This is a genomic window from Xanthomonas sp. D-99, from assembly GCF_017746145.1.
GTDB lineage: Bacteria > Pseudomonadota > Gammaproteobacteria > Xanthomonadales > Xanthomonadaceae > Xanthomonas > Xanthomonas cissicola.
In genome coordinates, this window is sequence record NZ_JAGHWU010000019.1 from 1 (window position 1) to 57,671 (window position 57,671).

Below are 57,671 nucleotides of genomic sequence, written 5' to 3' on the forward strand. Positions count from 1 at the left end.
TTGTTCAGACCTTCCCTAAGGCTTGGCCCCGATGGGCAAATGTGGCTTGCCAGCACGACTGGACTTCAGCGCTGGGATCCAAAGACAGATGCTTTCGTCATGGTGCAAGGCGCGCCTTCCTCAACGAATTATGTGGTCCGCTTCACCGACTCAGGTGTGGTGTGGATCGGGCTGATGGGCGAGCTGCGGCGCTATCTCTGGGATGGCACGCGACTTACACACCTGGACACCATCGGCGGAGCGCAGGATTTCCCAATGGTGGCACCGAACGGACTTGTAGTCGACGCAGCGGGCGTGGCCTGGGTGTCGAGTGCGCGCGGTCTGATCAGGGTGGACCCTGCCAGCAAAATGGTGCGGATCTACGGTGTGCATGACGGGCTTCCCAATCAGCAATTTCAGGAAAACACGCTTGTACAAGCAAAGGGTGGGCAGATTCTAGGCGGAACGCCTGATGGTGTTGTGCTGTTTGACCCAGCTCAAATGCGTCCGAACACGCGCCAACCGCCGCTGTTGATTGAGCGGGTGGGGTTGCGCCGTGGAGAGCGCGGACTGGATGTGACTGGCGTTGAGCCGCTAGAACTGCAGGATGGCGATCGCGACCTGCATATCGTCGCGCGCATGCCGACCTTTACGCATTCGGAGTCGACTAGCTACCGCTTCCGCCTGAGCGGCTACGACCCGGACTGGATCGATGTCGGGCCCAGTGGCGAGCGCCTGTTTTCGCGTCTGCCTTCGGGCCGTTACACGCTGGAAGTGCAGGGGCGCACCGCAGACGGTATCTGGTCGGCGAGCCAGACATTACGTTTTCAGGTGTTGCCGCCATGGTGGCTGTCGTCGTGGGGTTTAAGCCTGCTGGCCTTGCTGACGGTGTGCGTGATCGCCGCCGCCATCTTGTTGTACCGCCGTCGGTTGCGTCGCTTGAATGCGTGGCAGCTCGCGATGCACAAGCAGGAAGTGGCCGAGCAGGCGTCTCTGGCCAAGACGCGTTTTCTGGCGACGCTGGGCCACGAAGTGCGTACGCCGATGACGGGGGTCTTGGGCATGAGTGAGCTGCTGCTCAAGACCTCGCTGGATATCAAGCAGCGCAGTTACACCGAGTCCATCCGCCGCGCGGGCGCGCATTTGTTGCGGTTGGTCAACGATGCGCTGGACCTTGCGCGCATCGAATCCGGACGGCTGGAGCTGGATGTGGAGCCGTTTTCGGTGCGTCAGCTCGTGGCTGAGGTCGAGGCGTTGATGGCGACACTGGCGCAGGAGCGTGGCCTGCGCTTCAGCCTGGAAATCGGGCTGCTCGGCGACATCACTGCCAGCGGCGATTGCACCCGTATCCGGCAGATCCTGCTCAATCTGCTCAATAACGCGATCAAATTCACCGAGCGCGGCGTGGTCGGTTTGAAGTTGACCACGCTCGGTTCCTATCAAGGCCTGCGCTTTGAAGTGGCCGACACCGGGCCCGGCATCAACGTCGAACAGAAAGCGCGCCTGTTCCAACGCTTCGAGCAAGGCGATGGTGCCAGGACCACTTCGCGCTACGGCGGCAGCGGCTTAGGTCTGGCGATCTGCCAGGAGCTGGCGATCGCCATGGGCGGGCAGATCGAGGTGATCAGCCGGCTGGGTGCGGGGACGCGCTTTGTGGTGGAGTTGCCGCTGCGCTGGGTGGCTTCCAACGCCGCACTCGGTGGCCAGACCGCGCATGCCGAGACGGCTGTCAAACCGCAGCGCATCCTGCTGGTGGAAGACGACCCGACCATCGCCGAGGTCATCGTCGGCCTGCTGCAAGCGCAGGGACACTCGGTCGTGCATGCCCCGCATGGCCTGGCGGCGTTGACCGAAGCGGCCGACAACACGTTCGATCTGGCGCTACTGGACCTGGATCTGCCCGGGCTGGATGGCTTTGCGTTGGCACGGCAACTGCGGGTATTCGGCTACGACATGCCGTTGATTGCCGTGACTGCACGCGCCGATGAGGTCGCCGAACCAAGTGCGCAGGAAGCGGGCTTCGACGCCTTCCTGCGCAAGCCGCTCACTGGCGACATGCTGGCCGACAGCATTGCCGAAGCGTTACGTCGCAAACGCTAACAAGCCGTGCCGATGTCCTGTCACCGGAGCAAACGCTCAGGTGTCATGCGGCGCGTTCGCCCGCATTGGGCTGCTCGAACAGCGATGCGGGTCGCGATGGTCTCGGCAGGCGAAAGGGCGTTGCAGGTGTCCTGCCAACCGAAGCGCGGCGGGCGGTCGCATCGCATGCAGGCTTCGGCGGATGCATTGTTGGGTCCGCTTCCCGCAAACCCTGTAGCGTGCAGTGGACTGACCAATGACCCTGCCGCACATGCGTCTTGCGGCCTGAGCGCACGCGCAGAACGCGCGTAGCGTGCTTGCCCGCATCGCGCGTGGCCCGCACTATGCGCCGACTTGTCGTGAAGTTGATCCGGTGCGCTTTCTATCCTGCTTGCCCCATCGGCTGCTCGCTGTGCTCTGGGTGTGCCTGTGTCTGGCAGTGCTTCCGGTGCAGGCGCGTACGCCCGCAACACCGGTGCCCATCCAGCTGACGATCGCCGACGGGCTGCCGTCGGACACGATCAATCAGTTGGCCGAGGACAAACAGGGATATCTGTGGCTTGCCAGCGATGACGGCTTGGCCAGATTCGATGGCCGCAACTACCGGATCTGGCGGATGGAAGATGGCCTGACCAGCAACGTGGTCTGGACCATCTGTGTCGATGCCGACGATCGGGTGTGGATGGGTTTCGAGGACGGCGGCGTCGGCTATCTGGAAGCGAACACACGCACGTTCAAACGACTGGAAGATCCGCAGTTCCCGGAATTGCGCGACGCCACCCTGTGGTCATTGGCGCAAACGCCCAACGGCGATATCTGGATCGGCACCGCCAAGCAAGGCCTCTATCGTTACCGGCCCGACGGTCGCATGCAGCACTTTTCTGCAAAGGCCGGCGATGCCGCCAGCTTGCCGTCCGACAATATCGTTGGTCTGGAAGTTGCGCCCGACGGCGGCCTGTGGATCGGCACCTGGGGCGGGCTTGTGCACTGGGATGGTCGACGCCTGGAGCGCGTGCCGCTTCCGGGCCCGTCCCAGTCGGTCAACAGAATGTACAAGGAGCCCGATGGCAAGGTGCTCTGGATTGCCGATTTCGACGGCAACCCCGTCCGGTTCAACACCGTCGGGCGGCCCACGGCCCGCCCCTGGCAAAGCGGTACGGACACCGCGCAGGTCAGAGGCGTCCTGCTCCGTGATCGGCTCGGGCGCTACTGGCTGGATACCGCCACCGGCCTGGGGATGAGTACCGGCGATGGTGGCGTCGAACGCGTGCCGGTCTACAGTTTTTCAGCGCACGGTCTGGTCAACCGGAACTGGATCACCGCCTATCAGGACCGCGAAGGGGGTCTGTGGTTTGCCAGCCTGGAGGGCGGGCTGTGGCACCTGCCTCCGCGCTGGGATACCTTCGCGCTGTTTTCGCATCGCGCAGACGATCCGCAATCGCTCGCCAACCCCTCGGTCGTTGCGACGGCGGCCTCGATCACGGGCGGGATCTGGCTGGTCGGCACCCGTGGAACCCTTGAGCATTTCGATCCCGTCACCGGCCGCGTCGAGCCACGCCTGGCCTCGGTCGATCCAGAGCGCATTCCCGATACCGTCATCGAAAGCAGGCGGGGAACGGTCTGGATTGGCGTGCAGGAAAGGCTGGTTCGATACAACCCGCAGACAGGCGAGGTCAGGCGTTGGCCACTGCTCGGGCACAAGGAGTCCGCAGCCGATCTCGAAGATGTCGGCAGGCCTGGCAGGATGGCCGAAGATGCGCAAGGCCGCATCTGGGTGGCGCTGCTCACGCACGGGGTGCAGCTGTGGAGCAGCGAGGGCCAGCTGCTCAGGACGCTCGACTATGGAAGCCATGGGCTGAAGGCGTTGACTGTTCTGGACATGCGGATCGGGCCGGATGGGCAGATCTGGCTGAGCAACAATGCCGGGCTGTGGCGATGGGATCCGCATGCCGACCAGTTCGTTCCGGTCCGCGGCGCGCCGTCCCTGCCGACCTATGTGTTTCGCCAGGGAGATGGGGGCATCGTCTGGATCGGATTGGCCGGACAATTGCGGCGCTATCTCTGGGACGGCAAGCAGCTCACGCATCTGGATACGGTGGGAAAGGAGCAGGAGTTCCCGATGGTCTCGCCGACCGGCCTGGTGATCGATGCCGGTGGCGTGGCCTGGGTCTCCAGTCATCGTGGGCTGATTCGGGTCGACCCCGGCAGCAAGCTGGTGCGTGTGTACGACGTGCACGACGGACTTCCCAGTTCGCCCCTGCAGGTGGCCACGCTGGTGCAGGCAAGCACGGGGCAGATCCTGGGCGGCACATCCGACGGCATCGTGGTGTTCGATCCGGCCACGATGCGTCCGAATCTGCGCCGACCGCAGCTGTTGATCAAACGTGTCAGCTCGCGACGCGGCGAGCGCGAACTGGATGTCACCGGCAAGGCGCCGCTGCAAGTGCAGGACGGCGATCGCGACCTGCATATCGTGGCGCGGATGCCCACGTTTACCAATCCCGAATCCACCAGTTACCGCTTCCGCCTCAGTGGCTACGATCCGGACTGGATCGACGTGGGCTCCACTGGCGAACGGTTGTTTTCGCGCCTGCCCTCCGGGCATTACACGCTGGAAGTGCAGGGGCGTACCGCAGATGGCATCTGGTCGGCCAGCCAGACATTACGTTTTCAGGTGTTGCCGCCATGGTGGCTGTCGCCGTGGGGTTTAAGCCTGCTGGCCTTGCTGACGGTGTGCGTGATCGCCGCCGCCATCTTGTTGTACCGCCGTCGGTTGCGTCGCCTGAATGCCTGGCAGCTGGCCGTGCACAAACAGGAGCTGGCCGAACAGGCGTCTTTGGCCAAAACGCGTTTTCTGGCGACGCTGGGTCATGAGGTGCGTACGCCGATGACGGGTGTGTTGGGCATGAGCGAATTGCTGCTCAAGACCACGCAGGACCCCACGCAGCGCAGCTACACCGAGTCGATCCGTCGTGCGGGGGCGCATCTGTTGCGGCTGGTCAACGATGCGCTGGATCTGGCGCGCATCGAATCGGGCCGGCTTGAACTGGATTTCCAGCCATTTTCGGTGCGTCAACTCGTGGCCGAGGTCGAAGCGCTGATGGCGCCGTTGGCGCAGGAGCGCGGGGTGCGTTTCAGCCTGGAAATCGGGCTGCTCGGCGATATCACCGCCAGCGGCGATTCCACCCGCATTCGGCAGATCCTGCTCAACCTGCTCAATAACGCGATCAAATTCACCGAGCGCGGGGTGGTCGCGCTGAAGCTGACCACGCTCGGTTCCTATCAAGGCCTGCGCTTCGAAGTTGCCGACACAGGCCCGGGCATCAATGCCGAACAGAAGGCGCGATTGTTCCAGCGCTTCGAGCAGGGCGACGGTGCCAAGACCACTTCACGCTATGGGGGCAGTGGTCTGGGCCTGGCGATCTGTCAGGAGCTGGCGATGGCGATGGGCGGGCATATCGAGGTGATCAGCCGGCTCGGCGCCGGGACGCGCTTTGTGGTGGATCTGCCGCTGCGCTGGGTGGCGTCGAATGCGACGCTGGACGGCGAGGTGGCGCATGCCGCCAGCCCTGTCGATCCGCAGCGCATCCTGCTGGTGGAAGACGACCCGACCATCGCCGAGGTCATCATCGGCCTGCTGCGCGCGCAGGGGCATTCGGTGGTGCATGCGCCGCATGGTTTGGCAGCGCTGACCGAAGCGGCCGACAACACGTTCGATCTGGCATTGCTGGATCTGGATCTGCCCGGGCTGGATGGCTTTGCGTTGGCGCGGCAGTTGCGCGTCTTCGGCTACGAGATGCCGTTGATCGCGGTGACCGCACGCTCCGATGAAGCCGCCGAACCGAACGCGCAGGAAGCGGGCTTCGACCGTTTCCTGCGCAAGCCGCTCACCGGCGAGATGTTGGCCAACACCATTGCCGAGGCGTTGCGGCATGCCCGCGCACGTGATGGGGCGTAGCCGCGGCGGAAGTGACAGCGCGCCAGCGCAGCACCTACTGGGCAACCGCTTCCACTTCCTTGGGGTGCGGCCGCGTCTCGGCCAGCTGCCAGAAGATCAACGTCGACGACAAGGTGATGCCGCCCACGCACAGGAAGGTGGCATGCAAGGCGGCGGTAGCCCCATGCGTATCGCCCAGATGCGTATTGAATGCAGCCAACAGACTGCCCGCTGCCGCAGCGCCGAAACCGGTGGCCAGCATCATCACCATCGACAGCAGACTGTTGCCGGGGCTGGCCTGGTCGCGGTCCAGATCGCGCAGGGTCACGGTGTTCATGACCGTAAATTGCAGTGAATTGACGGCGCCAAAGCAGGCCAATTGCACCAGGCGCAGCCACAGCGGCTGGCCGATATCGATCAGCGCAAAGCTGGCCATGGCCACGCCCACCAACACGGTGTTGAGCATCAGCACACGTCGATAGCCGAAGCGTCCCACCAGCTTGACCGCCGCGCGTTTGGCGGCCATGCCCGCCAGCGCCACCGGCACCATCATCAGCCCGGCATTCATCGGGCTCATGCCCAGGCCCACCTGCAACAGCAACGGAATCAAGAACGGCATCGAGCCGCTGCCCACGCGTGCGAACAAGTTGCCCAGAATGCCGATGCGGTAGCTCGCCACCTTGAATAGCGCCAGCGGAAACAGCGCGTTGGCGGTGTTGCCCGCATGCAGCCAGTAGCCGGCCAGTGCGGCGAGCCCGCCGATGGCCAGCAACATCACAAACGCATGGCGTAGGCCGAGTTCGGAGATGCCATCCAGCGCCAGCGACAACGCCACCATGCCGAACGCCAGCATCAGGTAGCCGACCAGATCGAAGCGCTTGCGTGCATCGCCGTAGTGGTCCGGCATGATTTTCAGCGCAGCAATGAACCCGATCGCCCCGATCGGCAGGTTGATCAGGAACACCCAGTGCCACGAGGCGACTTCGACCAGCCAGCCGCCCAGGGTCGGGCCGATCAGCGGGCCGATCAGGGCGGGAATGGCGATAAAGCTCATCGCGCGCAGGAAGTCTGCGCGCGCCACCGTCTTGAGCACCGCCAGCCGCCCGACCGGCAGCAGCATCGCGCCGCCGATGCCTTGCACCACGCGTGCGGCCACCAACTGCGGCAGGTGTTGCGCTGCCGCGCACAGCAGCGAGCCCAAGGTGAACACGATGATTGCGGCCAGGAAGGTGCGCCGCGTGCCGAAGCGGTCCGCGATCCAGCCCGAGGCGGGGATGAACATCGCCACCGCCAGCGCATAACTGAAGACCACCGACTGCATCTGCAGCGGGCTTTCGCGCAGGCTGCGCGCCATCGACGGCAACGCCGTGTTGACGATGGTCGCATCCAGCATCTGCATGAAGATCGCCAGCGATACCAGCCACAGCAGCGGCTTGATGGTGGCGTAGGCGCGCGAGGTGGGGACGGGTTGAGACATGGGGGCTTGGCCGGAGGAACGCTGCATTATCGCTTCCCTGCTGTGCACGGCGCGGAACGCTGTGTGCGACCCCCAGGCATGCCTGCGCCGGCACCCTGCGCCGTGATGCAGGCGCAACGCCGACGGTACACGCGCAGCCACATCGGTTTATCGCACTGGCGGCCCTGGGTGCAGGTGTGAATCACGCGATGCGTTTGATGGCACGACGCGTCCGCCACCGATATGCCGGCAGGCGGTGCGAACATGCAGAACCAGCGGGCCGATTCGGTTGCGCAACAGGCGACCCAGCAGTGCCAAGGTGCGCACGGGCACGGGCACGGGCATTGGCCGGGTCCGTGCAACCCGGCCCGCGCGATGTCGCGCTCAGCGCCTGCTCAAGCTCTGCACCGCCTCCACCAGCACACCCACGTGCTCGGGATTCATATCCGGCGACATGCCGTGGCCGAGGTTGAAGACGTGGCCTTCGCGTGAGCCGCCGTTGCCCTGAGCGTAGCTGTCCAGGGTCTTGGCGACTTCGCTACGGATCGCTTCGGGCGAGCCGTACAGCGTGGCCGGGTCGAGATTGCCCTGCAGGGCAACGCGGCCGCCCGCCCGTTGGGCGGCGTCAGCCAGCGAGATGGTCCAGTCCACGCCCACGGCTTCGGCACCGCTGGCGGCCAGATCGGCCACGTAGGCGCCGTTGCCCTTGCCGAACAGCACCAGCGGGGTGCGCTCGGCCCCGGTGCCGCGTTCCAGCTCACGCGCGATGCGGGTGAGGTAGGGCAGCGAGAATTCGCGGTACATCGCCGGCGAGAGCACGCCGCCCCAGGTGTCGAACACCTGCAGCGCCTGCGCGCCTGCAGCGCGTTGGGCGGCCAAGTAGGCGATCACCGCGTCGGTGACGGTGCCGAGCAGGTGATGCAGCAGCTCAGGCGCGTTGAAGGCCATCGCCTTGATGCGTGCGTATTCCTTGCTGCCGCCGCCTTCGATCATGTAGCAGGCCAGCGTCCACGGGCTGCCGGAGAAGCCGATCAGGGGCACCGAACCATCCAGTTCGCGGCGGATCACCCGCACCGCATCCATCACGTAGCGCAGCTCGGTTTCCATGTCCGGCACGCCCAGACGATGGATTGCGGCGGCATCGCGCACCGGGTGGCGGAACTTGGGACCTTCGCCTTCGACAAAATACAGCTCCAGGCCCATCGCATCGGGAATGGTGAGGATGTCGGAGAACAGGATTGCCGCATCCAGCGGGAAGCGCTGCAGCGGCTGCAGGGTCACTTCGCAGGCGATGTCCGGATTCTTGGCCATGCCCAGAAAGCTGCCGGCGCGCGCGCGCGTGGCGCGGTACTCCGGCAAATAGCGGCCGGCCTGGCGCATCAACCACACAGGGGTGCGGTCCACGGGCTGACGGTTGAGCGCGCGCAGCAGGCGATCGTTCTTGAGCATGGGGAAGTGTGTCCTCAGCGCGGCGCGTCGTCGGCGCCGCCGGTGATGAGTTGGAAACCGCGTTTGAGTTGGGTGTCGCGCGCCTTGTCGAAGGCGCGGTCTGCTTCATCCTGTTGCAGGTACTGGTCGCGTCGCAGTTGCGTGCGTCCGCCGATCTCGCCGGTTTCGCGCAGCAATTCCCAGCCACCGAACAGATCCGGTTGCAGGGTCAGCTGGACGTAGCGGAGCGGCGCGTTACCGCCGGGATCGTGTTGTAGAAGGATGCGCATGCGGCCGATTGTAGCCGGGCGCTGCTGAAGGCTGAGAGCAGTGGCGCGTCCGGGTGTTCTGGTTGCGAAGGGAGCCTCGTTGGGCGTCCATGCTTGCCGGTGCGCTTCCGAGCGAGTTTTCGACCGCTGGAGCAGACGGTGGCAGGCAGTGCGTAGGAGCGCACCTGGGCGCGATAGGGATTTATCGGGAAGGCCCCATCGCGTCCGGGGCACTCCCACAAAATAGTGAGCGTCGTGGCGATCGACGGCAGCTGGGTGCGGGCGTCCAGCGTGCCGTGCCTTATCGGCCGGCTGGCCTTATCCCGCCAGGATCTCCAGCACCGCGGCCTCTTCCACATCCGGAACCACCTCGGCCTTGCCGATACCGCGCCACAACACCAGGCGCAGGCGGCCGGCGATGTTCTTCTTGTCCAGGCGCATGCGTGCGAGCAGGGCCTGAGGGGCCAGGCCGGGCGGGATCTCGGTGGGCAGGTCGAAGTCGTGCAGCAGCGCGCGCAAGGCCTCGGTGTCCTGTGGATCGCTCATTCCCAGCGCGGCCGACAGGCGCGCCGCCAGCACCATGCCCACTGCCACGGCCTCGCCATGGTTGAGGTTGTCGTTGCCGGGCGCGCCGTAGCCTTGCTCGGTTTCGATTGCGTGACCGAAAGTGTGGCCCAGGTTGAGCAATGCGCGCTCGCCTTTTTCCAGCGGGTCGCGCGCCACGATCTCGGCCTTATGCTCGCAGCTGCGGGCGATGGCCTGCGCCAGCGCCGCTGCATCGCCATCGAGCAGGGCGCGGCGTTCGGCATGCAGCCACTGGAAGAACAGCGGGTCGCGGATGGCGCCGTACTTGATCACCTCGGCCAGGCCGGCGCGCAGTTCGCGTGCGGGCAGGGTGCGCAAGGTGTCGGTGTCGGCGATCACCGCGCGCGGCGGATGGAAGGCGCCCACCAGGTTCTTGCCCTGCGGGATGTCCACCGCGGTCTTGCCGCCGACCGACGAATCCACCATTGCCAGCAGGCTGGTGGGCAGTTGCACGCAATCCACGCCGCGCATCCAGCACGCTGCCGCAAAGCCGGCCAGGTCGCCGACCACGCCGCCGCCCAGCGCGAACACGCAGGCGTCGCGGGTGGCACCGAGTTCGGCCAGTGCGGTGATCGCAGAACCAAAGGTCTCCAAGGTTTTGGAGGCTTCGCCGGCGGCAATGACCAATTCGCCGACCTGCAGGTCCGGCCGCGCGCCCAACAAGGCGGCGCGTACGCCGGCCGCGTAATGCGGAGCCACCTGCGAGTCGCTGAGCAGCAGCGCATGGCGGCCGCGCACATGGCTGGCCAGGCGCGCACCGTCGGCCAGCAGGCCCGGGGCGATGGTGATGGTGTAAGGCTGCGCACCGTCGACATCGACGCTGCGCGAGGAACGGGAAAGTGTCATGCGGGGTTACTCGACATGCGCCATTGCGCGGCCAGGCGCAGCACCAGCTGCGCGGTGGCCTCGGCGGGGGAAAGATGATCGGTTTCCAGGCTGAGATCTGCGACCTGGTGATACAGCGGCGTGCGGTGCGCGGCCATCGCATGCAGCACCTGCTCGCGGTCGGCGCGTTGCAGCAGCGGGCGATTGCGGTCGCGCGCCAGCCGTGTCAATTGCGCCGGCACACTGACATGCAGGTACACCACGAACCCACGCGCGCAGATGCGCTCGCGATTGCGCGGATCCAGCACTGCGCCGCCACCGGTGGAAATCAGTTTGTTGTCCTGTTCCAGCAGCGCCTGCAGGGTTTGGGCCTCGTGCTGCCGAAACCTGGCTTCGCCATGCTGCTCGAAGATGGCCGGGATGCTGCTGCCCACCTGTTCGACGATGGCCTGGTCCACATCGACGAATTCCAGCCCGAAGCGCTCGGCCAGGCGACGGCCGATGCAGCTTTTTCCGGCGCCCATCGGGCCGACCATCACGAGATTGGGTGCGGGGTTCATGCACAGGGATCGTAGCATTCACGCCAGCGGGCCGGGCCGATGGCACGGCGCAATGGCTGTCCTCAACCACGCCAACCGCGTGCCGGTCCGGCGATTCGATCGCGGTGCATAGGCGAAGCGCGGGAGATGCGCCCACAATAGGCGTCCATCTGGCTGCCACGCACCGTCATGACCGATCTGTACGCAGAAGCTCTTGCCACCTTCGCTGCGCTGTATGCCGAGGCGCACAACAGCGCCGAACTGGAAGCCAGCGCGATGACCGTGGCCACCGCCAACGTGGATGGCCGGCCGAGCGCACGCACCGTGTTGCTCAAGGCCTTCGACGCGCGCGGGTTCGTGTTCTACACCCATCTGGACAGCGCAAAGGGCCGCGATCTGCAGACCCACCCGCAGGCGGCGCTGTTGTTCCTGTGGCGCAGCCTGCGCGAAGCCGGCATCCAGGTCCGCATCGAGGGCGGCGTGCAGCTGGTGAGCGCGGACGAATCCGATGCGTACTTCGCCTCGCGCCCGCGCATGAGCCAGATCGGCGCGTGGGCCTCGCGGCAGTCGCAGGCGCTGGGTTCGCGCGAAGAGTTCGATGCGGCCATTGCCAAGGTCGAAGCGACGTTCGAAGGGCGCGAGGTGCCGCGCCCGGATGGCTGGGGCGGGTTCAGGGTGGTGCCGCAGGCGTTCGAGTTCTGGTACGGCGCCAAGTTCCGTCTGCACGAGCGCTGGCGCTACGATGCCGACGCGGCCAGCCATTGGAGCAAGCGGATGCTGTATCCGTGAGGCAGTCGCCCGGCATGGGGCGACACGCCAGCTGAACGGGCGGTTTGCTCGCCTGCCGCGCGCCTGGCCAGCTGACTTTCGGCCCTTTCTGCCGGTCACGGGCAGTCTGTAGTATGTCCGGTCGCTGCAGGACATTCGCTGCATCACCACCACGGCATGACCAAAGGACAGGACATCGTATGACGCAGTACACCACCGTCGAATTGCACGGCCTGCTGGCCGAGCGCTACCGTGGCCAGCCGATCCAGGTCGAACTGATCGACGGCCTGGAGCCGGCCATCAATCTCACCCTGGCCGACCACGGCGACATGCAGATCCAGGTTGCCGCTTCCGGCTCGCAGGTTTTCGTGTCCACGCTGCTGGCCCATGCCGAGCACGTCAACGACCGCGCCGCCTTCAACGACGCCTGCCTGCGCCTGAATCCGCTCAACCCCTTGTCCAACCTGGGCCTGGTCCAGGTCGACGGCAAGGACCGTTATGTCGTGTTTGGCGAGCTGTCGGCCTCCTCGACGCTCGACCAGATCGACGAAGAAATCCAGACCCTGGCGGCCAACACGTTGGATGCCGCCGAATCTCTCAAGCCGTTCTTTTCCTAAAGGCGTGTTGTCATGAGTATCTTTTCCAAGCTGATCACGCTGCTGCGTGGTACCGCACACGAAACCGGCCAGAAGGCCGTCGACGCCAATGCGCTGCGCATCCTGGACCAGGAAATGCGCGATGCCGGCGCCCAGCTCACGCGCTCGCGCGAAGAGCTCACCAAGTTGATGGCGCAGAGCAAGCTGGCCCAGCAGAAGATCGACGCGCGCGCCGGCAAGATGGCCGAATACACGCGCTACATCGAAGGTGCGCTGGCCAAGAACGATGAAGCGCTGGCGCACGATGTGGCGGTCAAGCTGGCCGCGCTGGAAAGCGAAGACGCAGGCGACAAGGCTTCCAAGACCGCGCTGGACCAGTCGGTGGTGACGCTCAAGGCCACCATCCAGAAGACCGAGAACCAGCTGCGTGGCATGCGTCAGCAGATCGATACGGTCAAGGCCACCGATGCGGTGCAGAAGGCGCAGGCCGCCATTGCCGCGCGCCATTCCGGTGCCAGCAGCAAGATGGGCTCGGCGCTGGAATCGCTGGAGCGCATCAAGGCGCGTCAGGCCGAGACCTCCGCGCGCATCGAATCGGCCGAAGAACTCGAAGCGTCCAGCGGCGATGGCGATCTCAATCGGCGCCTGGCGGCGGCTGGCCTGATGGAAGGCGAGTCCAATGCCGCTGCGGTGCTGGCGCGCTTCAAGAAGCCGGCTGCGCAGCTGGGTCACGAGAATGCCGGCGGCACCGCGCCGCTGATTGGCCAGGTGCGCGACGTGCAGCAGGTTCCGCGCAGCGACAGCTGATCCATCGCACGGCACAGGATGCGCCATGATCATCGTTGGACGGCTGTTGCGGGTCCTGCAGCGCCACGTGCGCCGCGTCAGCTGGGGCACGGTGGCGCTGGCACTGCTGGCGCACATGGGGCTGAGCTGGTTGCTGCTGCTGTGGGCCGGCGAGCAGAAGCTCGTCGGCCTGGACGCGTTTCCGTACTACTACATGACCACTGCCACCACCATCGGCTACGGCGACCTGTCGCCGGGCTCGGTCGCCGGGCGCTATATCGCCGCGTTCGTGTTGATGCCGGGCGCGGTGGCGTTGTTCGCCACGGTGCTGGCCAAGACCAGCGGGGTGCTCATCACTTTCTGGAGGCGCCACCACATGGGCAAGATGGCCTATGCCGATCTGCGCGGGCACACCATTCTGATCGGCTGGCAGGGCGCAGCCTCCATGCGCCTGCTGGAATTGCTGCTGTCCGACACCGCCACCGATGACGAAGGCGTGGTGCTGATTGCCGAGGGTGTGGCGGAAAATCCGATGCCCGACCACATGCGCTTCATCGCCGCCGAGTCGTACACGCATACCGAGGTGTACCTGCGTGCCGGCATTGCCGGCGCGGCGCGGGTGATCGTCAACCCGCCCTCCGACGACCAGACCCTGGCAGCCGTGTTCGCGTTGATGGCGCATGCGCCGGCCGCGCATATCGTGGCGCACTTCGATTCGGCCAGCGCGGCGCGATTGGTCAACTGCCATTACCCAGCCATCGAGTGCACGCGTCCGATGACCGCCGAGATCCTGGCACGTGCGGCGCAGGATCCGGGCAGTGCGGCGATCACCGCCGAGCTGCTGTCGGTAGACGAAGGCCCCACCCAGTTCAGCCTTGCAGTGCCTGCGAGTGTGCAACCACTGGATTACGGCCGGCTTGCGGCCGATTTCGGCCAGCGGGGCGCATTGCTGCTGGGCCTGCGCGCGCCCGATGGCGCGTTGCGCTTGAACCCGCCAGCACGCACCGCAGTCGTTGGCGGTGCGATGCTGTATTACCTGGCCGAGCAGCGCGTGCCGGCACACGCCATCGCCTGGCAGGCCATGCGCAGCGAGGCGTCCCCCATCTCCCCATCGCCACAAGGTGTCTGACGATGAGTTTTTTCAGCAAGTTGTTCGGTCGACCGCAACCGCCGCCGCTGCCCACTTCCGGGAGTGGCGCGATCGGTCACACGCTGCCGCTGGGGCTGCGTGTCGGTGGCCAGGTGGAGATCGACACCACCCTGTACCGCATGGCGCCCGAGGCCATGACCGCCGAGTTGCCGGGCGGGCATCAGGGCATTCCCTGCTACGGTCACGTCAATCTGGGCGATGGCTATGCGCTGCATCGGTTCTATCTGGACGACGATGCGTTCTTGCAGGTCACCACCGTGGGGGGCGATCTGGAAGCGATGAAGGCCTTCGTGTATTGCGAGACGGTGAACCCGCCCAGCAAGCAGGCGTTTCAGGAGTTCGTGATGCAGCACCCGCATCTGGGTGCGGCGCAGATCGAGTACGCCGGCAAACAGTGGCAGCGCGCAACGCAATCCACCGATGACGTGTCACGGATTCCGCCGATCGCCTACGACGAAGTGTTGTACCGCTACCAGCCGCCGCGCCGCGATGGCGATCTGACCCATTACGCCATGCTCTACAGCCGCGATGTGCCGGAGCTGCAGCGCGAAGAATTCTTGCTGGTGACCGGCGAAGATTCCGGCCCCAACGAATTCTGCGTCACCTATGCGGTCGGTATCGATGTCACCGTCGCCGATCTGGATATCACCTGAGCATGCGCGCTCGCCTTCCACCTACCTTGGTCCTGTCATGAACCCGATCAACCTGCAGAGTTTTCTCGCGTTTCTTTCCTATTTCGGTACCGGCCTGGGCGTGTTGATCGTCTCGGTGGTGCTGGTGACCCTGGTCACCCCGCACAAGGATTTCACCTTGCTGCGGCAGGGCAATGTGGCGGCGGCGACAGCGCTGGCCGGCAACCTGATCGGCGTGGCGCTGCCGCTGCATTCGGCCATCACCCATTCGGTGAGCCTGATCGACGCCCTGATCTGGGGCCTAGTGGCCTGCGGCATCCAGGTGGTGGCCTACCTGCTGGCCAATCTGGTGGCCGGGCGCATCTCGCGGCAGATCACCGACAACATCACCGCCGCCGGTATCTTTTCGGCCGGCGTGTCGATCGCGGTGGGGCTGATCAATGCCGCCGCGATCACGCCGTAACGGAGCGCAGGCATGAAGCGATCACGCAATCTCAAACTCACCTTGATGGCCGCGCTGCCGGCCGCCTTCGTCACCGGCTGCGGCTCGGAACCGGAGACCGGTGTGGTGCTGCAGTCGGCCTCGGACTGTTACCAGATCAAGCAGGAACAGTCCGATATCCAGCAATGCCTCAAGGCCTACGACGAGGCGGTGGCCAAGCATCAGCAGGCCGCGCCGCGCTTCACCACGCGCTACGAGTGCGATGCGCAGTTCGGCAGCTGCACGGCGATCACCAATCCGCAAGGGCAGCAGAGCTGGATCCCGCCGATGGGTGGGTTCCTGCTGGGTTATGCCCTGGGCAATATGAGCGGCGGCGGTTATCGCTATGGCGGCTCGATTCCGCTGTATCGCGACTACCGCAGCGGCGGTTACTACAAGCCCAATGGCGATCTGGCCAGCAGCCGCATCGGTACGGTGCGTGGACGCAGCGGCGCCATCGACATGCCCACGCGTGCCATTACCGTGTCGCGTTCGGGCTTCGGTTCCAGCGCGGCGGCGCGCAGTTCGTTCGGCAGCGGCGGGCGCAGCTCGGGGTTCGGCGGCTGACATGCAACGCATCCTGATCCCCGAACGCGCGGATTGGCGCACGCAGGCCGAATCGCTGGGCTTCCACTTCCACACCATCGACGGCGAGCCGTATTGGGACGAAAGCGCCTACTACGCGTTTTCGTTGCGTCAGATCGAAGACGACATCGAAGCGCCCACCCAAGAGTTGCACGACATGGCGATGCAACTGGTGGACGAGGTGGTGGGCTCGGAAGCGCTGATGACCCGGCTGGCCATCCCGCCGTTCTACTGGGACTGGATCGCCAACTCCTGGAAAGAGCGCGACCCGCATCTGTATGGCCGCATGGATCTGGCGTATTCGGGCGATGGCCCGGCCAAGTTGTACGAACTCAATTACGACACGCCGACATCGCTCTACGAATCGGCCTACTTCCAGTGGTTGTGGCTGGAACAGCAGATCGCCAGTGGCGCGCTGCCCAAGGGGACCGATCAGTACAACCTGATCCAGGACCTACTGTGCGAAACCCTGGGCGCGCTGGCCGTGGATGGCGCGATCGGCGCGCAGATGCATTTTGCGGCGGTGCGCGATTCGCTGGAGGACCGCGCCACCGTGCGCTACTTGCGCGACTGTGCGCATCAGGTGGGCATCAGCACCGAGGAAGTGGCCATCGAAGACATCGGCCTGAGTGCCGAAGGCTGGTTCACCGACGAACAGGATCGGGTGATCCATACGCTGTTCAAGCTGTATCCGCTGGAATTCATGATGGAAGAACGCTTCGGGCCGGCATTGATCGCCGACCGGGTGCGCCTGATCGAACCGGCATGGAAATCGGTGCTGAGCAACAAGGGCATCCTTCCGTTGCTGTGGGACCGCCATCAGGGCCACCCGAATCTGCTGCCCGCCCGCTTTGCGCAGGCCGGTGAGGCGCCGAGCGCAGGCTGGGTGCGCAAGCCGTTGCTCTCGCGCGAGGGGGCCAACATCGCGCTGGTCACGGCGCAAGGCGAGGCCGCGCACACCGATGGCCCGTACGTGGATGGCCCCGCAATTCTGCAGGCGCATCACCCGCTGCCGGTGTTCGATGGGCGCCATGCGCTGGTAGGAAGCTGGGTTGTCGCGGACCGTCCTGCCGGACTGGGCATGCGCGACGACGATGGCCCGATCACCCGCGACACCTCGCGCTTCGTGCCGCACGTCATCACGGATTGACACCCGGCCGAAGGTACATCGCCACTGCGAGGTGGTGGTGTCGTGCGTGTGATCCGAGCTTCCTCTGCGTCACACCTAGAAGCGGGTCTGGGACTGGCCAGCGCGTTGTCGGCAGCGGCAATGCCACTGCGCTGGCCCCGCTTGTCGCGCCTGACACATGCGCCAGCGGGGCGCAAGGCCTCAGGCGCATGCAAGGCGACGCATCTTTTCCACACCCCCTGTGGATGGAAGTTGCACAAGGCTGTGGACAAGTGTGCGCAGGCCCCGGCCTGCAACGCTGTCAAGATGGGTGGCGAAAAAATGACCAGCCGGTTGCGAGAGGCTTTCGTCCTTCGCAATCACTGCGATCCCGGCAGGATCGGCAAAGTGGTCGGCGCTGGCGTCGTTGCGATAGTCAGGCCGGCATCGAGCGATGCCCGACATGCGGTGAACCTGGAGATCACGTCGGTCGTTCCGACCCGCTAAGCCATGCATGTCATTCGCGTGCTGCCATCGACCAGCCACGTCGCCTCGGCAGTCGCGGTGCGGTGTCACGTCGATGCCCGCGTTCACGCGGACGAAGTCACACCCGCCGCGCCACAAGAAAGCTCGCCACCGCCAGCAACCACGCCAACACGAACACGCTCAGGTAGGCGGCGCGCGTGGCCGATGTCAGCAGCGCAGCGAACAATGCGCCCGCGAGCGCCAACGTGGCCGCCACCGCGATGGCTTCGCTCAGTTGCAAGGCGGAGCTGTTGGCGCCTTGCTGCGCCGGTGGCGACAGCGACAGCAGCACCACCGACAGGCTGGGATACAGCAGGCCCATGCCCAGGCCGGTCAGCGCCCAGCCGGCAATTGCCAACGTCGCAGGAATCGCCGGCCACACCGCACCTGAGCTGATCGCAATGCCCAGGGTCATCAACAGCGCGCCGCTCTTGAGCAGGCGAGGGCGCGACCAACCGGCGCGGCTGTGGCCCTGGTACCACGAGCCACCAAACCAGCCCAACGCACCCACGCTCAGTGCCACGCCGGCCAGCAGCGGCGAAAGTCCGCGTTCGCGCGACAGCAGCAGCGGCAAAAAGGCTTCAAAGCCGAAGAAGGCGGCCGCAGCAATGCCGCGCAGCGCGATCACGCTGGGCAATCCGCGCGCAAGCCGCAACGTGCCAGCCGGCAGCAGGCGCCAGGCGCAATACGCAGAGAGCAACAAGGCCGGCAGCATGGCGCCCGGCGCCAGCATGCCATGCAGTTGCCCGCCCAGATACACGCCAAGCACGCCCACCGCCGCTCCGACAGCCCAGCCCATCGAAGCGGTTGGCGCGTCGGAACTGTCGCGTGTCCAGGTCTGCCCGCGCAGCGCTGGCCACAGCAGTAATCCAGCCGGAATCGCCAGCAGTGGCACCGACAAAAATACCCAACGCCAGCCCAGGTGTTGCACGATCAATCCGCTGATGCCCGGCCCGATCAACGATGGCACCACCCAGCCGCCCGAAAACGCGGCAAACACGCGCGGGCGCAAGACCTCGGGGTACAGCCGCCCGACGATGACGTACAAGGCCACCGAATAGGCGCCGGCCCCCAGCCCCTGCAGCAGGCGTCCGACGATCAACATCGGCATGCTCGGTGCCAGGCCGGCGACCAGCAGGCCGACCACAAAGCACAACAGGCCGGCAGCCAACGCACCGCCAGGACCGCGACGGTCGCTCCAGCGCCCGGCCGCCGTCATCCCCATCACGCTGGTGGCCAGCGCGCCGCCGAACGCCAACGCATACAGCGGCAGCCCGTTCAACTCGCGCGCCACCGTCGGCATGGCGGCGGCAACCGCCAGCGACTCGAATGCATTGAGTGACACCAGCGCCACCATGCCCAGCGTCGCCGCGCGATAAGGCGCGGCCAGGATGGAGGTGGTCTGTGTTTCGATTGGCAGCGCTGCGGCAGTGATCGGTCTCTCGGTGGGCATCGAACATCCAGGGACGAAACGTGTGTAGAGGCGCGACCGGTGCTTGCACCGGCGATGGCCGCGCAGCATCCTGCCTCAACCTAAGTTGAGGTCAAGGCAATGCAACGTGAGCTGTCCGTGGGCGAGGTCGCCAAGCGCAGTGGTGTGGCGGTGTCGGCGCTGCACTTCTACGAGCGCAGAGGCTTGATCAGCAGCCTGCGCACCGCCGGCAACCAGCGCCGTTATGCGCGCGATGTGCTCCGGCGGATCGCGGTGATTCGCGTGGCGCAGCGATTGGGCGTGCCGCTGCAGCAGGTGCTCGATGCCTTCTCCGTGTTGCCGGATCAACGCACGCCGACGCGTGCGGAGTGGGCGCGCATGTCGGCGCGCTGGCGGGGCCAGCTGGACGCGCGCATCAACGAACTGCAGGCCCTGCGCGACCAGCTCACCGACTGCATCGGCTGCGGCTGCCTGTCGCTGCGTCGCTGCCGCCTGAGCAATCCGGACGATGCCATGGGCCACAGCGGTGAGGGAGCATTGCGGTTGGGTGGTTTGATGGCGGAGTAAGTCGGCTTGGCCATCTGGTCCATCGCAGCGGGCCATGCCCGGGGTCGGTGGACCGCGCGGAGACGATCTGCGCCTGTGATGCGTGGCTGGCGCTCCACCAGAGCATCCGTCGGCGGGCCTGTCCGAAACCTCAGGCAGCCGCAACCGGGACAAATGGCATTGCCGCGCGCGACACTCTGCGCCGTAGGATGGGAATCCCCTCCGCCGCAGGATTTCGCATGACCCCCACCGTGCGCCGATCACTCACCGTTGCATTGTCTCTGGCCTGCGTCACTGCGCCGGCGCTTGCCGCTGCCGCGCCCGCCAGCGCCGCCACGGCCGCCACGCCTGCTCCGGCCAGCGTGTTCGATCCGCTGGCCTTGTTCGCGCCCCTGCAATTGCCCGACGCTCCCAATGCCTATCGCAGCGGCAGCGGTGTACCTGGCCCGGCGTTCTGGCAAAACCGCGCCGACTACGACCTCAGCGCCAGCATCGACCCGGCAACGCATTCCCTCAGCGGCGAGGCCGCCATCACCTACACCAACCACAGCCCCGACACGCTGGACGTGCTGTGGCTGCAACTGGACCAGAACATCTACCGCGCCGACGCGCGCGCTGCCGCCAGCCGGCCGCTCAGGCGCAAAGAGTTCACCGATGGCATGCAGATCGCCAGCGTCGAGATCGATCAAGGCGGGCGCCGCCAGTCAGCGCACTTCATCGTCGACGACACCCGCATGCGGGTGGATCTGCCGCAACCGCTGGCCGGGCAGGGCAAGGCGCTCACCGTGCATATTCGCTATCGCTACACGATCCCCGGCACCTGGGGCGGGCGCACCGCAGTGAGTGCCAGCAAGCAAGGCGAGATCTACGAGATTGCGCAGTGGTACCCGCGCATGGCGGTGTACGACGATCTGCGTGGCTGGGACACGCAACCCTACCTGGGATCGGAGTTCTACCTGGAGTACGGCAATTTCGACTACGCAGTGACCGTGCCGGAGGGCTTTCTGGTCGCCGGCTCCGGTGCGCTGACCAATCCCCAGGACGTACTCAGCCGCACCGAACAGCAACGCCTGGAGCAAGCCAGCGGAAGCGACCGCACCGTGTTGATCCGCACGCCTGCCGAGGTAACCGCACGTGCGGCCAAGCCGGCGGGCAAGGGCACGCAGACCTGGCGCTTCCACATGGACCACACCCGCGATGTCGCATTTGCCGCATCGCCGGCGTTCGTCTGGGACGCGGCGCGCATCAATCTGCCGGGCGGCAAGCACGCGCTTGCGATGTCGGTGTACCCGGTGGAAGGTGTGGGCGCAGACAAGTGGAACCGCTCGACCGAATACGTCAAAGGCGCCATCGAGCATTTTTCGCAGTGGTATCCGTACCCGTGGCCAGCCGCGATCAACCTGGGTGGTTATGGAGCCGGCATGGAATATCCCGGCATCGTCTTCGATGGTTTCGAAGACGGCGGCAAGGACTTGTTCTGGATCACCGCACACGAAATCGGCCACACCTGGTTCCCGATGATTGTCGGCTCCAACGAGCGCCGGCATGCGTTCATGGATGAAGGCTTCAACACCTTCATCGACGTGTATGCATCGGATGCGTTCAACAAGGGGGAATATGCGCCCAAGCGCGATTCGGAATACGCGCCCAAAGGCGGCAACCCGGTCGACGAAATCCTGCCGCTACTGGCCGACACCCATGCGCCCACGCTGATGGACAACGCCGATTCCACCAGCGAGACCTATCGCCATCCGCTGACCTACTTCAAGGGCGCGTTGGGGCTGGTGCTGTTGCGCGAGCAGATCCTGGGTCCGGCACGCTTCGATCCTGCGTTTCGCAAATACATCGCCACCTGGGCTTACAAGCATCCCACGCCGTCGGACTTTTTTCGGCTGATGGAAAGCGAAAGTGGCGAAGATCTGTCCTGGTGGTGGCGCGGCTGGTATCTCAACAACTGGCAGCTGGACATGGGCATCACCGAAGCGCATTACGTCGACCACGATCCTGCCAAGGGCGTGCACGTCACATTGCGCAGCCGGCAGAAGCTGGTGATGCCGGTAACCGTGCGTGCGGACCTGGCCGATGGCAGCCACCTGGACCGGCGCGTGCCGGTGGAAACCTGGCTGCAGACCACCACGCCCACGCTGACGCTGCCGACCACCCAGAAGGTGCTGCACGTCACCTTGGACCCCGACCATGTGCTGCCAGATGCCGACCGCAGCGACGCGCGCGTGGACGTGACCGGCTGAGCATTGCGCGAGGCGTGGGTGCCGACGTGGCCGCAGCGCGGTCGCGTCGGTGGCTGCGTGCGGCAACCGCCGACGGGAACGGACATAATCGCCTGCGTTGACAACCCGACGAGCGCAGCAGTTGCGTGGCATCGTTCGGTAGCACACAGACGCCGCGGTTCCCGTGCGATGACGATGGTTCGCCCGACGACGACTGACGGCGTATATCAGTCGCCCAGATCAGCGCAATCGATTGCGAAGCGCGCATTGTCTTGTTCATGCGCGATGCTTGTTGCTGCATTGATACACAGGCGACGTGTAATCGGCAGGCGCCTGCAGCGTGCTGCCGTGTCCGGTGCAGCGCCGACGTCGACATGCGCAATCTAGACGCGCGGCGCTGGTCGTCATTCAAAGTTTGCGCAGTCGCCGCATCCGACTCCAGTGCGACACGTTCATTATGCAAATTTCACCATTCGACCCGACGGTTTTTGCGTAATGCCGTGATAACGCTTACAGCCCCGCCGGCATTGAAAACCGTATGCGGGCTCAAGCGACTGCGGTATCGGCTGTAACAGTGCACAGCCATCACTATGCTGCAACGCACGGTGACAAGCCCTTTATGCCCTGACTAGGCTGCGCGGCATGTTAGCGCTATCACCGGCTGACACGTCGTGCAAAGAACCTGCAACACACGCAGCATTGGCAGAGCAGCGCCGTTGCTGCGGCGGGTAGACGTGCATGCGCACACCGCAGGTCGACGATCGAAGGGGCGATCGTCAGCCTGCGTGCTAGGGGACAGATCGAGGGCAACTGACACAACGTCAAGCGGTTGTTGCGTGGCGCGTGCGGCGCGGTGAAAGGAGGGGAATGCCATCAGGGCATGTCCGATCCAGGCGCCGGCTGCGCTTGCAAGACCCATGCATGGCGTTGGATTGGTGGCTCCAGCAGTTGCAGCAGCGTTGGCCACGACCTGTCGGGCAGTGGCCACGATTCCGCCGTATCGCATGCCGCGATATCGGCCGTTGGCGGTTGGACTCCACTCCCGAGGACACATCGATGCGTCGTACGTTGAACAGCTTCAAGTCGAAGGCCATGTTCACCTTCGTTGGTGGCCTGTTGGTCATCAATCCCGCCTTTGCACAGGATGTCGCTCCGCCGCCTGCACCGGCGCCGCAATCCAGCAGCGATTCCGCCACCACCTTGGACGCCGTCAACGTGACCGGTATCCGCAACAGCCTCAACCAATCGATGGGCATCAAGCGCGATGCCGCAGGCGTGGTGGATGCGATCAGCGCCGAAGACATCGGCAAGTTTCCGGACACCAACCTGGCCGAATCACTGCAACGCATCACCGGTATTTCCATCGAACGCCGCGATGGCGAAGGCGCGCAGGTCACCGCACGCGGCTTCGGCCCGCAGTTCAACACCGTCACCCTCAACGGCCGCCTGATCCCCGGTGCCGATGCCTTCGGCGCGCCCGGCCAGACACCGATCGGCGGCGTGGATGTCGGCACGCGCGCGTTCAACTTCGCCCAGCTCGCTTCCGAAGCCATCACCGGCATCGAAGTGTTCAAGACCAGCCGCGCAACGGCGCCCAGCGGCGGGATCGGTGCGACGATCAATATCCAGACCGACAAGCCGTTCAACCACGATGGCGTGGTGGCCAATGCCGGCGCCAAGATGGTGTCCGACCGCTCTGAGCCCTTCGGCGATTCGCTCACCCCGGAAGTGTCGGGCATCTTCAGCTATACCAACCCGGAGAAGACCTTCGGTATCGGCCTGAGTGCCAGCTACCAGAAGCGCCATGGCGGTTCTGTCCAAGCCACCGAAAATACCTGGAATATCCAGCGCTGGACCGGCACCGACCCGGCGCTGCGCCCGGACGCGGTGGTGACCAACGCGCCGGCGATCGGCCAGTTGTACGGCATGCCCAACGACCTGCGCTATGCGTTCGCCGATTTCCAGCGCGAACGCATGAATGGCCAGGCGGTGATGCAGTTCGCACCGACCGACAGCCTGACCCTGACCCTGGATTACACCTACTCGGCCAACGAGATCCGCGAAGAGCGCGGTGAACAGGGCATCTGGCTGCAGCGCGCCAACAGCTTTACCGATCTGACCTTCGACACCGGCCAGGCCGTGGCCACGCCGGTCTATCTGCGCGATGTTCCCAATGGCGCGAAGGACTTCGGCATGGAACAACAGCGCAACGAGCAGAAGTACACGCTCGGCTCGCTGGGCTTCAATGCCGATTGGCAAGTGAGCGACCGCTTCCAGTTGAGCTTCGATGCGCACAATTCCAAGACGCAGAGCTTGCCCAACGACCCGACCACCGGCGGCAGCGCGACCTATTTCAGTTTCGCCGGCACCAACAACTGCACCAACGGGCCGTACTGCGGTGGCCAATGGGGGCAGGAATTGTGGTTCAACAATTCCTTGCCGATCGGCGCACGCACCTGGTACCCCACTGCGGCCGATTCGCTGGCAAACACCAATGGCGTGGTCAATCCCGCTTTCACCCCTGCCGAGCTCGGCTCGCAGGTGCTGCGTATTTTCTATCAGAAGCAGGTGACCGAAACCAAGGAAGGACGGCTGGACGGAAAGTTCGATTTCGACGACGGGCGCTTCCAGTTCGGCGTGAGTTCCACCAACACCACCATGCATCGGCTCGTCAGCGAGACCAATTCGACGCTGGGCGATTGGGGCGTGGCCAATGCGGGCAACGAGCCGGGCATGGTCGCATTGCTGCAGCCGGTGAGCATCACCGGCATGTTCAAGGATTTCAATCCCAGCGGCGCGGCCTCCAGTGCATGGCGTGGCGATGCAGATCAGCTGGCGCTGTGGGGCGGAAGCCAGTACGGCGCAACCACGCGCTACAACCCGCAATACACCGCCGACAACCGGGTGGAGGAAAAGACCCGCGCGGCCTACGTACAGTTGGAAATTGCCGGCGCCATCGCCGGGATGACCACCAATACGCGCCTGGGGCTGCGCTACGAGCGCACCGATGTGGAGTCCACCTCGCAGGTGGCCACGCCCACCGCGCTGCTGTGGCTGTCCAACAACGACTTCCAGTTGATCCGTTCCACCGACCAGCAGCCTTTCAGCGAGAAGACCAGCTATAACTACATCCTGCCCAACATGGACTTCAGCATCGATTTCACCGATTCGCTGAAAGGCCGCGCCTCGTTTGGCCAGACCATCGCACGCGCACCGTACAACAATCTCATCGCCGGGCCCACGCCCAACACGCCCAACGGCTCGATCCTGATCAACCCGTCCAACCGCGCCGGCGGCGACTCGCAGACGCCCACGCTCGATCCGTTGGAATCGGACAACCTCGATCTGGCACTGGAGTGGTATTTCGCCGATGCCAGCTATGTGTCAGCGACGTTCTGGAACAAGCGCGTGAGCAATTTCATCGGCAATACCGTTACGCGTGAATCGCTGTACGGACTGACCGACCCCACCTCCGGGCCGGATGCTCAGGCTGCGCTGGCGTTCCTGCAAAGCGGGGCCTGCGCCGCCCAGGTGGGTGCGGCCGGCAACGATGTCGCAGGCGCATGTTCGGCCAACGACACCTCGCTGTTTGCGGCCATGGCGCTGCTGCGCAATGCGGCTGCCACCGGCGGGCTGAGCGCCTACAACGGCAGTTCGGCGCAGAGCCTTGCGCTGGAGAATGCCTACGATATCGCAGGCAACGCCTCCGACCCGCTGTATCAGTTCGATGTGTCGCGGCCGATCAACCAGAACAAGGCCAACATCCACGGCTGGGAACTCGGCGGCCAGTACTTCTTCGGCAGCACCGGTTTCGGCATCTACGCCAACTACACCATCGTGGAAGGAGATGTGGCGTTCGATAACACCGTCATCGATCGCGATCAGTTTGCATTGCTCGGCCTGAGCGACACCGCCAACGTCATGCTGATGTACGAAAAGTATGGCTGGAGCGCACGCCTGGCCTGGAACTGGCGTGACGAATACCTGATCGCTGCCAACCAGGACAATGCCAACCGCAACCCGTACTACGTCGAGCCGTATCAGCAGTTCGACCTGAGCGTCAGCTACGCCTTCAACAAGCAGCTGTCGGTGGGCTTCGAGGCGATCAACCTGACCGGTGAGGACGTGCGTTGGCACGGCCGCTCGGACAAACAGATCATCCGCCTGATCGACCAGCAGCCGCGTTACACGCTGGGCGTGCGGTACGCGTTCTGAATTACCACGCGTTGTTCGTCGTAAATCCTGCGGCCGCCATCGTGTGATGGCGGCCGCAACCGGTTGTTGCGCCGTTGCTCGCGTGCGTTCTACAGCCGTGTAGTGCCGCCGTGCCCGCTCCGTCTATGGAGAGGCCGTCGGCTTGCAGTGCGAACGCATGCGTCATGCGCTGGCCTTCGTCGCGGCGCAGCGTGTTGCTGCCCTGCGGCTTGCCGGCGCACGCATTTTTGGCAATGCTCAGCATCGATAAGCGCGCGGGGAATGCGTGCGACCGAGTTTCTTCATGACTGCAGCCCTCCGCGACGGACGGCTGCTGGAGTTTTAGATGACCCGATACGCAGTGCTCAACAACGTGGCCCATCACGACCTGCGCGTGATCCTGCGCTTTGGTGCGGAATTTGGCGATGCAATCGGCGTGGTGCCGGCCTTCGTCACCGAATATGCCGAGCTGCAGCGCGAGTATCCGCTGTTCTTCCGCAAGGATCCGGCCGGAAGTGGTTACCAGCCGGTGGCGCTGCTGGGCTTTGCGCAGGATGAAAACCTGTTTCTGCAGGACGGGCGCTGGAATGCCAGCTACCTGCCGGGCATCGTTGCCAAGGGACCGTTCCTGATCGGTTTCCAGGAGCAACACGTCGATGGGGCCTTGGTACAGGAGCCGGTGATCCATGTCGACCTGGAACATCCGCGCATCAGCCGCAGCGAGGGCGAAGCGGTGTTCCTGCCGCAGGGCGGGCACAGCCCGTATCTGGAACATATCATCGGCGTGTTGCGCGGCATCCGCGATGGCGTGGACGCAGGGCAGGCGATGGCGGCCGCCTTCGACGCGCTTGGGCTGATTCAACCGGTGCGCCTGGAGGTTGCGCTGGATGCCAGCCATGCCACGCAGTTGCAGGGCTTGTTCGCCATCGACCGCGAGCGGCTTGCCGCCCTGGATGCGCACGCGCTGCAGCAGTTGCATCAGGCCGGCTATCTGGAAGGTGCCTTCCTGATGCTGGCATCGCTGCACAATGTGCGCCGGCTGATGGCCGAAAAGCAGCGCCGCCTGCAGCAGTCGCACAGCGACCCCGTTGCTGCGTACGCCTAAGCGTATGGCCGCACGCGCCACCGATCTGTCCGTCGCCGCGGGCGTCGCCATCGTCGAGCGCAGCGACTGCGATCCTGAGGCATTGCCGCTGTCCGCACTTTGCGAGGCCGCCGAACCGGTGGTGCTGCGCGGCGTTGCGCGCAGCTGGTCGCTGGTGCAGGCCGGGCTGCGCAGCGCCGATGAAGCCATGGCGCTGTTGCGTGCGCACGATACCGGCCGCCCCCTGCAGTATTCGTATGGCGCCCCGGAGATCGGCAGCCGCCCGTTCTATCGCGACGATTGCAGCGTGCTCAACTTCCAGGTGCAGCGCGGCAGCGTAAGCACCTTGCTGGATGCCATCGCGGCGCATCGTGACGACCCGCAGCCGCCCACTTATTACCTGGCCTCGTTGCCGGTGGACGCCAATCTGCCGGGGCTGCGCGCGCACAACGATCTGGATGTCGCCGCCAACGGTGGCCACGTGCAGCCCAGCATCTGGATCGGCAACCGGGTGATCGCTTCATGCCACTACGATGCGCTGGATAACCTGGCGTGCTGTGCGGTCGGGCAACGGCGCTTTACGCTGTTTCCGCCAGAGCAGGTCGCCAATCTGTATCCGGGTCCGCTCGATCCCACGCCGGGCGGGCAGGTGGTGAGCATGGTCGATTTCGCCCATCCGGACCTGCAACGCTTTCCGCGTTTTGCCGATGCCTTGCCGCATGCGCGCAGCGTGGTGCTGGAGCCGGGCGATGCGTTGTTCATTCCGAGCATGTGGTGGCACCACGTCCAATCGCTGCAGCCGTTCAACGTGCTGATCAATTACTGGTGGAGCAGTGCGCCAGCGCACCTGCCTGCCGCGATGCCGGCGCTGTATCACGCGCTGTGGGCGATTCGCGACCGCCCCACAGCGGAGAAACAGGCATGGCGCGCGTTGTTCGATTATTACGTGTTCGGCCCTGCCGAGCAGGCCGGCGAACATCTGCCCGAAACGGCGCGTCATGCGCTCGGCCCGATCGACCCCATGCTGTCGCGGCAGCTGCGCGCCATGCTGATCGGCAAGTTGAACCGCTGATGTGCGGCATCGCCCTCAACCCATTTCAGAGGAGTGCGCAGTGACTCAGGCTCAGATTCGCAAGGTGGTGATCGCCGGTGGTGGAACGGCCGGCTGGATCGCTGCCTGTGCGCTTTCGCATCAATTCCGCAATTTGCTGGACATCACCCTGGTCGAGTCCGAGCAGATTGGCACCGTCGGTGTGGGCGAATCCACGGTGCCGCCCATTCGCACCTTCCACCGGTTCCTGCAGATCGACGAGCAGGAATTCCTGCGTGCGGTGGCGGGTACCTTCAAGCTATCGATCTCGTTCGAGCATTGGCGCCGCCAGGGCGAGCGCTACATCCATCCATTCGGCATCACCGGCCAGAGCACCCTGGTGTGCGCGTTTCACCATCTGTGGCTGGAAAGCCAGCGCCGCGGCATGCCGGGCAGCTTCGGCGATTACTGCCTGGAAACGGTGGCCTCGCGCGTGGACCGCTTTGCGCTGCACGGCGAGCCGGCAGTCAATTACGCCTATCACCTGGATGCGGCGCTGTATGCCAGGTTCCTGCGTGCGCGCAGCGAGGCCTGCGGCGTCAAGCGTGTCGAAGGCAGGATTCAGCAGGTGACCGTGCAGCCGCACAGCGGCGATGTCGCCAGCCTGGTGCTGGAAGACGGGCAAACGATCGAAGGCGATTTGTTCATCGATTGCAGCGGCTTCCGGGGTCTGCTGATCGAACAGACGCTGCACACCGGCTACGAAGACTGGAGCCATTGGCTGCCGTGCGACCGTGCGGTGGCGGTGCAGACCGAAGCCCTCGGCCCACCGGTTCCCTACACCCGCGCCATCGCGCACGAAGCCGGCTGGCGGTGGCATATTCCGTTGCAGCACCGGGTCGGCAACGGCCTGGTGTTTTCGAGCAAGCACCTGTCCGATGACGAAGCGCACGCCAAGCTGCTGCGCGATGTGGCTGCGCCTGCCGTCAAGGAGCCGTGGATGGTGCCGTTCCGCACCGGCCGCCGGCTCAAGGCCTGGAACAAGAATGTGGTTTCGCTCGGTCTGGCCAGCGGCTTCATCGAGCCGCTGGAATCGACCAGCATCCATCTCACCATTTCTGCGGTGGTGCGGCTGCTGGCGCTGTTTCCGGCCGCAGGTATTGCGCCTTCGCAGGTGCAGCTGTTCAACGACGTCAGCCGCGCTGAAATGGAGCACGTGCGCGACTTCGTCATCTTGCACTACCACGCCACCCAGCGCGAGGAACCGTTATGGCAGCAATGCCGGCAGATGGAACTGCCCGAATCGCTCGCGCTGCGCCTGCGTGCCTGGCGCGAACGCGCGCACGCCTGGCAGGGCGCCGATGAATTGTTTCGCGTCGATTCCTGGACCCACGTGCTGATGGGGCAGGGCATTGCGCCCGAGCAGCATCACCCGCTGACGCGCGCGTTTTCCGACCACGACCTGCGTCGCCTGCTCGACGGTATCGCCCAACCGATCCAGCACGCCGTGCAGCAGATGCCCTCGCAGCAGGACTTCATCGAACGCTACTGCAAGGCCGGCGAACAGGTGTGGGGAATGCGCAGCCCGGTGCCTGCCTAGCGCGTGTTATGCGCTTTGAGATGGAATGCAACCCTCCGGGAAGCGCCCTGTGGCGCGCCGATACCGCGCTGCGCGTCTTGCCCAGGCGGCCAGCCTGGGCTGCAGCGCACGCCTTGTCGCGACGCGGCACAGGACGCTTCGCACCCACCCCAAAGGACATAACCCGCGCTAGGGCCGGCATTGGATCGCTGCGGACGGGCGGGCGCAGTGCGCGCCCGCGCTACAGCCGCATCAGATCCTTGCCCACCACGATCGGCCCGGCGTAATGCTTGCGCGCGCCTTCGCTCCACATCGCATCGGTGATGGACGCATCGCCACCGGGGACGAAGTGATTGAGCACGAGCATCTTCGCGTTGGCCGCCGTCGCAATCATGCCGACCTCTTCGCTGGTGGAGTGGCTCTTGAGCAGATGGTCGAGCAATGTCGGCGCGTTGTCGTTGGTTTTCAGCATCGTTTGCAGCGCCGGTAGATACATCACTTCGTGCACCAGCACGTCGGTGTTCTTTGCGAACTCGGCCAGCGCGGGCAGGTAGCGCGTATCGCCGGAGAACACAACGCTGCGGTCGGGCGCCTCGAACCGGTAGGCAAAGGCCGGTTTGAGGGTGTAATGGTCCACCAAGGTGGCGGTGACGGTGACCTGATCGTTCTTCAGGACGGTGCCGGGCTGGTCGAACTCATGCACGTGGATGAGCGCTTCGAACGGCGGACGGCCTTCCTCACGGATGCGTGCCTGGATGTCGATGGCATTCATCGCGACAAACGCCTCCACCATCCTCGCGATGCCGGGTGGGCCATACAGATGCACCGGCGTCTGCAGGCCACTGGCCCAGGCCAGCCACACCACGTTGAGCAAATCGGCATTGTGGTCGGAATGGTGGTGGGTCAGAAAGATATCGCGCAGCATGGGCAGCCGAATGCCAGCCTTGGCCAGTTGCTGCGCCACGCCGTTGCCGCAATCGACCAGATACGGTTGCCCGTCGATGACCAAGGCATTGGCGGCCGCCGCCCGCAATGGCGAGGGTGTCCACCCTTGGTGCCCAGCAGCACCAGCACGCTGCCCTTGGTCGGAAAGGGTGCAGGCGGCGCGGGGCCGGGCTGGGGGGATGTTTGTCGTGCCGGGGCACGCGCAGCGGCGCCGAGCTGCCCCACCGCGGTCAGCGCACTCGCAGCGAATGCAGTGCGTAGCAGCGTGCGACGGGAGCGGGAGGGATGAGATGCGGTCATTGCGGCTCGTGTCGATGTGCGTGGGTCGAGTGTCGATGCAATTGTGCGTGTTGTATACACAATACGGCAGGCGTCGCTGGCAGCGATCCGAAACAGCGGCCCAGGCGCTGTTTTTTCCCTGCTCCTGCTGCAAAGCTCAGAATTCGCGCGCAATGAATTGATTCAAGGCCGGCGAACGATAGAACGCCATGCATTGGGCGAAGATGCGATTGAAGCGGCCACGGCGCGCTTGGTCCTTCATCGGGACTTCGCGCTTGTCCAACCCCCCCGTGTTGGCGTCGACAAAACGCTGCAGGCGGTCGGTTGCGCCGGCCTTGGCGTTGTCCATCGCATAGGTGGTCAGCAGATACGAGCGGTCGCGTAGCTGATCGGGTGCGTACTTGCCGCTACGGGTGTAGTTGTCATCCAGGCACCGCTGCAGCGCGTAAGCCTTGATGTCCTCGCGATCGGCCGGCTTGCCGGCCGCCAGGGCAGGGGTTTGCAGCGCCAACGCAGCAAGGGTGATAACCAACAGTGGGGTATGTATGTGAACCATGGGCGGCCGTTGTGCAGGAAAAGACCCGATCAGTCTGCATCATTGCGCCGCTCGCCGCCGGTAGCGCAGCGTTGGTGCAGCCGAAGCCAATCAGGCATTGCCCGATTTGCCGAAGTGAGTCTTGTACACGCGCCGTGGCGGCAACGCACCGACGAGCTTGTTGAGCGAGGCTCAAAATAAGCAGCTGTGGAGCGATGCCTCGCGCGAGCGCACCACGCCATTGCCATGGGTACGTGGCAAGAAGATGGTGGTGTCATTCGAAAGGCGTGCGGACATTGCAGCGTAAGGCTCAGCGCATGCACCCATCGCTGAGCCGAAGACGCCTGGCCCGGCAAACGGATTGCCGGACGAAGCGCGATCAAGCGTGGCAGGCGCAACATCGCCTGCGACGCGGCTTGGCCGCTTACTGGCCGAAGTAGGTGGAAATGGTGGAATACACGTCCGAGAAGCGCGAGTAGTAATCCGGATCGGTCTGCGCGCTGCAGAACGAATAACCGCCATACAGGCCGCCACGCAGCTGGTAGGCGCCACCGCTGGCGACGGTGAACAGGCCCGAGCCGGATGAGCCGCCTTCGGTCACGCCGTCGCTCCACACCACCCGATAGAGCGGGCTCTTGCCATCGATGGAGCTGTTCAATGCATTGACCGCACCCAGCGAATACTTCTTGACGTCGCCTGATGGGTGGTGGATGCCGACAATCGAGGTGCCGGTGGAACCGATCGCCGCGCTATTCCACGCTGCATAGAACGCGCCGCTTGGCGGTGCGGTCTTCAGCTCCAGCAATGCGGTGTCGCGCGTGGTGTTGGCATGCCTGAGGTACGCGCCACCGGTCAACGTGGTGGCCTGCGAACTGGCGGTGTTGCCGTTGCAGGTGGCGGCATCGTAGAACCAATAGGTTTGCAGCGTATTGGCCACGGTCTGCGTGCTGATGCAATGCGCCGCAGTCCAGAACAGATTGCGCTTGGGCGAATTAGTGTTGTTGAGCAGCGTGCCGGTGCACAGGAACGAGCCCTGGCTGGTGGTGAACACCATACGTGCGACGGCCTTTGCGGCGCTGGTAAAGCCGGCGGTGGGGTTGGCACGGCAGACGATGTCGTTCTGGCAGGAATCGCTCTCGCCGATGGCAATGGTCATCATGTCGCGCGGGCTGGCAGTGGGGCTGATGTCCAGATGCGACAGCTGCGGGATGCTGAGGCTGAAGTTCTCCGGATACAGCCCGGCCGGCAGCGACAGTTCGACCAGCAGATTCTCGCCGCTCACCGTCGGCGACCACCCGATGTCGTTGCCGCTGGCAGCGAAGCTGGCACCGGATTGCTCGAAGACGCGTCCATCGTCGCCGGCAAAACGCAGCGTCGTCTTGGACGGGTCGCCAGGCGTTGCACCGGCGCCACGCAGTATCAGCGATGCACGCAACGCTGCCGCCTGTGCGGAGCTGACTTTCAGGCTGGCCACGCGCGAGCCATCGGGAGCCATCTGCCAATCGAGCTTGGAGAGGTTCACCGTCGGCTGTGCGACTGCACGCGAAAAACCGATCTGCAGCGGTTGCCCGTGCTTGACCTGCGCAATGCGGCGCTCACGCACACGGCCGATCTCGGTGCTGGTCGGCGCGGTGAGTTGCACCACGCGCGTGGGCAGAACGCCGCCGCGTAAACTTGTCGATTGCAACGTTGCCGCACCAAGCTTGGCCGCCTGCGGCGCGGTGGTGACCGGCGCTGCATCCATCTCGGTCGGTGGAGCGGCCGCTGCGGTGCCGGAAATAGCGGAAAACAACGCCAGATACATCGCGTTCTTGCGATTCATGGGTAGTCCTTCTCGTAAGGGAGCGTCAGGCTGCAGCGGGGGCTGCAACAAGCGGGCGCCATCGTTGGCGCCGAACGAGCCTAGCGAAAGTTCAAAGATGAATATGTGCTGAAAATCTCTTTCGGGAATGAAAATTCGTTATAAATACAATGACCGCACGAGTCTGCCAATCATCGGGCCGTCGTGTCGTTGGCCCGAACGGCACGTAGCTCCCGGGGCGGCCATGTTGTTTGTAGTCAGCAGGTGCAAGCCCTGCATCCGGCTGCGCAGTGCCAGTTTGGTGTCTTCAGGCATCGTGCCAGCGATCGGGCTGGTCTGGTGGCGGCACGTGCTGTATTGGCAGGAGATGGCACCAACGCGCGTGAAGCGCGAGCGCACTCGTCCACCCCGGCAAGGGCAGCCAATGCCTGCGGCCATTGCCATTGCAGAGGGCGCGATAGCACCTGACCTCGGTGCCTCTCCAAGCTGGCCGGTAACTTGGAGACCGGCGCGATTCCATGTTGGAACCTTGCTGTGTCCGATACGGCTCTGCAAACGGCCTCAGCCAAAATCCACGTCATAGTCCTGGTCGTGATCAGCGCTCCTAGGGTCTGGGGATACATCGCCCCGGCCTGGAGGGATGCTCAGCGATGGTGGAGCCAGTGGACCCTTCGTTCGTTTTCACGGCGGTGGACGACATCTCTGGCTGCTTGCCAGACGGGGGAGATAACCAGAATCTCTGCGCACTCACTTGGAACATGTCGCATGCGATCTACTTCAACTTCTTTTCCAAGTCTGCGGCACGCGCAATCGCGCGAGAGCGACAGCGGCGTGCCTGTCTCCGCTACCGCTTTCCCCTGGCACGTGCGCGACAGCGCCAGTGCGTTTCCCGGTCTCAGTGCTGCGCCGGTCAAACGCATACGCAAAGTGACCCAATCAATCACGGCAGATGCGTCGCGGTCGTCTGGCATGCGCCTGCCGCAGGTAGATACCCATGCATGCGATCTCGTCAGCGCGATTGCCCAAGTGGATCGTGCATCGGCGCAGCCACACGGACAGGATCCGCAATGGGAAATGCGCTGCCGCACTGTACTCGAAAGCATGCGCGCATGCGCAGGCGAATCTTACAAGGGCGATCCGGCGACGGTGGCTGACATCGAGGGGTTGCATCTCAATGTGCCGATGTCCACGCGGCGGTTGAAACTATGGGAGCGAGAGACCGACGACGTGATTGTCGTGGTGCTGGGTTTTTCCGGCACATGCCTGGAGGCGACGGACGATCTGTTATGCGACATGAAAAGCCAGATCGCCCAGGCGCACGTCAACGTGTTCGACGAGCGCCTTCCGACATTGGGCAAGGTCGGCGCAGGCTGGCAGGAATGGTGGCAGTCCGAAGCTCAGTTGCCGCGTGCCGACGGAACCGTCATGAAGGACGTGCTGAAACGCTACGCGAATCGCGCGCGGGAGAGCGGCAAGGCGTTGTCGATGTCGTTGACGGGACACAGTCTGGGCGCGGCAGCGGCCACGGTCGCCGGCTTCGACATCACGCACTTTCTGCGCGCGGCCGGAGCCCCTGGCAAGATCAGCATATATTCATTCAATCCGCCGCGGCTCGGGCCAGCGGGCGCCGACAAATACTATATGCAAAGCTTAAGAACCAAATGCAGCGAACTGCGATTCACCCTGCGCCAGTTTGCGCGCGCTTTGGATCCGATCCAGTCGGTGCCCTTTTTCATGCATCACCCGCACTGGGATCACACCAGGGCTGCCGATGAGCGCGTCGGCAGCACCTGCGGTGATGGCTCCGCTCAGTTCATCACCGTGACGGACGACCCGGCGAGCACTGTCAACCTGGCGGACAATCACGAATTGGCGTTGTGGCGACCTTATTTCCTGTCCAAGATCGAGCCGGTCGATCTGCAGCGCATCTTTTCTCCCATGGCAGTGCCACAAGGGACATCCGGAGACCGGCGTCTTTCCCGCAGGCAATTGTTCACTTCGTTGCTGCCGTATCGCGAGCCGCCGGCCAATAGCCGGCCGGATTAAATGGCCGGCAATCAATTGCGAATAAATTTTCTAAGCCAAGATGGATTTTCTAAAGTGTGATTAATTCGAAATCCTGGCCATGAGATCGCTCGCTGCACGTTAAATCGGCGCCAGGCACTGCTTGGACTGCAACATGCCCGCGGCAAGTCGTGGCAGCATCTCGCGAAAACGGATCGATGGTTGAGCGATCGTCCGTTTCTGCAAGTAGGGCCCTGCGTATCTGCATTGATGGCGTGATGCGCCACGCTGATGACGTGTTTGAGATTCCCCAGCACGATAATGACCCGTCGCGCACCGCAGCACCGGTGGGCCAGGAGTAAGCCGGCACAACAGACGGTGCTGCAGTCGCGGCTATTCCAGCGCGTCGCTGGCGCGGAATTCGGTGGAGCGTCCGCTGAGTTTCAAAAACGCCAGTACCGTCAGCCCCACCGCCATCCACGCAGCGCCGCCCAGTTGTGCATGCAGATCGGCATTGAGCAGCACGTAAGCCAGGATGAGGATCCCGATCAAGGGCACCACTCCATTCAGCACACGCCGGCCCTGGGTGCGGAAGTGCCACAGCACTGCGATATGCAGCAGCACAAAGGCGGTCAGTGCGCCGACGTTGCACACCGACGACAGCAGCGCGATCTGCCCGACGAAGACTTCGCCCAGTACCAGACTCAGGCCCGCCACCAGCAGGATCGCGCGCTGCGGCACGCCGGTGCGCGGGTGGATGTGGCGCAGAAAGCCCGGCAACTGCCGGTCGCGCGCCATGGCGAACAACAGCCGCGACGTGGCCGCCTGTGCAACCAATGAATTGGCGATTGCCGCGCTGATCGCCACCGTGAGCGCAATGACGATCTGCAGCCATGGCCCGGCGATCAATCGCCCGATCTCGAAGAACGCATCGTTGGATGCCTGCGCGCTTGGGTAGCGCTGCAGGGTGGGCTGCAGCAGTGCCGCCAGCCAGGTTTGCAAGACGAACAGCCCTGCCACGATCAGCAATGCCAGCAAGGTCGCACGCCCCACCACACGGTTGCCGCCGCGCGCTTCCTCGGACATGGTGGAGATCGCATCGAAGCCCAGGAACGACACCACCGCCACCGACAACGCGCTGAAGATCAACTGCGGAGAAAACGCTTGTGGGTTATACAGCGGGCGCCAGCTCCAGTGCGCCCCATTGACGCCGCGCTGGATCGCCAGCGTCGCCAGCACCACGAACACCGCCAGTACCAGCAACTGCGCAAGCAGGAAAAAGCGATTGGCGCGTGCGGTGGTTTCGATGCCACGCAGGTTCACCACCGTGTTGAGCACCACGAAGAACGCTATCCACGCCGGCTGCGGTACCGCCGGCAACACGGTCTGCATCGCATTGGCGCCGACCACATACAGCAGGGTCGGCACCAGCAGGTAGTCGAGCAGAATCGCCCAGCCCGCCAGAAAGCCCATGCCGCTGCTCAGCCCGCGCCCGACATAGGCATACACCGAGCCCGCCACCGGAAATGCCTGCGACATCTGCTGGTAGCTCAGTGCGGTGAACAGCATTGCCACGAAGCCGACCAGGTAGGTCAACGGCACCATCCCGGCACTGATGTCGAAGACGCCGCCGAAGATCGAGAACGGCGCCGTGGGCACCATGCACACCAGCCCGTAAATCAACAGATCCTTGAGCGTGAGCTGCCGCTTGAGCTCCTGTGCGTAGCCGAAGCGTTCCAGCGTGGCCGCATCGTCGCGGCGCGGTGTGTCGATCATGCAGGTGTCCGCTAATAAGGAAGGCCGGCACGCAGCGCAAGCGCCTGGACGACCTGAACGCCCGATCCATGCTGCCGCCAGATGACAGGCATTGTGACGATAATGTGGCCGGCAAGCCCATCCATTGGCAAAAGTGCTAGGTTTTCCATGCTGGATGTCATCTGCTGGCAACCACCGGTACCGAAGGATCACCATGTTCGACACTCTGGCCAGCCTGGGCCGCGATCTGCAGGGGTTGCAGACGCTCGATAGCTGCCTGGATCGGGGGTTCCGCGATGTCTGTGCGCTCGGTTTCCAGTCGCTGGTTTACGACTACGCGCCGGTGCCCCTGAGTCTGGAGGGGGCGCTGATCACGCCAACGGTGTTCATGCAGCGCAATGCGCCGGGCGATATGCAGCATGTGTGGTGCGAGCACGGGTACTACCAACATGACCCTGTTCAGCAGCGTGCAACGCGGCGTACCACGCCGTTCGTATGGTCGTACCGCACCGACGGCAGTTGCCCGGGTGTGGAATATGTGGGCGGTCAGCACCGGCAAGTGACCCGTTATCTATGCGATAGCGGCATGGGCACCGGTGTCACCGTGCCGCTGCATTTGCCTGGTGGCGCATTCGCCACCTTCAGCGGCGCAATCGATGCCGCGGCTGCACAAGCGCCGCGTTTGGCCGAAGCGCAGTTGCTGCCCTTCCTGTTGCTGGCGCACGCCTTCCAGGCGCGTGCGCAGGAATTGCTGGATCCGCAGGAACGCCGCTGCCACCACATCGCGCTGACCCGTCGCGAGCGCGAATGCCTGCAGTATTCGGCCAAAGGCCTGACGTCCAAGCGGATCGCCGCGGCACTTAACCGTTCAACCGCCACGGTGAACCTGCATCTGAATTCAGCCGCCCGCAAGCTGGGTGCACGTAACCGCGTGGAAGCCGTGGTGCGTGGGATGCACTATCGGTTGCTGGAGCCATAAGTATTCTTCGAGCGTGCCTGCGTCGCTGCGGTACGCGCGGCTTCGCAGGTTCCGCAGTGGCAGAACGCATATGCAATGCCAGCATCGCTGGCGCGACCCACCCGTGTTCGAAACGCTGATCTGTTCTTGGACCGAATGGAGTCCAGTGGCGCTCACAGATGTGATAGATGCGGTGATTCGAAGCCGGCATTTCGATCCAAAAGCGGTGCTGAGTCGCGCGATCGCGGTGGCAGCCGGCGACGCGACGCGTTCGATCGAACCGGCTGTCGGCCAGCACCAACCGCGCATCCGGGCGCGCCCAAACCTGTGAAATTTGCCAGTTAACGCCGCTCGGCGCGCTCGCTAGGCTCGGATTTCATCATTGCCGTAGGCAGGCGCAGGTCATGCAGTGCACCGAGGGTTACGTCGAATTCCGCGGCTACCGCACCTGGTACCGCATTACCGGCGACCTGTGCGCGGATGCCTGCCCGCTACTGGTGCTGCACGGCGGCCCCGGGTGCACGCACGACTACGTGGACAGCTTCAAGGACCTGGCGGCCAACGGCCGCGCGGTGATCCACTACGACCAGCTGGGCAACGGCAACTCCACCCATCTGCGCAATGCCGAGCCAGGCTTCTGGACAGTGGGGCTGTTCCTGGACGAGCTGCAGACGCTGATCGCGCATCTGGGGCTGTCGCAATACGCGTTGCTGGGCCAGTCCTGGGGCGGAATGCTGGCAGCCGAACATGCAGTGCGCCGTCCGGCCGGCCTGCGGGCGCTGGTGATCGCCAATTCGCCCGCCTCGATGGGGTTGTGGCGCGCTGCTGCGCTGCGCCTGCGCGCGCGCCTGCCCGAGGACATCCAGGCCGCACTGGACGAGCACGAAGCCGCCGGTACGCTGGATCATCCGGCCTACCGCGCCGCCAGTCAGGTGTTCTACGCGCAGCACGTGTGTCGCGTGCTGCCATGGCCTGCCGAGGTCGCGCGTACGTTTGCCGCCATCGACGCCGATCCAACCGTGTATCACGCCATGAACGGCCCGACCGAATTCCACGTGGTGGGCAGCCTGCGCAACTGGAGCATCATCGAGCGCCTGCACCGCATCACCGCACCCACGCTGGTGCTCTCTGGCAAGTACGATGAAGCCACGCCGGAAACCGTCGAACCCTATGCGCGGTTGATTCCGGATGCGCGCTGGCACGTATTCCCCAACTCCAGCCACATGCCGCACGTGGAAGAGCGCGTGGCGTGCATGCGCCTGGTCGGCAATTTCCTGGACGATCAGACACCGTGGCCCGGTGGCCAAATGTTGCGCTCGTCAGCACTGGCCAATCGCGCTGTTTGAGCGTGCAATGCGCGCGTGCGATGGCCAGTGCGCCGATCGACGGCACCGCGTTTAGCTGTCTGCCTGATGCGGTGATGTGGCGATGGGCGGACACCATCAATCCTTGCCTGCGATAGATGCCCTGCAGCGTCGTATGCCTGCGTCGAGGCAAGCGCGGCGCTGCGTGCGTTCCGCGCATCTGTGTCGATGGAGGTTCGAGCACGGTCGCAGGCCCGCGTCAATCTGCCGGCCCATGTTGATGCGCCGGCGTCGCAGTGCACACACCGCAGCGTGGGAGGCATCGCAGGCTACTGGCGGGCAGGCGCGTAAGCGCTCTGATGCGCTGCGACGGCGCTCGCGCGCGGCAGCTTGCGTCCGCATGTTCGTGCCGATGTAGAGGCAAATGCTGCATTGCATGACTGCAATGCGGTGGGCCAGCTGCGATCGACAGGCGCGCTGATCGCGTCCATGCCTGTCGCCGCGATCGGCATGTCGATCGTGACGGTTACAGGCGCGATTGCTCTGCGCGTTCGAGCACGTGCGCATCGCCGGCATCTGCAGGCACAGGGCACCTACTTGCGTCGACCAATACAGGGCTAATCGCACCGCAATGGCGTGTCCTGTCCTGGCTGTCCTTCGCTGTCCCTTTTGCATGTCTCGGAAAGAGAACACCGCGGTGTGTCTAAGTTTCGAAGATGAATAATTGTTTTATGTTTTAAATCGCGTGAAGAATGCAGCCCCCCACGCATCGCATTGCTGTTGTCGTCGCCACTGCGCAGACGGCCTGCATTGCTTGTCGACTTCTTTGGGAGAGGCTACATGATCATCAAGACGCTCCAGGGCGCACTCACGCTTGCACTGTCCGCTTGCGCCGCGGGCGCGATCGCCGGCCCGGTCGGCTACGGCGCGGCCACCACCGGCGGCGGCAACAAGACACCGGTCAACGTGGCGACGTTCGAAGCGGTGCAGGCCGCCATCGACAACTATTCCGGTAGCGGTGGGCTGGTGCTCAACTACACCGGCCAGTTCGACTTCAGCGCCATCAAGGACGTGTGCGCGCAATGGAAGCTGCCGGCCAAGACAGTGCAGATCAAGAACAAGAGCGATATCACGATCAAGGGCGCCAATGGCTCGTCGGCGAACTTCGGCGTGCGGGTGGTGGGCGATGCGCACAACGTGATCATCCAGAACATGACCATCGGTTTGCTGCAAGGCGGTGAAGATGCCGATTCGATTTCGCTGGAAGGCAACTCCAGCGGCGAGCCGTCCAAGATCTGGATCGACCACAACACCATCTTCGCCTCGCTCACCAAGTGTTCCGGTGCGGGCGATGCCTCCTTCGATGGCGGCATCGACATGAAGAAGGGCGTGCACCATGTCACCGTGTCCTACAACTATCAAAAGGTCGCGCTCAATGGCTACAGCGACAGCGACACCAAGAACTCGGCTGCACGCACCACGTATCACCACAACCGCTTCGAGAACGTGGAATCGCGCTTGCCATTGCAGCGGCGCGGCTTGAGCCACATCTACAACAACTACTTCAACAATGTGTTCACCTCAGGCATCAACGTGCGCATGGGTGGGGTGGCGAAGATCGAGTCGAACTACTTCGAGAACATCAAGAACCCGGTGACCTCGCGCGACAGCAGCGAGATCGGCTACTGGGACCTGATCAACAACTACGTTGGCAGCGGCATCACCTGGAGCACGCCGGACGGCAGCAAGCCCTACGCCAATGCCACCAACTGGGTGAGCTCCAAGGTGTTCCCAGAGTCGCTGGGCTACATCTACACCGTGACACCGGCGGCACAGGTCAAGGCCAAGGTGATCGCCACGGCGGGTGCGGGCAAGAACCTGGCGGAGTGACCGGGCGCGCGCGGAGTAGCGAATGAGCGATAGTCAGCACTGGTCAGGTGGACGTGGAGGGCACACAGGAAGCGCAGCGCTCTGGTCGACAGGACGATTCCGACGGGTGGCCGTCCATCTGAAGCTGCACGGATGGTCGCCCGTTGCTCTTGGCGGCATCAAGGCACATCTCCGGATTGTTCGGCGATGTGCCTTGCCCGTTTCTTGAAGACGAAAGGTCATGCGCGCGCTGTACGGGCCGACAGGCGGCAGCGCGCGCCGGCAGGTTGCCGGGCGTTGTCTGTTGCAAACCCGAGCGCAAGGGCGCGATCGTGCGGCATCGCCACTCCTTCCCCGGGCTGGCGTCAAGAGGCGCGGCAGGCGCTGCGACGCGGTATCGTGTCGCGATTCCATCCATGCAAGCCTGTCCATGCCGCTTTCGACCGATTCCGTTGCTGAGACCGCTGCGCCCGCCGCGCCTGCATTGCGCCATGCGCTGAAACCGCGGCAATTGATGATGATGGGCCTGGGCACGGCGATCGGCGCCGGGCTGTTTCTGGGCTCCGGCGTGGGCATTCACGCGGCCGGACCGGCGGTGCTGATCTCGTATCTGATCGCCGGGGCGTTGGTCATCATTGTGATGAATGCGCTGGGCGAGATGGCCGCCGCCAAGCCGGCCAGCGGGGCATTCTCGGTGTACGCCGCCGATGCGATGGGCCCGACGGCCGGCGCTACCGTGGGCTGGCTGTGGTGGTTTCAGATCGTGGTGGTGATTGCGGCCGAAGCGGTAGGCGCAGCCGGGCTGCTGGCCACGGTCTGGCCGGCGTTGCCGGTGCCATTGCTCTCGTTGCTGTTCATGGCCACGTTCACTGCGATCAATCTGCTCGGCGTGCGCAGCTTTGGCGAGTTCGAATTCTGGTTCGCCATCCTGAAAGTGCTGGCGATCGTGGTGTTCCTGCTGATCGGCGTGGCGTTGCTGGCGGGCTGGTTGCCTGGGGCGGCGTCGCCCGGGCTGTCCAATTTCACCCAGAACGGCGGCTTTGCGCCAAAGGGCCTGGCCGGTATCGGCTCGGCGTTGCTGGTGGTGGTGTTTGCCTTCGGCGGCACCGAAATCGTCGCGGTGGCCGCAGCGGAAACCGCCGACCCGGGACGCAGCCTGGCGCGCACCATCCGCACCGTGGCCTGGCGCATCCTGGTGTTCTACATCGGGTCGATCAGCGTGATCGTGGCGGTGGTGCCGTGGACCAGCGCCGCACTCAGCTCGCCGTTTGCGGCCGTGCTGGAGGTCGCACGCATTCCCGGTGCCGCCACAGCGATCACCCTGGTGGCGGTGGTCGCACTGCTGTCGGCGCTCAACGCCAATCTGTACGGCGCTTCGCGGATGATCTTCTCGCTGGCCCAGCGCGGCGAAGCGCCACGGTTGCTGGCCAGGACCAGCGGCGAGCAGGTGCCGCTGGTGGCGGTGATCGCCAGCGTGTTGTTCGGCTTCGCCGCCGCAGCGTTGGAGTTGTTGTATCCGAACAAGGTGTTGCCAATGCTGCTCAACATCGTCGGTGCCACCTGCCTGCTGGTGTGGACGATCTCGCTGGTGTCGCAGCTGATCCTGCGCGCCCGCGCGGACCGTGCCGGCCTTGCGCTGCCGTTCCGCATGCGCGGCTATCCGTTTCTGACCGTGCTGGCGCTGGTCATCCTGGCCGTGATCTTCGTGTTGTTGGCCTCTTCGGCCGATACGCGCGCGCAATTCCTCTCGATGGTCGCGCTGACCGCGGTCATCGCAGCGGTGAGCGAAATCGCGCGACGCGTGCGTGGGCGGATGTGAGGGACTGTGGGCGCGGCTGGGCGCGGCTGGGCGCTGATGCGTTGTGTGCGATGACGGATTTGTAAACTGTAACCAGCGGGCAGCGCTCATGACGCGAGCGCAACCGGGAATTGCACCCGTCGTCGGTGGCAACGTTGATGTGTTCCGGTTTTGGCCTGGCCACGGATCACGGCGTCAGCGGAGTGCGTCCGCAATCGCGCACGCGCACTAACCCGCCTGTCCAGGAGCCGCTGCGGGTGCACACCCAGGCTGTGGCCGATCAGCAGGCTCCTCGTCGCGGCATGCTGCGCCGCCGGCATGCGCGGCCGCATCGTCGCCAAAAGCGTCCAGGCCTCGTCGAGCCCTGGTCAGACGACGACGGGTCCAATAACGAAAAACCGCCGCACCGATGCGTTGCGTAAGCGAAACGAGCATTGCGTCAGCAGTCCTGCCTTTTGTGCATTCGCCTTGGGGATCTGATGGTCCAGTTCGGTTATTCTCATCCGAACGCACATGCTCGACCCATCAAGGCGCTCGAAGAATATCGGCCGGATATTCAATGCGGGAACGCGCTTTATGGGTGAGTTCTTCAGACGTCATTGCCGGGGTTCGCCCATGCATGCGGTTTCATCCGACAACCTAGCTGACTTGCCTTCGCCGCTCACGCTGGAAGCAGTGCATGCGTTGGCGTGTCCGGTCGATACGCATCTGGATTCGCTGTATCTGTCGCGCCTAGGTGGCTTCGATTTCTGGAAGGGCGATTGGAAAGCGCATCGGCGTTCTCCGATCCTCTGGTTGATGTCCAAGACCTCACCGAGAGGTCGCACCAACCGCTGATGTACCACGTGAGCGGCCCGGACTTTCTCGCCGGTGGCTATGGCGGTGCCTGTTTCAGCGCCCACGCACTTTGGGAAAACCTCGTCGCTGTGCCTTTTCTCGACCCCTGGAAGCACTGGGTGGAGCATCGGCGCTATGTCCAGGAGATGGTGGCGGCAAGCGGCGGGCGAATGCGGCTGGCACGCAGCGCCACCGAGCTACGCGCGATTCGCGCAGCAGGTCTGTGCTGCGCCATCCTGTCGTTGGAGGGTGCGCACATGCTTGGACCACGCGGGAGCCGCAGCCAGGCGTTGCGGCTGGCGCGTCTGGAAAGTGCAGCCAGGGCCGGCGCCGCCTATCTGACGCTCAACCATTTCAGCCACACCGACATCTCCCAGGCCGGCTATGCATCGCTCAATCCGTGGCGCGAACGTAAAGGTGCGGGGCTGACGGAGTTTGGCCGGCAGGTGGTGGAGCGCTGCATCGATGTCGGGCTTCTGGTGGATCTTTCGCATACCTCGAGCCAGGGGATACGTGACGCCTGCGGCATCTGCCTCCGTCGCGACGTGCCGGCCTTCGTTTCGCATGGCGCATCGCGCAGCGTCACGCGTGGTGTGGAAACGCGGCCTTCGCATCACCTGGACCGGGCGCTCGACGACGCGGCGATCCGTGCCATCGTGCAGACCGGTGGCTGCATCAGCGTCATCCTGGCGCCGTACTTCTTGCAGCATTCACTTTTGGCAGATGGCACGCCGGATATGGATGCCGATCTTGCCTTTGTCGTCGGCTATTACGAAGCGTTCGCCCGACAGATTGCCGCCATGGGAATCGTCGAAGATCCATGGAAACACTTGAGTTTCGGTAGCGATTTCGATGGCGGCATTTCCAGCCTGCCGACCGGGATGCGCAGCGGTGCGGATCTGCACAAGCTCACGCAGGCGATGCTGGATGCCGGCTGGCCCACGCAACGCATCGTCGATGTGTATAGCGGCAACTTTCTGCGGATCTGGGAGCGGGTGCGGCCATAGCGTTGCGCCAACTTGGTTGGAAGGCAGGGCGTGGCAGGTCCTGCGCCGCCTGGCGACGTGCACTGACCAGCGCCCGGCATTTCGCCGTGACAGCATTCGCGCCATTGGGTCGCCCCCGGCGCACGGCGCACTGCCCAGCGGAGGCAGGTGGTCCGACGCACCGCAGTACAGGGGCGGCAATTTGTCGCGGATGCGACGCCGTGTCGCATCGGGAACGGGCGCGACCATCCCTATCATGATCGTCTAGCGCAGCAGCGAGCTCGCGATCGCCCGATGCAGTGCATCCCGGTGATCAACCTGCGAGCTGCTCGCCAACGATCACTTTTCCTGGAGGGTTCTCCATGGACGCACTGCTGTTATCGCGGATCCAGTTTGGATTCGTCATCGCGTTCCACGTATTGTTTCCGGCATTCACCATCGGGCTTTCCAGTCTGCTGGCGTTTCTGGAATGGCGCTGGTTGCGCACGCGTCTGCCGGTCTGGCGCGAGCTGTATTTCTTCTGGCAGAAGATCTTTGCCGTGTCCTTCGGCATGGGCGTGGTCAGCGGCATCGTGATGGCCTTCCAGTTCGGGGCCAACTGGCCGGAATTGAGCCGCGTGGCCGGTGGCGTGATCGGGCCACTGCTGAGCTATGAAGTGCTCACCGCGTTCTTTCTGGAAGCCAGTTTCCTGGGAGTGATGATGTTCGGCTGGGGGCGCATTTCCGAGCGCCTGCATTTGCTGTCCACCTGCATGGTGGCGCTGGGCACGCTGTTTTCCACGTTCTGGATTCTTTCGTCCAATAGCTGGTTGCAGACCCCGGCCGGCTTTGATGTCATCGGCGGCATCGTCCACCCGGTCGACTGGTTGAAGATCATCTTCAATCCCTCGTTCCCGTACCGGCTTGCGCACATGGCGCTTGGCTCATTCATCACCACCTGCTTCGTGGTGGGTGCAGTGGGCGCGTGGTATCTGCATCGTGGCGTGCATCGCCAAGCCGGGCTGTGCATGCTGAAGCTGGCCGTGGTGTTTGCCGCGATCGCCGTACCACTGCAGATCGTTGTCGGCGACATGCACGGCTTGAACACGCTCAAGCATCAGCCGATGAAGATCGCCGCGATGGAAGCGCACTGGCATGCCGAAAAACCGGGCGAGGGATTCCCGCTGGTGGTGTTTGCGGTGCCCAACGCACAGGCCGAGCGTAACGACTATGAGGTGGCGATTCCGCGCCTGGGCAGCCTGATTCTGACCCACCGCCCGGATGGCAGCATCGCACCGCTGACGTCGGTGCCCGCAAGCGAGCGCCCGCCGGTGACGCCGGTGTTCTTCGCCTTCCGCATCATGGTAGGGATCGGCTCATTGATGCTGCTGGTGGCCTGGGTGTCTGCGTTCGCGTTGTGGCGCGGCAAGCTGGTGCACTGGCGCTGGTTGCTGGCGGTTTGGCGCTGGATGTTGCCGAGCGGCTTCATCGCGCTGATTTCCGGCTGGTTCGTCACCGAAATCGGCCGGCAGCCCTATGCGGTCTACGGCTTGTTGCGCACCGCCGATGCGGTGGGCCCGCAGTCTGCGCTGATGACCGCCATCTCGCTGACGGTGTATGTGGCCGGCTACGCGTTCGTGTTCGGCTGGGGCATCTGGTACCTGGTCAAGATCGGCAAGATCGGACCGACACCGCATGATGCGCCGCAGCTGGACCATGGCGAACACACGCCCGCACGGCCGCTGTCGGCGGCCGACGAATCGATCGACGGAGCTGCATGATGGAGATGACGAGCGTCTTGCCGGTGGCGTGGTTTGCGGTGATCGGCTTCGGGGTGCTGATGTACGTCGTGCTGGACGGCTTCGTGCTCGGCATCGGTATCCTGGCGCCGTTCCGAAAGGACGAAGCGCAGCTGGATCTGATGATGAACACCGCCGCGCCGATCTGGGACGGCAACGAAACCTGGCTGGTGCTCGGCGGGGCAGGGCTGCTGGCCGCATTTCCCAAGGCGTATGCGGTGATCCTGTCGGCGCTGTATCTGCCGGTGCTGTTGATGGTGATGGCCTTGGTGTTCCGCGGCGTGGCGTTCGAATTCCGTTTCAAGGCGCATCGATCGCGGCGCTTGTGGAGTAATGCGTTTGCCGCCGGTTCGATCCTGGCCACCTTCGCGCAGGGCGTGATCCTGGGCGCCCTGGTGCAGGGTCTGCAGATCGAGAACGACCGCTATGTCGGCGGCATCTGGGGCTGGTTCAGCCCGTTCGCGATGCTGACGGGCGCCGCCTTGGTGTTCGGCTATGCGCTGCTCGGCAGTACCTGGCTGATTCTCAAGACAGAAGGCCATGTGCAGCAGTTGGCGCGGCAGTTGAGCCGACCGTTGACCATCAGTGTGTTGATCTTCATCGGCCTGGTCAGTGCCTGGCTGCCTTCGCTGCAGTCGCATGTGATGGAGCGCTGGTTCAGTGGCACGCACTATCCGTGGCTGATGCCGGTGCCGCTGCTGGTGGCCATCGTGGGGGTTGCGCTGTGGCGTGCGAGCGAGGCCGCGCGCTCGGATGCGCTGCCATTCCTGCTGGCGATGGGCCTGTTCGTGCTGGGCTTCTTGGGCTTGGTGCTGGGCATGTGGCCGTATCTGGTGCCGCCGGTCTACACCCTCTGGCAGGCTGCCGCACCGCCGTCTTCGCAGCTGTTCGCGATGGTCGGTCTGGTCGCCTTGCTGCCGCTGATCCTGGGCTACACGGTGTGGTCGTACCGCGTGTTTCGCGGCAAGGTCACTGCGGACAATGGGTATCACCACTGATGGCAGGTGCGGCGTCATGGCGCTGCATCGCCCGTCAGCGCAGGCGCTGCCTGAACATCCATTCCCACATCGTCGGGTCCGCATAGGTCGCGTCCCAGGCGTTGTGGTTGCCTTCCGGGTATTCGCTGTAACGCACATTGGCGCCCACGCCTTTCGCAGCGCGGTACAACGCGCGGTCGTCGTGCGGCGGTACCGAGTCGTCCTTGGCGCCATGGAACATCCAGATCGGTACGTGCTTGAGTTGTGTCACTGCCGCGGTGTACGGGTCCGCTTCCTTCGCCACCAGGCTCACGTACAAGGTGCGGCGCTCATCGCGCGGTGCCTTGAGCGCGCCGCAGATCGGCACGATCGCCGCAAACCGGCGCGGCTGCATCAGCCCGATTTCCCAGGCGCCATAGCCGCCCATCGAAATGCCGGTGAGGTAGGTGCGCTGCGGGTCGGCACCGAACTCGGCGCTGGCCGCATCCAGCGCCGCGATCGCCATGCGCGCATTGATGCCCATCCACTCCTCGTCCTCGGGCACTTGCGGCAGCACGACAAGTGCGGGGAAGTCGGCGGTGTGTTCGCTCAAGTACGGGCCCACGCCGACTTCGGCCTGGTCGCGCCCGTTATCGCCGCGCTCGCCCGAGCCATGCAGGAATAGCACGATGGGCCACGGCTGCGGCACCTTGGACGCCGGCACGAACACTTGATAGCGGTACAGGCGCCCGTCCAGTTTCAACGTGCGGGTGACGAAGTGGCCGCGGCGTTCGTCATGGTGGCGCTCAGCCATGCTGGAACAGCCGGCCAGCAATAGCGCAAAGGCAATGACAACAAGACAACGACGAATCACGCAGCTCTCCCGACCGATCACATGGGTGCAGTATTACCGCATGCCGGTGCGCTGGCGTGTCGAGGCGCGGCGATTCCTGTCGAATATTCATCTGCTTGTCGTCATCGCGTGCATCACACGCGCTAGGCCAGGTACCGCAGGTCAGGGCAGCAGTATCAACGTGGCCAGGCCCAGGAAGCTCAAAAAGCCCATCACGTCGGTCAAGGTGGTCAGGATTACGCCACCGGCCAATGCCGGATCGAAGCCCAACCGTTTCAGCGTCACCGGCACCAGCACTCCGCCGAAGGCGGCAGTGAGCATGTTCACCGTCAACGCGGTGCCGATCACCAGCGACAGCATCGGTTGCCGGAACCAGGCCAGCACGATCAAGCCAAGCCCGATGCCCAGGCACAGCCCGTTGATCAGCGCGACAGTAAGCTCTTTCTTGAGCAAGGTCATCACGTTGGACGAGCCGATCTGGCCCAGTGCCAGACCGCGCACCATCAGTGCCAGCACCTGGGTGCCGGCATTGCCGCCCATGCCGGCAACGATCGGCATCAGCGCCGCAAGCGCCACCAGTTTTTCGATGGTGCCTTCGAACCTGCTGACCACGCTGGACGCCAGAAACGCGGTGCACAGATTGATGCTCAGCCAGATCAGGCGGCGCCGGAAGGCGCGCCGTGCCGGGCTGAACATGTCTTCGTCTTCGTCCAGACCGGCCGCGCTCATGGCCTGGTGCTCGGCCTGCTCGCGGATGATGTCGACCACGTCGTCGATGGTGATGCGGCCGAGCAGGATGTTGTTGTCGTCCACCACCGGCGCGGAGATCCAGTCGTGGTCGGAGAAGCGCCGCGCCACTTCGTCCGAACCGTCGCCGACATCGATGGCCGGTTGCTCGTCGTCGATCAGCCGGTTGACCGGCGTACTGTCTTCGTGGGTGACCAGCGCCGCCAGCGGCACACGGCCCAGGTATTGGTGGCGCCGGCTCACCACGTACAGGTGATCGGTGTGGTCGGGCAGCTCGCCGCGCAGGCGCAGATAGCGCAGCACCACATCCACGTTGACGTCGGCGCGCACGGTGACCACGTCCGGGTTCATCAGACGCCCGGCGGTGTCTTCCGGATACGACAGCACCTGCTCGAGCCGCTCGCGGTTTTCGCGGTCCATCGACTTGAGCACTTCATCGATGACGGTATCGGGCAGGTCTTCGACCAGGTTGGCCAGATCGTCGATGTCCAGGTCTTCGACCGCAGCCACGATCTCGTCCGGGTCCATGTCGGCCAGCAGGCTTTCGCGCACTTCGTCGCCGACGTGCAGCAGCACCTCGCCATCGTCTTCCGGATCGACCAGCCCCCACGCCACTTCGCGCTTGCCGGGCGGCAGCGATTCGAGCAGGTTGCCGATTTCCGCCGGCGCCAGCGTATTGACCAACCGGCGTACCGGCCCGAGGCGTCCGCTATCCAGCGCGTCGGACAGCAGGCGTAGCTGGCGCGCGGTTTTGTCGTGGCGGACGGCTTCGGCCATGCGCGGCTTCCCGGAAGAGTGGACGCGCCAGTAAAGGACGCGGTGCTGGGTCAGCAAGGCATTATCGCTTGCGTATGGTGACGAAACATACAGGGTCGCTGCCGCGCGCTTGCGCAGGGCATGCGCGGTGGACGCAGCCAAGCCGCGAGGGCTGCTGAAGGTGGATGGAGCGGTACGCGATTGACGATGCGGGCGGAATTTTCGATGCGCTTTTCGACCAAGGAGGCGATCAAAGCGGTGCGAGCGGGCGTGACCGGCGCGCAGCAATCGCACTGCCCAAGCGGTGCGTGCCGATTCGCAGCACCGTCTGCCCGCCTCAGGGCTGCGAAATCGTGTCGATCGCCGTTTTGAAGGAAACGCAGGTCTGGAAGCATCGGCCGCGCTGCCGGGCCGGGTGCGCGTCGCAATTACCGCAGCAACCCCTGCGCGTGGCCAGTCAGCCATTTTTCGATGCCCTTGCGATCGCGGGCGCGCAGCAATTTTTCGCCGTGCACGCGCAACTCGCCCAGATGGGTGTCGCGCACCGCGCGGCGCACTTCCAGCAAGGTGGCCGGATGCAGGCTGAACTCGGTGAGCCCCAACGCCAGCAGCATCGGCACGAAGCGCGGATCGCCGGCGATTTCGCCGCACACCGCGACCGGCTTGCCGTAGGCGCGTCCGGTGGCGATGACCTGCGCGATCAGTCGGAGGACGGCGGGATGCAGGGGCGAGTACAGCTCGCCCAACGCCTCGTTGTTGCGATCCACCGCCAGCAGGTACTGCACCAGGTCGTTGGTGCCGATGGACAGGAAATCGATATCGTCGATGAAGCAGTCCAACGCCAATGCCGCCGCCGGCACTTCGATCATCGCGCCCAGCGGAATGTGCTCGGCGATCTCGTGGCCTTCGGCGCGCAGCTGCGCGGTGAGCTTCTTCAACTGCTTGCGCAGCTGCAGGATTTCTTCGCGGCCGCTGACCATCGGCACCAGGATGCGCACCGGCCCGTAGCCGGACGCACGCAGGATCGCGCGCAATTGCGCCTGCGCCACCGCCGGCCGCGCCAGCGACAGGCGCACGCCGCGCAGACCCAGCGCCGGGTTGTCCTCATCGCTCAAGGTCAGACCGGTGCGGTCGGCCTTGTCGGCGCCCAGGTCCAGGGTGCGGATGGTGACCGGGCGGCCGCTCATGCCCAGCACGGTGTCGCGGTAGGTGTGGAACTGTTCGTCTTCGTCCGGCAGCTCGTTGCGCTGCAGGAACAGGAATTCGGTGCGATACAGGCCCAGGCCGCTGGCCCCGAGCGCATGCGCGTTGGCCACGTCTTCCAGCGATTCGGCGTTGGCCAGCAGGGTGATGTCGACGTTGTCGCGCGTGCGCGTGGGCTTGGAGCGTAGCCGGCCCAGCTCGCGCTGTTCCTTGGCCAGTGCACGCAGGCGCTCGCGGTAGTCGCGCAGATGTTCGGGCTTGGGGTCGACGATCACCTGGCCCGAGCCGGCATCGACAATCAGCACATCGCCATCTTCGATGCGCTGCAGCGCGTCGCTGACGCCTACCACCAACGGCAGGTGCAGGCTGCGCGCCAGGATCGCGCTGTGCGACAGCGTGCTGCCGGCCGTGGTGACGATGCCGACCACACCTTGCGCCTGCAGCTGCGCCAGCTCGGAAGGTGCCACGTTGTCGCACACCAGGATCTCGCCGGCCACCCCCTTGAGGTCGGGTGCGCGCTTGTGCAGGAATGCATGGATGCGGCCGATCACGTGATCCAGATCGTCCATGCGGCTCTTGAGGTACGCATCCTCCATCCCGTCGAACACCGCCGCCAGGCGGTCGCGCTGCACACGCAGGGCATAGTCGGCGCTGTAACGGTGGGTGCGGATCAGCTCATCCAGGCCTTGCAGCAGTTCGGGGTCATCGAGCAGCAATGCATGCAGCTCGAGAAATTCGCCGACCTCGCGCGCCAGTGCGCCGTGCAGGCGGTCGCGCAGCTGCTGCATTTCGACCCGTGCCGACGCGATGGCTGCATGCAGGCGCTGCAGCTGCGTTTCCACCTGATTGGCGGGCACGCGTTGTTCGGCCACTTCCAGGGTATGGCTCTGGCGCACGCGCGCGCGGCCAAGTGCATTGCCGCGTGCAGCGCCATGTCCGCGCAGGCGCAGGCTCATGCGCGTCCCTGGCGCAGCGGCGCCGTGTCGGTCGCAACGGCGCCGACGCCGCGCATGCTCAGCTGTCCTCGTCGAAACGACGCTCGAACAGGTCCACCAGCGCCTGCAAGGCCTCGGCTTCGTCTTCGCCATCCAGCCGCACCACCACGCTAGTGCCCTGGCCTGCGGCCAGCAACATCACGCCCATGATGCTCTTGGCATTCACCTCGCGCCCCTTGGCCGCCAGGGTGGCGTTGCTGCGATACGACGACAGCGTCTGCACCAGCTTGGCGGTGGCCCGCGCATGCAGTCCGAGTCGGTTGGAAACTATGAGTTCGCGTTCAAGCATCGTCGATGATCGCTCCGTTGCGGGTACCGGCCGCCGCAGTGGCGGGCAGCTCCTGCAATCCTTGTTCGGGGTAGTTCATCACGCGCAGCAGCATCGGCAGGCTCAGCGCGGACACCCGGCGAACCGGGGTGCCCAGCTTGGCCAGACGGTTGGCGAGATTGCTGGGGCTGGCGCCGTACAGGTCGGTCATGACCAGCACGCCGTCGCCGCTGTCGACCCGGCGCATCGCCGACGATGCCTGGGGCAGCAATGCGTCCAGGTCTGCATCGAACGGCACGTCGAATGCTTCGGTCTTCAACGGCAATTGCCGCAACAGCCCTGTCGCCACGTTCAACAACGCTGCGCCAATGCCGGGATGAGTAATGAGGAGAATGCCACAGGCCATGCCGAAACGTTAACAGGTCAGCATGACTGCGCGATAGCGTTTGCCCGCACAGATGCGTTGCGAACTGAATAGATGTTTAGGACCGCTGCAGCGACGTGGCGGCAGCATGTGTGGCCATCGTGCGCTGCCTACCTGGCGCCGAGCCGTGCCTCATGCAGCGTCAGCAGTGCGACCCGCATCGCAAGCGAGCGCTGCCGTTTTGCCTTCAGCGAGCAGGGGCATGTAGCCATGCGTGGCGGAATACCATCGACGCATTGGGTGTAACGGCGCCAACGCCTTGGTCGTGCAGCGTTGCAGAGCGCGCCGAATGAGAGCGCCAAGCGGTTTTCGGGACGTTGGCGATCCAGTCGCGTCAGCTGCAGCGTTGTCGGGCCTGCGCAGCGTCCGCCAGACGCCAGCCGCCGCAAGCAATCCAACCTAAAAATAGGGCCAGCGAGCGTGCGTCCTCAACGTAGATGCAGCACACGCCGCAGGATGCCGCTGTAACGATTCCCGATTCCCGATTCCCGAATCCGCGCCCCTCAGTCCTGCTCGCGATGAAACGTCGCCACTTCCGGCCAGCCCTGTTCGCGCGCATGTCGGGCCATGCGTTCGGCCATGTACACCGAACGGTGCTTGCCGCCGGTGCAACCGAAGGCGATGGTCACGTAGCTGCGGGTGTCGTTGCGCAGTCGTGGCAGCCAGGTGTCGAGCAGGTCCACGATCTGCGCGCTGTAGCGTTGCACGTCGGCCTCGTTGTCCAGATAGTTGCGCACGCCGGCATCGCGGCCGGTGAGTGGACGCAGCTCCGGATCCCAATGCGGATTGGGCAGCACGCGCGCATCGAACACGAAGTCGGCTTCGGCCGGCACGCCGCGCTTGTAGGCGAACGATTCGAACAGCAGCGACAGCCGATCATGGGAACCAAGCGCGAACTCGGTGACCACGCGGCGCCGCAATTGATGCACGTTGAGCGTGCTGGTGTCGATGACGGCATCGGCCTGCGTACGCAACGGTTCGGTCAACTGGCGCTCGCGGGTGATCGCTTCCGGCAGTGCCAGGCCGAGATGGCTGAGCGGGTGGCGGCGGCGGGTATCGGCATACCGCTTGATCAATGCCTCGTCGCTGGCTTCGAAAAACAGCAATCGCGCCTCGATGCCGTATTCCTGCGCGGCCTGGCGCCACTGCGCCAGCTGGGTCAGGTCGCTGCGGCTGCGCACATCGATGCCCACCGCCAGGCGCTGGTCGCCGACCGGGTTGCCACGCAGGCGGCTTTTGACGAAGTCCGGCAGCAGCTCGACCGGCAGATTGTCCGAGCAGTAGTAGTCCAGATCTTCGAAGGTCTTCAGCGCGACCGATTTGCCCGAGCCGGATAGCCCGCTCACGATCATCAGCGTGGAGGGCGCGATACTCATGGCGTGCGTCGCTCCAGCAGGTTGCTATGGCGGGCGATGAACATCGCTGCCGGATCGATGCCTTTGGTGCGCAGGATATGCAGCCGGGTCGCCGCTTCGGTCAGCACGGCCAGATTGCGGCCGGGCATGACCGGCAGGGTGATCAGCGGGACGTCCAGGTCCAGCACATGGCGGCTGCCCGAATCGCCGGTCAGACGCTCGTAGCCGGACGGCGTCGGCTCGGTCATCGGCCGGGTCAGGTGCACGATCAGGCGCAGGTACTTGTTCTTCTTCACCGCGGTGTCGCCGAACATGTCGCGGACGTTCAGGACGCCCAGGCCGCGTACTTCCAGCAAATCCTGGAGCAATTCGGGGCAGGTGCCGTCGAGCACGTCGGGCGCGATCTGGGTGAACTCGGGGGCATCGTCGGCCACCAGTCGGTGACCGCGGCTGAGCAGTTCCAGCGCCAGCTCGCTCTTGCCCGAGCCGGCTTCGCCGGTGATCAGCACGCCGATCGAGTAGATCTCCATGAACACGCCATGCAACGTGACCCGCGGCGCCAGCGTGCGCGCCAGATGGTAGGAGAGGTGGTTGAGCAGTTCGTGGCCGCGCTTGGACGAGATCCACAGCGGCGTATTGGATTCGTCCGCCGCCGCGCGCAGATCTTCCGGGCATGACTGGTTCTTGCTGATCGCCAGCGCCAGCGGTTGCACCTGGATGATCTTTTCGATGGTCTCCCAGCGCTGCCGCGCATCCAGCGAGTCCAGCCAGGCCAGTTCCTCGGTGCCCAGGATCTGCACCTTGTTGGGATAGATCACATTGAGGTAGCCGGCCAGCGACGGGCGCCGTGCGTTGTTGCTGCCGGCCTGGATCTCGCGGTGCTCGCCCTTGGGGCCGGCGACCCAGCGCAGCGCGAGCTTGTCGCGCTGCTGGTCGAACAGTTCGCGTGCGGTGATGCTGGTATTCATGCCGCGCTCGCCTGCGCGGGCGGCACGTCGGCCAGCAGCGTCATCAGGGCATCGGCGTTGGGTGCGGCGCGCAAGTTCTGACGGAAGTCGGCATCGGAGAACCGTTCGGCCAGCTCAGACAGCAGCATCAGGTGCTGGTGGGTGTAGTGCGCCGGCACGGCCATGGCGAAGACCAGATCCACCGGCTCGTCGCCGCCGAAGGGCACCGGCGTATCCAGCCGCAGCAAGGCCCCGCGTGGCTCGGTGAGGTCGGGGCAGCGCCCATGCGGAATGGCGATGCCATGGCCAATGGCGGTACTGCCCAGGGCCTCGCGTTCGCACAGGTTGGCGTAGAGCTCGTCGGCGCCGGCCTGACGACAGGAGAGCAGGTCGGCGGCGGCATGCAGGACGGTGTCGCGATCGGCGGCCGGCGACACCAGGGTGCGCACGGCCGCCATCAGATCGGTTAAAGGCATGAGGGCATCAGGCGGGAAGCGTCATGCGGGATTGTCGCGCACCTCGCGGGCGTGGTGGTTACATTTCTTCTCTTTGTGCTTGAGGACCAGGCGGTCGAGCTTGTCGACCAGCAGGTCGATGGCCGCATACATGGTGGAACCGCTGGCATCTGCGTGCAGGGTGCGACCGGGAAGGTTGACGGTGGCGACCACGTGGTGGTCCGGCTTGCGGACGGCCAGCTGCGTTCGGACTTCGCAGTGCTGGTCGAAATGGCGCTGCAGTCGCTGCAGCTTGCTTGCCACGTACTCCCGCAGGGCGGGGGTCACTTCAAGCTGGTGGCCATACGTCTCGATACGCATCGGATACCTCCATTGGTCGGTGGGCCAATGAACCGTTCCGGTGATCCGACAAACCCGGCGCAGGCCGGCGTTGCGGTGGTTGCAACGTCAGGCGATGCGCACGCGTTCGTGGGAGGCGGAAATGTTCATGGCCTCACGATACTTCGCAACGGTGCGCCTCGCCACTGGGACGCCGGATGTTTTCAGCAGATCGGCCAGCTTGGCGTCGGAGAGCGGTTTGCGCGGGTTTTCCGCATCGATCAGGCGCCGGATCATGGCCTGGATGGCAGTGCTGGAGGCCTCGCCGCCGCTGTCGGTGTCGATGCCGGAGGCGAAGAACGAGCGCAGCGCGATGGTGCCGCGCGGGGTGCGCACGTACTTGCGGGCGATCGCGCGGGAAATGGTGGACTCGTGAAGGCCGAGCTCGCCTGCGATCTCGCGCAGCGTCAAGGGGCGCAAGGCCTGCGCACCGAACTCCAGGAACCCGGCCTGGTGCTCCAGCAGGCAGCGGACCACCCGCAGCAGGGTTTCGCCACGCGCCTCCAGGCTCTTGAGCAGCCAGCGCGCTTCCTGCAACTGGCCGCGCAGATAGCCGGCATCGGATTCGCCGCAGCTGCGGATCAGGTTTTCGTAGCCGCGGTGAATGGTGACCTTGGGCTGCGCGCGGCCGGCCAGCGCAGCCCGCCAGACCCCGCGCTGGCGCCAGATCACGCAGTCGGGCACGACGTAGGTGTCCTGCGACAGGTCGCCGATCTGTTTGCCCGGGCGCGGGTCCAGCGAGCGCACCAGCTGCACCGCCTGTTCGACATCGGCAGTGGAGCGCTTGAGCTCGTGCGCCAGCCCGGCCACGCCGGCGCGCGGCAGCCGTTCCAGCGGGCCGGCAACGATCTGCAGCGCCAACTCGCGGCCGGGCGTCTGCGCATCGAGTACCCCCAGCTGCAATGCCAGGCATTCGCCCAGCGTGCGCGCGCCCACGCCCACCGGGTCGAAGCGCTGGATCTGGTGCAGGACGGTGAGCACGTCGGCCTCGTCGACCGCTGCGCCCAGCGCCAGGGTTTCGAGAATGGCCGACAGTGGTTCGCGCAGGTAGCCGTCTTCGTCGAGGGCGTCGATCAGCATCGCGCCGATCTGGCGGTCACGCGGCGACAGGGGCGACAGATGCAACTGCCACAAGAGGTGGTCGGCCAATGTTTCGGATTCGGCCACGCGCTCTGCGGCATCGCCGGACTCGTCGTCGTCGAAGCTGCCGCCGCTGCCCGAGCCGGTCCATTGCAGCTCGTCTTGCGACCAATCGTCGTCGCGCTCGGCAGGCGCGACTTCTTCGCGCTGAGGTTCTTCGGTGGACGCGGACGGCGCGGATTCCACCGCAATGTCGCTGGCGGCATGCGCGGCTTCGTCGGCCCATTCCAGCAGCGGATTGGTTTCCACGGCCTCGGCGATTTCCACTTCCAGCTCGGTGGTGGACATCTGCAATAGCTTGATCGCCTGACGCAACTGCGGCGTCATGACCAACTGCTGTCCTAGCGATGTCTGGAGCCGGGCTTTCATGCGGGCACTGACTGGAAAAAACGTTGGCGCGGCGACGCGCTCAAAGGCGGAAAGTTTCCCCCAGATACACGCGACGGACGTCGGGATTGGCTAGCAACGTGTCTGGTGCCCCCTGCGCCAGTACGCCTCCCTCGGCGAGGATATACGCGCGATCG

Annotated in this window: 46 protein-coding genes and 3 pseudogenes (1 of these 49 running past the window's edge); 25 read left to right on the forward strand and 24 right to left on the reverse strand. The window is 64.7% G+C overall.

The genetic code is table 11. From position 1 onward, the window contains the following. A partial coding sequence (locus J7360_RS08985) for an ATP-binding protein (protein ID WP_209033708.1) occupies window positions 1-2,079 on the forward strand: 2,079 nt, incomplete at its 5' end. Between the two features lie 391 nt (window positions 2,080-2,470). Beyond that, window positions 2,471-6,016, forward strand: a complete 3,546-nt coding sequence (locus tag J7360_RS08990) for an ATP-binding protein (protein ID WP_209033710.1) — start codon at window positions 2,471-2,473, stop codon at window positions 6,014-6,016. 34 nt (window positions 6,017-6,050) lie between these two features. On the opposite strand, the gene mdtD is transcribed toward J7360_RS08990, so the two are convergent. The 5 genes from mdtD to J7360_RS09015 all read right to left on the reverse strand — a co-directional run bounded on the left by mdtD (window position 6,051) and on the right by J7360_RS09015 (window position 11,118). After that, window positions 6,051-7,472 carry a multidrug transporter subunit MdtD gene (mdtD, locus tag J7360_RS08995; protein WP_209033712.1) on the reverse strand — a complete coding sequence of 474 codons (1,422 nt, stop codon included), beginning with the start codon at window positions 7,470-7,472 and terminating at the stop codon, window positions 6,051-6,053. Window positions 7,473-7,835: 363 nt separating this feature from the next. Continuing rightward, on the reverse strand, window positions 7,836-8,900 hold the full coding sequence (hemE, locus tag J7360_RS09000) for a uroporphyrinogen decarboxylase (protein WP_007971381.1): 1,065 nt from the start codon (window positions 8,898-8,900) through the stop codon (window positions 7,836-7,838). A gap of 14 nt (window positions 8,901-8,914) precedes the next feature. Continuing rightward, window positions 8,915-9,169, reverse strand: coding sequence for a WGR domain-containing protein (locus tag J7360_RS09005; RefSeq protein WP_005928169.1), 255 nt, complete (start codon window positions 9,167-9,169; stop codon window positions 8,915-8,917). A gap of 297 nt (window positions 9,170-9,466) precedes the next feature. Beyond that, window positions 9,467-10,579, reverse strand: coding sequence for a 3-dehydroquinate synthase (gene aroB, locus J7360_RS09010; protein ID WP_007965632.1), 1,113 nt, complete (start codon window positions 10,577-10,579; stop codon window positions 9,467-9,469). After that, window positions 10,576-11,118 (reverse strand): shikimate kinase, encoded by a 543-nt coding sequence (locus tag J7360_RS09015; protein WP_007971379.1) that lies wholly within the window; start codon window positions 11,116-11,118, stop codon window positions 10,576-10,578. The genes aroB and J7360_RS09015 overlap by 4 nt, the downstream gene beginning before the upstream one ends. A gap of 168 nt (window positions 11,119-11,286) precedes the next feature. Here J7360_RS09015 and pdxH point away from each other — a divergent pair, with 168 nt between their 5' ends. The 8 genes from pdxH to J7360_RS09055 all read left to right on the forward strand — a co-directional run bounded on the left by pdxH (window position 11,287) and on the right by J7360_RS09055 (window position 17,245). Then, complete coding sequence (pdxH, locus tag J7360_RS09020; RefSeq protein ID WP_057662826.1) at window positions 11,287-11,886, forward strand: pyridoxamine 5'-phosphate oxidase; 600 nt, start codon at window positions 11,287-11,289, stop codon at window positions 11,884-11,886. Window positions 11,887-12,065: 179 nt separating this feature from the next. Further along, on the forward strand, window positions 12,066-12,482 hold the full coding sequence (locus J7360_RS09025; RefSeq protein ID WP_007965635.1) for a YjfI family protein: 417 nt from the start codon (window positions 12,066-12,068) through the stop codon (window positions 12,480-12,482). A gap of 12 nt (window positions 12,483-12,494) precedes the next feature. Further along, window positions 12,495-13,268, forward strand: a complete 774-nt coding sequence (locus J7360_RS09030) for a PspA/IM30 family protein (protein ID WP_007965636.1) — start codon at window positions 12,495-12,497, stop codon at window positions 13,266-13,268. Between the two features lie 25 nt (window positions 13,269-13,293). Then, window positions 13,294-14,376 (forward strand): ion channel, encoded by a 1,083-nt coding sequence (locus tag J7360_RS09035; protein ID WP_209033714.1) that lies wholly within the window; start codon window positions 13,294-13,296, stop codon window positions 14,374-14,376. After that, window positions 14,373-15,050 carry a YjfK family protein gene (locus J7360_RS09040; protein ID WP_176215062.1) on the forward strand — a complete coding sequence of 226 codons (678 nt, stop codon included), beginning with the start codon at window positions 14,373-14,375 and terminating at the stop codon, window positions 15,048-15,050. The genes J7360_RS09035 and J7360_RS09040 overlap by 4 nt, the downstream gene beginning before the upstream one ends. Window positions 15,051-15,087: 37 nt before the next feature. Beyond that, window positions 15,088-15,492, forward strand: coding sequence for a DUF350 domain-containing protein (locus J7360_RS09045; protein WP_003489536.1), 405 nt, complete (start codon window positions 15,088-15,090; stop codon window positions 15,490-15,492). Between the two features lie 12 nt (window positions 15,493-15,504). Further along, window positions 15,505-16,077: a DUF1190 domain-containing protein gene (locus J7360_RS09050; protein ID WP_007965639.1), complete on the forward strand. Its 573-nt coding sequence runs from the start codon at window positions 15,505-15,507 to the stop codon at window positions 16,075-16,077. Window position 16,078: 1 nt separating this feature from the next. Next, entirely contained in the window at window positions 16,079-17,245 is a 1,167-nt protein-coding gene (locus J7360_RS09055) for a glutathionylspermidine synthase family protein (RefSeq protein ID WP_007965640.1), read from the forward strand. Between the two features lie 180 nt (window positions 17,246-17,425). On the opposite strand, the gene J7360_RS09060 is transcribed toward J7360_RS09055, so the two are convergent. Both J7360_RS09060 and J7360_RS09065 read right to left on the reverse strand, forming a co-directional pair. Then, window positions 17,426-17,668, reverse strand: a complete 243-nt coding sequence (locus J7360_RS09060; RefSeq protein WP_176214973.1) for a hypothetical protein — start codon at window positions 17,666-17,668, stop codon at window positions 17,426-17,428. 139 nt (window positions 17,669-17,807) lie between these two features. Continuing rightward, window positions 17,808-19,181, reverse strand: coding sequence for an MFS transporter (locus J7360_RS09065; RefSeq protein ID WP_057664073.1), 1,374 nt, complete (start codon window positions 19,179-19,181; stop codon window positions 17,808-17,810). Between the two features lie 99 nt (window positions 19,182-19,280). Here J7360_RS09065 and soxR point away from each other — a divergent pair, with 99 nt between their 5' ends. The 3 genes from soxR to J7360_RS09080 all read left to right on the forward strand — a co-directional run bounded on the left by soxR (window position 19,281) and on the right by J7360_RS09080 (window position 26,149). Next, complete coding sequence (soxR, locus tag J7360_RS09070; RefSeq protein WP_022558808.1) at window positions 19,281-19,727, forward strand: redox-sensitive transcriptional activator SoxR; 447 nt, start codon at window positions 19,281-19,283, stop codon at window positions 19,725-19,727. Between the two features lie 218 nt (window positions 19,728-19,945). Beyond that, window positions 19,946-21,955, forward strand: coding sequence for a M1 family metallopeptidase (locus J7360_RS09075; protein ID WP_057664075.1), 2,010 nt, complete (start codon window positions 19,946-19,948; stop codon window positions 21,953-21,955). A 1,035-nt stretch (window positions 21,956-22,990) separates the two neighbouring features. Beyond that, window positions 22,991-26,149 carry a TonB-dependent receptor gene (locus J7360_RS09080; RefSeq protein WP_057664078.1) on the forward strand — a complete coding sequence of 1,053 codons (3,159 nt, stop codon included), beginning with the start codon at window positions 22,991-22,993 and terminating at the stop codon, window positions 26,147-26,149. Window position 26,150: 1 nt separating this feature from the next. Here the strand turns inward: J7360_RS09080 and J7360_RS09085 are convergent, their stop codons facing one another. Further along, window positions 26,151-26,393 carry a hypothetical protein gene (locus J7360_RS09085; RefSeq protein WP_057664081.1) on the reverse strand — a complete coding sequence of 81 codons (243 nt, stop codon included), beginning with the start codon at window positions 26,391-26,393 and terminating at the stop codon, window positions 26,151-26,153. An 81-nt stretch (window positions 26,394-26,474) separates the two neighbouring features. Between J7360_RS09085 and J7360_RS09090 the strand changes: the two genes are divergently transcribed. The 3 genes from J7360_RS09090 to J7360_RS09100 are packed head-to-tail and all read left to right on the forward strand — an operon-like array spanning window position 26,475 to window position 29,842. Further along, window positions 26,475-27,233 (forward strand): SapC family protein, encoded by a 759-nt coding sequence (locus J7360_RS09090; protein WP_057664084.1) that lies wholly within the window; start codon window positions 26,475-26,477, stop codon window positions 27,231-27,233. 4 nt (window positions 27,234-27,237) lie between these two features. Next, window positions 27,238-28,284 carry a cupin-like domain-containing protein gene (locus tag J7360_RS09095; protein WP_209033716.1) on the forward strand — a complete coding sequence of 349 codons (1,047 nt, stop codon included), beginning with the start codon at window positions 27,238-27,240 and terminating at the stop codon, window positions 28,282-28,284. A gap of 40 nt (window positions 28,285-28,324) precedes the next feature. Beyond that, entirely contained in the window at window positions 28,325-29,842 is a 1,518-nt protein-coding gene (locus J7360_RS09100) for a tryptophan halogenase family protein (protein ID WP_022558816.1), read from the forward strand. A 220-nt stretch (window positions 29,843-30,062) separates the two neighbouring features. Here the strand turns inward: J7360_RS09100 and J7360_RS09105 are convergent. The 4 genes and pseudogenes from J7360_RS09105 to J7360_RS21365 form a co-directional block, all read right to left on the reverse strand. After that, window positions 30,063-31,066, reverse strand: a pseudogene (locus tag J7360_RS09105) (MBL fold metallo-hydrolase). A 136-nt stretch (window positions 31,067-31,202) separates the two neighbouring features. Continuing rightward, on the reverse strand, window positions 31,203-31,601 hold the full coding sequence (locus J7360_RS09110) for a hypothetical protein (RefSeq protein ID WP_209033718.1): 399 nt from the start codon (window positions 31,599-31,601) through the stop codon (window positions 31,203-31,205). A gap of 403 nt (window positions 31,602-32,004) precedes the next feature. Then, window positions 32,005-33,402: a trypsin-like peptidase domain-containing protein gene (locus J7360_RS09115; RefSeq protein WP_057662780.1), complete on the reverse strand. Its 1,398-nt coding sequence runs from the start codon at window positions 33,400-33,402 to the stop codon at window positions 32,005-32,007. 216 nt (window positions 33,403-33,618) lie between these two features. Continuing rightward, window positions 33,619-33,901 (reverse strand): annotated as a pseudogene (locus J7360_RS21365) (hypothetical protein); the annotation flags it as partial. 71 nt (window positions 33,902-33,972) lie between these two features. Here J7360_RS21365 and xopAP point away from each other — a divergent pair. Then, window positions 33,973-35,427, forward strand: coding sequence for a XopAP family type III secretion system effector (gene xopAP / locus J7360_RS09120; RefSeq protein ID WP_343124462.1), 1,455 nt, complete (start codon window positions 33,973-33,975; stop codon window positions 35,425-35,427). Between the two features lie 351 nt (window positions 35,428-35,778). On the opposite strand, the gene J7360_RS09125 is transcribed toward xopAP, so the two are convergent. Then, window positions 35,779-37,161, reverse strand: coding sequence for an APC family permease (locus J7360_RS09125; protein ID WP_209033720.1), 1,383 nt, complete (start codon window positions 37,159-37,161; stop codon window positions 35,779-35,781). Window positions 37,162-37,354: 193 nt separating this feature from the next. On the opposite strand from J7360_RS09125, the gene J7360_RS09130 reads away from it, so the two are divergent. The 8 genes and pseudogenes from J7360_RS09130 (at window position 37,355) to cydB (ending at window position 47,668) form a co-directional block, all read left to right on the forward strand. Then, window positions 37,355-38,119 carry a LuxR family transcriptional regulator gene (locus tag J7360_RS09130; RefSeq protein ID WP_209033722.1) on the forward strand — a complete coding sequence of 255 codons (765 nt, stop codon included), beginning with the start codon at window positions 37,355-37,357 and terminating at the stop codon, window positions 38,117-38,119. 103 nt (window positions 38,120-38,222) lie between these two features. Next, window positions 38,223-38,429 (forward strand): hypothetical protein, encoded by a 207-nt coding sequence (locus tag J7360_RS09135; protein WP_223842578.1) that lies wholly within the window; start codon window positions 38,223-38,225, stop codon window positions 38,427-38,429. Between the two features lie 73 nt (window positions 38,430-38,502). Next, the gene (locus J7360_RS09140; RefSeq protein ID WP_007964313.1) at window positions 38,503-39,444 is read left to right on the forward strand and encodes a proline iminopeptidase-family hydrolase; all 942 of its coding nucleotides are present in this window, start codon (window positions 38,503-38,505) and stop codon (window positions 39,442-39,444) included. A gap of 798 nt (window positions 39,445-40,242) precedes the next feature. Then, window positions 40,243-41,292 (forward strand): pectate lyase, encoded by a 1,050-nt coding sequence (locus J7360_RS09145; RefSeq protein WP_209033724.1) that lies wholly within the window; start codon window positions 40,243-40,245, stop codon window positions 41,290-41,292. Window positions 41,293-41,701: 409 nt separating this feature from the next. Beyond that, a complete protein-coding gene (locus tag J7360_RS09150) occupies window positions 41,702-43,090 on the forward strand; it encodes an amino acid permease (RefSeq protein ID WP_057662789.1) in 1,389 nt (462 codons plus the stop codon). A gap of 594 nt (window positions 43,091-43,684) precedes the next feature. Further along, window positions 43,685-44,913, forward strand: a pseudogene (locus J7360_RS09155) (dipeptidase). A gap of 341 nt (window positions 44,914-45,254) precedes the next feature. Next, entirely contained in the window at window positions 45,255-46,652 is a 1,398-nt protein-coding gene (locus J7360_RS09160; protein ID WP_007964320.1) for a cytochrome ubiquinol oxidase subunit I, read from the forward strand. After that, entirely contained in the window at window positions 46,652-47,668 is a 1,017-nt protein-coding gene (cydB, locus tag J7360_RS09165; protein WP_057662252.1) for a cytochrome d ubiquinol oxidase subunit II, read from the forward strand. Before J7360_RS09160 ends, cydB begins: the two co-directional genes overlap by 1 nt. 34 nt (window positions 47,669-47,702) lie before the next feature. On the opposite strand, the gene J7360_RS09170 is transcribed toward cydB, so the two are convergent. The 11 genes from J7360_RS09170 to lptB form a co-directional block, all read right to left on the reverse strand. Continuing rightward, window positions 47,703-48,440, reverse strand: a complete 738-nt coding sequence (locus tag J7360_RS09170; RefSeq protein ID WP_211115884.1) for a prolyl oligopeptidase family serine peptidase — start codon at window positions 48,438-48,440, stop codon at window positions 47,703-47,705. Between the two features lie 201 nt (window positions 48,441-48,641). Beyond that, window positions 48,642-50,003 carry a magnesium transporter gene (mgtE, locus tag J7360_RS09175; RefSeq protein WP_057662404.1) on the reverse strand — a complete coding sequence of 454 codons (1,362 nt, stop codon included), beginning with the start codon at window positions 50,001-50,003 and terminating at the stop codon, window positions 48,642-48,644. A gap of 407 nt (window positions 50,004-50,410) precedes the next feature. After that, window positions 50,411-52,141, reverse strand: coding sequence for a phosphoenolpyruvate--protein phosphotransferase (ptsP, locus tag J7360_RS09180; RefSeq protein WP_007964329.1), 1,731 nt, complete (start codon window positions 52,139-52,141; stop codon window positions 50,411-50,413). A 58-nt stretch (window positions 52,142-52,199) separates the two neighbouring features. Next, window positions 52,200-52,469 (reverse strand): HPr family phosphocarrier protein, encoded by a 270-nt coding sequence (locus tag J7360_RS09185; protein WP_005913389.1) that lies wholly within the window; start codon window positions 52,467-52,469, stop codon window positions 52,200-52,202. Beyond that, the gene (locus J7360_RS09190) at window positions 52,462-52,854 is read right to left on the reverse strand and encodes a PTS fructose IIA component family protein (RefSeq protein ID WP_003487850.1); all 393 of its coding nucleotides are present in this window, start codon (window positions 52,852-52,854) and stop codon (window positions 52,462-52,464) included. Before J7360_RS09190 ends, J7360_RS09185 begins: the two co-directional genes overlap by 8 nt. Before the next feature lie 521 nt (window positions 52,855-53,375). Then, window positions 53,376-54,248, reverse strand: coding sequence for an RNase adapter RapZ (gene rapZ / locus J7360_RS09195; protein ID WP_007971724.1), 873 nt, complete (start codon window positions 54,246-54,248; stop codon window positions 53,376-53,378). Next, window positions 54,245-55,195, reverse strand: a complete 951-nt coding sequence (gene hprK, locus J7360_RS09200) for an HPr(Ser) kinase/phosphatase (RefSeq protein ID WP_003487845.1) — start codon at window positions 55,193-55,195, stop codon at window positions 54,245-54,247. The genes rapZ and hprK overlap by 4 nt, the downstream gene beginning before the upstream one ends. Further along, window positions 55,192-55,650, reverse strand: a complete 459-nt coding sequence (locus J7360_RS09205) for a PTS sugar transporter subunit IIA (RefSeq protein ID WP_057662260.1) — start codon at window positions 55,648-55,650, stop codon at window positions 55,192-55,194. The genes hprK and J7360_RS09205 overlap by 4 nt, the downstream gene beginning before the upstream one ends. 21 nt (window positions 55,651-55,671) lie before the next feature. Continuing rightward, window positions 55,672-55,989: a ribosome-associated translation inhibitor RaiA gene (raiA, locus tag J7360_RS09210; RefSeq protein WP_005913379.1), complete on the reverse strand. Its 318-nt coding sequence runs from the start codon at window positions 55,987-55,989 to the stop codon at window positions 55,672-55,674. A gap of 87 nt (window positions 55,990-56,076) precedes the next feature. Next, on the reverse strand, window positions 56,077-57,516 hold the full coding sequence (locus J7360_RS09215; RefSeq protein ID WP_007964346.1) for an RNA polymerase factor sigma-54: 1,440 nt from the start codon (window positions 57,514-57,516) through the stop codon (window positions 56,077-56,079). Between the two features lie 40 nt (window positions 57,517-57,556). Further along, window positions 57,557-57,671 carry the end of an LPS export ABC transporter ATP-binding protein gene (lptB, locus tag J7360_RS09220; RefSeq protein WP_057662263.1) on the reverse strand. It continues 605 nt past the right edge of the window, so the window shows 115 of its 720 coding nt (coding positions 606-720); its start codon lies off the right edge, out of view; it ends in the stop codon at window positions 57,557-57,559.

Bases quoted from the DNA above. Each gene is read 5' to 3' on its own strand.
- J7360_RS09065 (WP_057664073.1), bottom strand. From the start codon at position 19,181: ATGCCCACCGAGAGACCGATCACTGCCGCAGCGCTGCCAATCGAAACA.
- J7360_RS09190 (WP_003487850.1), bottom strand. From the start codon at position 52,854: ATGGCCTGTGGCATTCTCCTCATTACTCATCCCGGCATTGGCGCAGCG.
- hprK (WP_003487845.1), bottom strand. From the start codon at position 55,195: ATGAATACCAGCATCACCGCACGCGAACTGTTCGACCAGCAGCGCGAC.
- rapZ (WP_007971724.1), bottom strand. From the start codon at position 54,248: ATGAGTATCGCGCCCTCCACGCTGATGATCGTGAGCGGGCTATCCGGC.
- J7360_RS09215 (WP_007964346.1), bottom strand. From the start codon at position 57,516: ATGAAAGCCCGGCTCCAGACATCGCTAGGACAGCAGTTGGTCATGACG.
- J7360_RS09160 (WP_007964320.1), top strand. From the start codon at position 45,255: ATGGACGCACTGCTGTTATCGCGGATCCAGTTTGGATTCGTCATCGCG.
- J7360_RS09005 (WP_005928169.1), bottom strand. From the start codon at position 9,169: ATGCGCATCCTTCTACAACACGATCCCGGCGGTAACGCGCCGCTCCGC.
- J7360_RS09060 (WP_176214973.1), bottom strand. From the start codon at position 17,668: ATGTCGGGCATCGCTCGATGCCGGCCTGACTATCGCAACGACGCCAGC.
- pdxH (WP_057662826.1), top strand. From the start codon at position 11,287: ATGACCGATCTGTACGCAGAAGCTCTTGCCACCTTCGCTGCGCTGTAT.
- hemE (WP_007971381.1), bottom strand. From the start codon at position 8,900: ATGCTCAAGAACGATCGCCTGCTGCGCGCGCTCAACCGTCAGCCCGTG.
- mdtD (WP_209033712.1), bottom strand. From the start codon at position 7,472: ATGTCTCAACCCGTCCCCACCTCGCGCGCCTACGCCACCATCAAGCCG.
- J7360_RS09045 (WP_003489536.1), top strand. From the start codon at position 15,088: ATGAACCCGATCAACCTGCAGAGTTTTCTCGCGTTTCTTTCCTATTTC.
- J7360_RS09115 (WP_057662780.1), bottom strand. From the start codon at position 33,402: ATGAATCGCAAGAACGCGATGTATCTGGCGTTGTTTTCCGCTATTTCC.
- J7360_RS09055 (WP_007965640.1), top strand. From the start codon at position 16,079: ATGCAACGCATCCTGATCCCCGAACGCGCGGATTGGCGCACGCAGGCC.
- J7360_RS09110 (WP_209033718.1), bottom strand. From the start codon at position 31,601: ATGGTTCACATACATACCCCACTGTTGGTTATCACCCTTGCTGCGTTG.
- J7360_RS09025 (WP_007965635.1), top strand. From the start codon at position 12,066: ATGACGCAGTACACCACCGTCGAATTGCACGGCCTGCTGGCCGAGCGC.
- J7360_RS09015 (WP_007971379.1), bottom strand. From the start codon at position 11,118: ATGAACCCCGCACCCAATCTCGTGATGGTCGGCCCGATGGGCGCCGGA.
- aroB (WP_007965632.1), bottom strand. From the start codon at position 10,579: ATGACACTTTCCCGTTCCTCGCGCAGCGTCGATGTCGACGGTGCGCAG.
- J7360_RS09170 (WP_211115884.1), bottom strand. From the start codon at position 48,440: ATGGCTGAGCGCCACCATGACGAACGCCGCGGCCACTTCGTCACCCGC.
- J7360_RS09085 (WP_057664081.1), bottom strand. From the start codon at position 26,393: ATGCTGAGCATTGCCAAAAATGCGTGCGCCGGCAAGCCGCAGGGCAGC.
- J7360_RS09035 (WP_209033714.1), top strand. From the start codon at position 13,294: ATGATCATCGTTGGACGGCTGTTGCGGGTCCTGCAGCGCCACGTGCGC.
- mgtE (WP_057662404.1), bottom strand. From the start codon at position 50,003: ATGGCCGAAGCCGTCCGCCACGACAAAACCGCGCGCCAGCTACGCCTG.
- J7360_RS09080 (WP_057664078.1), top strand. From the start codon at position 22,991: ATGCGTCGTACGTTGAACAGCTTCAAGTCGAAGGCCATGTTCACCTTC.
- J7360_RS09140 (WP_007964313.1), top strand. From the start codon at position 38,503: ATGCAGTGCACCGAGGGTTACGTCGAATTCCGCGGCTACCGCACCTGG.
- J7360_RS09050 (WP_007965639.1), top strand. From the start codon at position 15,505: ATGAAGCGATCACGCAATCTCAAACTCACCTTGATGGCCGCGCTGCCG.
- J7360_RS09090 (WP_057664084.1), top strand. From the start codon at position 26,475: ATGACCCGATACGCAGTGCTCAACAACGTGGCCCATCACGACCTGCGC.
- ptsP (WP_007964329.1), bottom strand. From the start codon at position 52,141: ATGAGCCTGCGCCTGCGCGGACATGGCGCTGCACGCGGCAATGCACTT.
- soxR (WP_022558808.1), top strand. From the start codon at position 19,281: ATGCAACGTGAGCTGTCCGTGGGCGAGGTCGCCAAGCGCAGTGGTGTG.
- J7360_RS09125 (WP_209033720.1), bottom strand. From the start codon at position 37,161: ATGATCGACACACCGCGCCGCGACGATGCGGCCACGCTGGAACGCTTC.
- J7360_RS09075 (WP_057664075.1), top strand. From the start codon at position 19,946: ATGACCCCCACCGTGCGCCGATCACTCACCGTTGCATTGTCTCTGGCC.
- J7360_RS09095 (WP_209033716.1), top strand. From the start codon at position 27,238: ATGGCCGCACGCGCCACCGATCTGTCCGTCGCCGCGGGCGTCGCCATC.
- J7360_RS09030 (WP_007965636.1), top strand. From the start codon at position 12,495: ATGAGTATCTTTTCCAAGCTGATCACGCTGCTGCGTGGTACCGCACAC.
- J7360_RS09130 (WP_209033722.1), top strand. From the start codon at position 37,355: ATGTTCGACACTCTGGCCAGCCTGGGCCGCGATCTGCAGGGGTTGCAG.
- J7360_RS09150 (WP_057662789.1), top strand. From the start codon at position 41,702: ATGCCGCTTTCGACCGATTCCGTTGCTGAGACCGCTGCGCCCGCCGCG.
- cydB (WP_057662252.1), top strand. From the start codon at position 46,652: ATGGAGATGACGAGCGTCTTGCCGGTGGCGTGGTTTGCGGTGATCGGC.
- J7360_RS09185 (WP_005913389.1), bottom strand. From the start codon at position 52,469: ATGCTTGAACGCGAACTCATAGTTTCCAACCGACTCGGACTGCATGCG.
- J7360_RS09205 (WP_057662260.1), bottom strand. From the start codon at position 55,650: ATGCCTTTAACCGATCTGATGGCGGCCGTGCGCACCCTGGTGTCGCCG.
- raiA (WP_005913379.1), bottom strand. From the start codon at position 55,989: ATGCGTATCGAGACGTATGGCCACCAGCTTGAAGTGACCCCCGCCCTG.
- J7360_RS09145 (WP_209033724.1), top strand. From the start codon at position 40,243: ATGATCATCAAGACGCTCCAGGGCGCACTCACGCTTGCACTGTCCGCT.